The 51,373-nt window shown below is 72.6% G+C and carries 44 protein-coding genes and 4 tRNA genes; 10 read left to right on the forward strand and 38 right to left on the reverse strand.

All coding sequences use genetic code 11. The features are described from left to right. Positions 1–19: 19 nt before the first annotated feature. Complete coding sequence (locus OP86_RS19865) at positions 20–1,459, reverse strand: MFS transporter (protein WP_078588553.1); 1,440 nt, start codon at positions 1,457–1,459, stop codon at positions 20–22. A 103-nt stretch (positions 1,460–1,562) separates the two neighbouring features. Between OP86_RS19865 and OP86_RS19870 the strand changes: the two genes are divergently transcribed. After that, the gene (locus OP86_RS19870) at positions 1,563–2,462 is read left to right on the forward strand and encodes a helix-turn-helix transcriptional regulator (protein ID WP_078588554.1); all 900 of its coding nucleotides are present in this window, start codon (positions 1,563–1,565) and stop codon (positions 2,460–2,462) included. A 120-nt stretch (positions 2,463–2,582) separates the two neighbouring features. Here the strand turns inward: OP86_RS19870 and OP86_RS19875 are convergent. From OP86_RS19875 to OP86_RS36695, 8 genes are all read right to left on the reverse strand, one after another. Beyond that, positions 2,583–2,655, reverse strand: a tRNA-Ala gene (locus OP86_RS19875). A 43-nt stretch (positions 2,656–2,698) separates the two neighbouring features. Next, a tRNA-Ala gene (locus OP86_RS19880) sits at positions 2,699–2,771 on the reverse strand. 199 nt (positions 2,772–2,970) lie between these two features. Beyond that, positions 2,971–3,621, reverse strand: coding sequence for a histidine phosphatase family protein (locus tag OP86_RS19885; protein ID WP_030061984.1), 651 nt, complete (start codon positions 3,619–3,621; stop codon positions 2,971–2,973). After that, positions 3,618–4,076 (reverse strand): ribosome silencing factor, encoded by a 459-nt coding sequence (rsfS, locus tag OP86_RS19890; RefSeq protein WP_051830303.1) that lies wholly within the window; start codon positions 4,074–4,076, stop codon positions 3,618–3,620. Before rsfS ends, OP86_RS19885 begins: the two co-directional genes overlap by 4 nt. A 103-nt stretch (positions 4,077–4,179) precedes the next feature. After that, a complete protein-coding gene (locus OP86_RS19895) occupies positions 4,180–6,018 on the reverse strand; it encodes an LCP family protein (RefSeq protein WP_033332613.1) in 1,839 nt (612 codons plus the stop codon). Positions 6,019–6,037: 19 nt separating this feature from the next. Further along, on the reverse strand, positions 6,038–6,670 hold the full coding sequence (gene nadD, locus OP86_RS19900) for a nicotinate-nucleotide adenylyltransferase (RefSeq protein ID WP_030061990.1): 633 nt from the start codon (positions 6,668–6,670) through the stop codon (positions 6,038–6,040). A gap of 123 nt (positions 6,671–6,793) precedes the next feature. After that, positions 6,794–6,949, reverse strand: coding sequence for a hypothetical protein (locus OP86_RS37200; protein WP_167344219.1), 156 nt, complete (start codon positions 6,947–6,949; stop codon positions 6,794–6,796). Positions 6,950–7,182: 233 nt separating this feature from the next. Beyond that, positions 7,183–7,329: a hypothetical protein gene (locus tag OP86_RS36695; protein WP_157849787.1), complete on the reverse strand. Its 147-nt coding sequence runs from the start codon at positions 7,327–7,329 to the stop codon at positions 7,183–7,185. A 281-nt stretch (positions 7,330–7,610) separates the two neighbouring features. On the opposite strand from OP86_RS36695, the gene OP86_RS19905 reads away from it, so the two are divergent. After that, on the forward strand, positions 7,611–8,663 hold the full coding sequence (locus OP86_RS19905; protein WP_030061991.1) for a M48 family metallopeptidase: 1,053 nt from the start codon (positions 7,611–7,613) through the stop codon (positions 8,661–8,663). Positions 8,664–8,765: 102 nt separating this feature from the next. Here the strand turns inward: OP86_RS19905 and OP86_RS19910 are convergent, their stop codons facing one another. The 5 genes from OP86_RS19910 to proB form a co-directional block, all read right to left on the reverse strand. Continuing rightward, complete coding sequence (locus OP86_RS19910; protein ID WP_030061992.1) at positions 8,766–9,827, reverse strand: SCO2583 family membrane protein; 1,062 nt, start codon at positions 9,825–9,827, stop codon at positions 8,766–8,768. Between the two features lie 169 nt (positions 9,828–9,996). Then, entirely contained in the window at positions 9,997–10,581 is a 585-nt protein-coding gene (locus OP86_RS19915; RefSeq protein ID WP_030256379.1) for an SCO2584 family spore wall biosynthesis protein, read from the reverse strand. Between the two features lie 89 nt (positions 10,582–10,670). Beyond that, complete coding sequence (locus OP86_RS19920; protein ID WP_030061993.1) at positions 10,671–11,993, reverse strand: glutamate-5-semialdehyde dehydrogenase; 1,323 nt, start codon at positions 11,991–11,993, stop codon at positions 10,671–10,673. Between the two features lie 130 nt (positions 11,994–12,123). Beyond that, positions 12,124–12,642 (reverse strand): hypothetical protein, encoded by a 519-nt coding sequence (locus OP86_RS19925; RefSeq protein WP_030256382.1) that lies wholly within the window; start codon positions 12,640–12,642, stop codon positions 12,124–12,126. A 197-nt stretch (positions 12,643–12,839) separates the two neighbouring features. Continuing rightward, positions 12,840–13,976 carry a glutamate 5-kinase gene (gene proB, locus OP86_RS19930; RefSeq protein WP_051830305.1) on the reverse strand — a complete coding sequence of 379 codons (1,137 nt, stop codon included), beginning with the start codon at positions 13,974–13,976 and terminating at the stop codon, positions 12,840–12,842. A gap of 313 nt (positions 13,977–14,289) precedes the next feature. On the opposite strand from proB, the gene OP86_RS35955 reads away from it, so the two are divergent. Continuing rightward, complete coding sequence (locus OP86_RS35955) at positions 14,290–15,126, forward strand: hypothetical protein (protein WP_051830306.1); 837 nt, start codon at positions 14,290–14,292, stop codon at positions 15,124–15,126. Between the two features lie 85 nt (positions 15,127–15,211). Here OP86_RS35955 and obgE read toward each other — a convergent pair whose 3' ends face one another. The 6 genes from obgE to OP86_RS19965 form a co-directional block, all read right to left on the reverse strand. Further along, complete coding sequence (obgE, locus tag OP86_RS19940; RefSeq protein WP_030058247.1) at positions 15,212–16,690, reverse strand: GTPase ObgE; 1,479 nt, start codon at positions 16,688–16,690, stop codon at positions 15,212–15,214. Between the two features lie 121 nt (positions 16,691–16,811). Next, positions 16,812–17,069: a 50S ribosomal protein L27 gene (rpmA, locus tag OP86_RS19945; protein ID WP_030058248.1), complete on the reverse strand. Its 258-nt coding sequence runs from the start codon at positions 17,067–17,069 to the stop codon at positions 16,812–16,814. Between the two features lie 14 nt (positions 17,070–17,083). Beyond that, positions 17,084–17,401, reverse strand: coding sequence for a 50S ribosomal protein L21 (gene rplU / locus OP86_RS19950; protein ID WP_030058249.1), 318 nt, complete (start codon positions 17,399–17,401; stop codon positions 17,084–17,086). A gap of 230 nt (positions 17,402–17,631) precedes the next feature. Then, a complete protein-coding gene (locus OP86_RS19955; protein ID WP_030256387.1) occupies positions 17,632–21,216 on the reverse strand; it encodes an Rne/Rng family ribonuclease in 3,585 nt (1,194 codons plus the stop codon). 435 nt (positions 21,217–21,651) lie between these two features. Next, positions 21,652–22,413 (reverse strand): TIGR03936 family radical SAM-associated protein, encoded by a 762-nt coding sequence (locus OP86_RS19960; RefSeq protein WP_030058254.1) that lies wholly within the window; start codon positions 22,411–22,413, stop codon positions 21,652–21,654. 256 nt (positions 22,414–22,669) lie between these two features. After that, positions 22,670–24,598 (reverse strand): TIGR03960 family B12-binding radical SAM protein, encoded by a 1,929-nt coding sequence (locus tag OP86_RS19965; protein WP_030256389.1) that lies wholly within the window; start codon positions 24,596–24,598, stop codon positions 22,670–22,672. Positions 24,599–24,979: 381 nt separating this feature from the next. On the opposite strand from OP86_RS19965, the gene OP86_RS19970 reads away from it, so the two are divergent. The 3 genes from OP86_RS19970 to OP86_RS38840 all read left to right on the forward strand — a co-directional run bounded on the left by OP86_RS19970 (position 24,980) and on the right by OP86_RS38840 (position 27,381). Continuing rightward, the gene (locus OP86_RS19970) at positions 24,980–26,272 is read left to right on the forward strand and encodes a M14 family zinc carboxypeptidase (protein ID WP_051830307.1); all 1,293 of its coding nucleotides are present in this window, start codon (positions 24,980–24,982) and stop codon (positions 26,270–26,272) included. Positions 26,273–26,453: 181 nt separating this feature from the next. Further along, positions 26,454–26,960: a MarR family winged helix-turn-helix transcriptional regulator gene (locus tag OP86_RS19975; protein WP_030058256.1), complete on the forward strand. Its 507-nt coding sequence runs from the start codon at positions 26,454–26,456 to the stop codon at positions 26,958–26,960. Between the two features lie 286 nt (positions 26,961–27,246). After that, positions 27,247–27,381: a hypothetical protein gene (locus tag OP86_RS38840; protein WP_267883102.1), complete on the forward strand. Its 135-nt coding sequence runs from the start codon at positions 27,247–27,249 to the stop codon at positions 27,379–27,381. A 76-nt stretch (positions 27,382–27,457) separates the two neighbouring features. On the opposite strand, the gene rodA is transcribed toward OP86_RS38840, so the two are convergent. The 8 genes from rodA to folC all read right to left on the reverse strand — a co-directional run bounded on the left by rodA (position 27,458) and on the right by folC (position 36,318). After that, the gene (gene rodA / locus OP86_RS19980; RefSeq protein WP_030058257.1) at positions 27,458–28,657 is read right to left on the reverse strand and encodes a rod shape-determining protein RodA; all 1,200 of its coding nucleotides are present in this window, start codon (positions 28,655–28,657) and stop codon (positions 27,458–27,460) included. Beyond that, positions 28,654–30,960, reverse strand: coding sequence for a penicillin-binding protein 2 (gene mrdA, locus OP86_RS19985; RefSeq protein WP_030058258.1), 2,307 nt, complete (start codon positions 30,958–30,960; stop codon positions 28,654–28,656). Before mrdA ends, rodA begins: the two co-directional genes overlap by 4 nt. Positions 30,961–31,011: 51 nt before the next feature. Then, entirely contained in the window at positions 31,012–31,650 is a 639-nt protein-coding gene (mreD, locus tag OP86_RS19990; RefSeq protein ID WP_030058259.1) for a rod shape-determining protein MreD, read from the reverse strand. A gap of 3 nt (positions 31,651–31,653) precedes the next feature. Then, complete coding sequence (gene mreC / locus OP86_RS19995; RefSeq protein WP_030058260.1) at positions 31,654–32,607, reverse strand: rod shape-determining protein MreC; 954 nt, start codon at positions 32,605–32,607, stop codon at positions 31,654–31,656. 97 nt (positions 32,608–32,704) lie between these two features. Continuing rightward, positions 32,705–33,730: a rod shape-determining protein gene (locus tag OP86_RS20000; protein WP_030256393.1), complete on the reverse strand. Its 1,026-nt coding sequence runs from the start codon at positions 33,728–33,730 to the stop codon at positions 32,705–32,707. A 323-nt stretch (positions 33,731–34,053) separates the two neighbouring features. Continuing rightward, positions 34,054–34,467: a nucleoside-diphosphate kinase gene (ndk, locus tag OP86_RS20005; RefSeq protein WP_030058261.1), complete on the reverse strand. Its 414-nt coding sequence runs from the start codon at positions 34,465–34,467 to the stop codon at positions 34,054–34,056. A 107-nt stretch (positions 34,468–34,574) separates the two neighbouring features. Then, the gene (locus OP86_RS20010) at positions 34,575–34,925 is read right to left on the reverse strand and encodes a DUF4233 domain-containing protein (RefSeq protein ID WP_030058262.1); all 351 of its coding nucleotides are present in this window, start codon (positions 34,923–34,925) and stop codon (positions 34,575–34,577) included. A 1-nt stretch (position 34,926) separates the two neighbouring features. Then, a complete protein-coding gene (gene folC / locus OP86_RS20015) occupies positions 34,927–36,318 on the reverse strand; it encodes a bifunctional tetrahydrofolate synthase/dihydrofolate synthase (protein ID WP_078588563.1) in 1,392 nt (463 codons plus the stop codon). A gap of 333 nt (positions 36,319–36,651) precedes the next feature. On the opposite strand from folC, the gene OP86_RS33700 reads away from it, so the two are divergent. After that, positions 36,652–37,554, forward strand: coding sequence for a UDP-N-acetylglucosamine 2-epimerase (locus OP86_RS33700; protein ID WP_051830308.1), 903 nt, complete (start codon positions 36,652–36,654; stop codon positions 37,552–37,554). 22 nt (positions 37,555–37,576) lie between these two features. Here the strand turns inward: OP86_RS33700 and OP86_RS20025 are convergent, their stop codons facing one another. Together OP86_RS20025 and OP86_RS20030 are read right to left on the reverse strand one after the other, a co-directional pair. Then, positions 37,577–38,101, reverse strand: a complete 525-nt coding sequence (locus OP86_RS20025; RefSeq protein ID WP_030256396.1) for a hypothetical protein — start codon at positions 38,099–38,101, stop codon at positions 37,577–37,579. Between the two features lie 301 nt (positions 38,102–38,402). Further along, on the reverse strand, positions 38,403–41,039 hold the full coding sequence (locus OP86_RS20030) for a valine--tRNA ligase (protein ID WP_030058266.1): 2,637 nt from the start codon (positions 41,037–41,039) through the stop codon (positions 38,403–38,405). 193 nt (positions 41,040–41,232) lie between these two features. Between OP86_RS20030 and OP86_RS37510 the strand changes: the two genes are divergently transcribed. Beyond that, positions 41,233–42,078, forward strand: coding sequence for a hypothetical protein (locus tag OP86_RS37510; protein WP_051830309.1), 846 nt, complete (start codon positions 41,233–41,235; stop codon positions 42,076–42,078). A 72-nt stretch (positions 42,079–42,150) separates the two neighbouring features. Here OP86_RS37510 and clpX read toward each other — a convergent pair whose 3' ends face one another. From clpX to OP86_RS20060, 5 genes are all read right to left on the reverse strand, one after another. After that, positions 42,151–43,440, reverse strand: a complete 1,290-nt coding sequence (gene clpX / locus OP86_RS20040; RefSeq protein ID WP_030058268.1) for an ATP-dependent Clp protease ATP-binding subunit ClpX — start codon at positions 43,438–43,440, stop codon at positions 42,151–42,153. Positions 43,441–43,721: 281 nt separating this feature from the next. Continuing rightward, positions 43,722–44,384 carry an ATP-dependent Clp protease proteolytic subunit gene (locus OP86_RS20045; protein WP_030058269.1) on the reverse strand — a complete coding sequence of 221 codons (663 nt, stop codon included), beginning with the start codon at positions 44,382–44,384 and terminating at the stop codon, positions 43,722–43,724. A gap of 56 nt (positions 44,385–44,440) precedes the next feature. Next, positions 44,441–45,058, reverse strand: coding sequence for an ATP-dependent Clp protease proteolytic subunit (locus OP86_RS20050; RefSeq protein ID WP_030058270.1), 618 nt, complete (start codon positions 45,056–45,058; stop codon positions 44,441–44,443). A gap of 268 nt (positions 45,059–45,326) precedes the next feature. Further along, positions 45,327–46,715: a trigger factor gene (gene tig / locus OP86_RS20055; protein ID WP_030058271.1), complete on the reverse strand. Its 1,389-nt coding sequence runs from the start codon at positions 46,713–46,715 to the stop codon at positions 45,327–45,329. Between the two features lie 294 nt (positions 46,716–47,009). Further along, positions 47,010–47,083 (reverse strand) — tRNA-Pro (locus OP86_RS20060). 168 nt (positions 47,084–47,251) lie between these two features. Between OP86_RS20060 and OP86_RS20065 the strand changes: the two genes are divergently transcribed. After that, a tRNA-Gly gene (locus tag OP86_RS20065) sits at positions 47,252–47,322 on the forward strand. A gap of 78 nt (positions 47,323–47,400) precedes the next feature. Here OP86_RS20065 and OP86_RS20070 read toward each other — a convergent pair. Continuing rightward, positions 47,401–47,949, reverse strand: a complete 549-nt coding sequence (locus OP86_RS20070; protein ID WP_030058272.1) for a DUF6197 family protein — start codon at positions 47,947–47,949, stop codon at positions 47,401–47,403. A gap of 190 nt (positions 47,950–48,139) precedes the next feature. Between OP86_RS20070 and OP86_RS20075 the strand changes: the two genes are divergently transcribed. Further along, on the forward strand, positions 48,140–48,931 hold the full coding sequence (locus tag OP86_RS20075) for a DUF6348 family protein (RefSeq protein ID WP_157849788.1): 792 nt from the start codon (positions 48,140–48,142) through the stop codon (positions 48,929–48,931). A 44-nt stretch (positions 48,932–48,975) separates the two neighbouring features. Here the strand turns inward: OP86_RS20075 and OP86_RS20080 are convergent, their stop codons facing one another. Both OP86_RS20080 and OP86_RS20085 read right to left on the reverse strand, forming a co-directional pair. Continuing rightward, positions 48,976–49,173: a hypothetical protein gene (locus OP86_RS20080; RefSeq protein WP_030058274.1), complete on the reverse strand. Its 198-nt coding sequence runs from the start codon at positions 49,171–49,173 to the stop codon at positions 48,976–48,978. Positions 49,174–49,786: 613 nt separating this feature from the next. Further along, positions 49,787–51,007 (reverse strand): PP2C family protein-serine/threonine phosphatase, encoded by a 1,221-nt coding sequence (locus OP86_RS20085; RefSeq protein ID WP_078588557.1) that lies wholly within the window; start codon positions 51,005–51,007, stop codon positions 49,787–49,789. Positions 51,008–51,373 lie beyond the last annotated feature (366 nt).

The raw sequence follows: 51,373 nt of genomic DNA on the forward strand, positions 1-51,373 counted from the left end.
GCCCCCACCCCCGAGCCCCCTACCGCGTCGCCCGGCGGCTGAGCGCGGCGAAGCCCGCGGCGGCGGCCCCCGCGACGGCGTCGACCGCCAGGGTGGTCAGCAGCGCGTGCCCCGATTCGGCGGCCGGCGCCGGCAGGTCGACCTGCCCGAGGAAGACCGAGCCGAGCACCGCGACCCCGATCACCTGCCCGAGCTGGATGACCGTCACCATCACCCCGCTGGCGTCGGCCGCGTCCTCGGGCGCCACCCCCGCGAGGGCCCGGGCGAACAGCGGTGCGTACGCGCAGCCGGCGACCAGGCCGAGCAGGGCCATCTCCACCAGCGGCCCCGCGTCGATCTCGGCGCCGCCGCCGAGCAGGATCCCGAGCAGCAGGTAGCCGCCGCCGAGCAGGACCGCGGCGAGCGCCGGCAGGGCCCCGTGCAGCCGTCCGGGCAGCCGGTGCCAGTGCATGCTGGACAGGCCGAAGCCGATCGCGACGGGCGCCGAGCAGAGCCCGGCCCTGAGCGCGCTGTGGCCGAGCGCGGCCTGCTGGTGCAGGGCGAAGGAGAACATGAAGCCCGCGAAGGCCGCCATGATCGAGAACAGTCCGGCGGCCGCCGGCCGCAGCCCGGGGGTGCGCAGCACCCGGCCGGAGATCAGCGGCTGCCCGCCGCGGCGGGCGATCCGGCGCTCGACCAGCACGAACAGGCCGAACAGCAGCGCGCTGCCCGCGATCATCGCCCAGCCCCAGGCGGGCCAGCCGAGTTCGTGGCCGAGGACGAGCGGCACCACCAGCAGGCCGAGTGCCGCGCCCAGGACCACCAGGCCGGGGATGTCGAAGCCGCGCGAGGCGTCGCCGGGCAGCCGGGGCAGCAGGCGGGCGCCGGCCGCCAGCAGCAGCACCCCGATCGGCACGTTGACCAGGAACACGGGCCGCCAGCCGCTGCCGAGGAGGTCGGCGCTGACCAGCACGCCGCCGAGGACCTGGCCGAGCGCCATGCCCCCGGCCAGCACCGCCGAGTAGAGGCCGAGTGCCCGGGTGCGGGCGGCGCCGGTGAAGGTGCGCTGCAGCAGGCTCATCACCTGGGGCACCATCAGCGCCGAGCCGGCGCCCTGGAGCAGCCGGAAGGCGATCAGCCAGCCGGTGGACGGGGCGAGGCCGCAGGCGAGCGAGGTGGCGGTGAAGGCGGCGAGGCCGAGCTGGAAGAGCCGGCTGTAGCCGTACCGGGCGCCGAGGCGGGCGCCGGTGATGAGCAGGACGGCGTAGGTGATGGTGTAGCCGGCGATGACCAGTTGCAGGGCGGCCCCGGAGGCGCCCAGGTCGGTGCGGATGGTGGGGACCGCGACGTTGACGATGGAGACGTCGAGCACGGCCATGAACTGCCCGCACAGGACGAGCGCGAGGAGCAGCCCGGGCCGTACGGCCGGGGGCCCGGTGGTGCCTGCGGCCGCGCCGGGCCGGATCTGAAGGTCCGTCATGGGTACCAGCCTGGGGCCGTGCCGGTACTGGTGGTTAGAGCCTGCTGATCCTGGTACTGGCAGCACCTGTATCGCCCGGCGGGCCTGCGGCACGATGGTGGGCATGACCGTCCTGGAGGAACTTCCGGCCGCCGCGGGCGGGCGCGACCGCCGCCGCACCGAGCTGGCCCGCTTCCTGAAGGCCTGCCGGGCGCGGGTGACTCCGGAGGAGGTCGGGCTGGTGCCGGGGCTGCGGCGCCGTACGCCGGGGCTGCGGCGTGAGGAGGTCGCGCAGCTCGCCGGGGTCGGGGTGACCTGGTACACGTGGCTGGAGCAGGGGCGCCCCATCAACGCGAGCGAGCAGGTGCTGCTGGCGGTGGCGCGGGCGTTGCGGTTGGACGGCACGGAGCGCGAGCACCTGTTCCGGCTGGCCGGGATTTCTCGTTCGCGGTACGCGCAGCCGGCGCCGCCGGAGCTGAGCCCGTCGATCCAGGTGATCCTGGACTCGCTGGCCCCGCTGCCGGCGGCGGTCTCCAACACCCGTTTCGACGTGCTGAGCTTCAACGGGCCGTACCGTTCGCTGTTCGGCACCGAGCGGATGCGCCCGTCGCACGGGGCGTTCTTCAACAGCCTGTGGTGCATGTTGGTGGCCCCGCCGTGCTGCAACCCGTGCGAGAACCGGGACGAGGCCCTGCCGCGGATGGTGGCGGTGCTGCGCTCGGCCTACGGCAAGCACGTGGGCGAGCCGGTCTGGGAGGAGCACGTGCAGCGGCTGTCGGCGCGCAGCGAGCTGTTCCGGGAGCTGTGGGCCCGCCAGGAGGTCGCGCCGCCGGAGACCTGGCCGCGGATCTTCCGCCACCCGGAGATCGGGGTGCTGCGGCTGAACGCCACCTATCTGACGATGCCGGGTGTGCAGGAGTGCTACATCGTGGTCTACGTGCCGAGGAGTCCGGAGGACCGGGAGCGGGTCGAGCGGCTCGGGTCCCTGGCGCCGGGCGGTTGGACGCACACCTGCGAGCAGTGAGGACCACCAGCGCGGGCAGGGAGCACCACGAGCGCGAACAGTGGGCGCCACGAGCGAGTGCCTCGGGCCCGAAATGCCGGAAGGCCGCCACCCGATGGGTGACGGCCTCCTGAACTGCTGTGGAGCTATGGGGAATTGAACCCCAGACCTCTTGCATGCCATGCAAGCGCTCTACCAACTGAGCTATAGCCCCGCGACACGGGCGACCCTGGCTGACCACGACCGCCGATGCGGAGTGGAGCTATGGGGAATTGAACCCCAGACCTCTTGCATGCCATGCAAGCGCTCTACCAACTGAGCTATAGCCCCGCACTCACCGGATCTCCCGCTTCCCTTCCGGGCCGCGTTCCTTCCCTGCGAACGAGGAAGACTCTAGCTGGTCAGGCCCGGAACTGCGAAATCCGCCCCCTCCGGGCCCCGCAGCGCCCCCCTCCGGGGCCCTGCGGTGTCCCGCTGCGAGGCCCCCCGAGTGCCACCCCCGGCCGAAGCCGTCAGGTGTCCTCAGCGGTCAGGTGTCGTCGCCGATGACCGGCTGCGGGAGCGTGCCCGCGTTGTGCTCCAGCAGGCGCCAGCCACGCGCGCCCTGGCCGAGCACGGACCAGCAGCAGTTGGACAGGCCGCCGAAGCACTCCCACTGGGCGGGCTCCAGGTCCAGCAGCCGTCCGAGCATGGTGCGGATCGTCCCGCCGTGGCTGACCACGACCACGGTGCCGTCCTCCGGCAGCTTGGCCACGGCCTCCAGCACCACCGGCACCGAGCGGTCGGCGACCTCGGTGGCCAGTTCCCCGCTGCCGCCGCGGCGCACCGGCTCGCCGGCCGCCCAGGCCGCGTACTCCTCCGGGTAGCGCTCGCGGATCTCGGCGTTGGTCAGGCCCTGCCAGGAGCCCGCGTAGGTCTCCCGCAGGCCCTCGTGGTGCGTCACGTCGAGCCCGGTGACCAGGGCCAGCTCCTCGGCGGTACGGCGGGCGCGTTCGAGGTCCGAGGAGATCAGCAGGTCGGGGCGGAGCCCGGAGAGCAGCCGGGCCGCCCGCTGGGCCTGCTGGACGCCCTGCCCGGTCAGCTCGATGTCCGTGGTGCCCTGGAACCGAGATTCGAGGTTCCAGGACGTCTGGCCGTGCCGCCAGAAGACGATGCGCGGGCCTCGCGCGCCGCGGCTCAGTGCAGGTCCTCGGGCTTGCCGAAGTCGTCGGCGGGGGCGACGACGTTGCCGGCCTCGTCGGTGTGGGCGTCGGGGCGGTTGCGCGAGGCCAGGGCGTCCTCGGGAATGGGCAGCTCGGGGCAGTCCTTCCAGAGCCGGTCCAGGGAGTAGAAGGAGCGCTCCTCGGAGTGCTGGACGTGCACGACGATGTCGAGGTAGTCGAGCAGGATCCAGCGGCCCTCGCGCTCGCCCTCGCGGCGCACCGGCTTGATGTCCAGCTGCTCGCGCAGCTGGTCCTCGATCTCCTCGGCGATCGCGCGGACCTGGCGGTCGTTGTTCGCGGAGGCGATCAGGAAGGCGTCGGTGATCGACAGGACCTCGCTGACGTCGAAGGCGATGATGTTGTGCGCCAGCTTGTCGGCCGCCGCCTGGGCGGCGACGGTGATGAGCTGCTGGCTGTGGTCGGTGACGGTCACGGTGTTCTTCCGGCTCGGCGGCGTGGGGCGGCGCCCCGGCTCGGGGCCGGGGTCGCCTTCCAGGATCTCACGCCGTCCGGGCGGGCCCGGAACCGTTTTCGGGCTACTGGCTCTTCGGCGGCTGGTAGTCCTTGCCGAGCACGACCAGCAGGTCCGCGTTCTGGGTGTCGCCGGTCACCTTCTTCACCGCCGTGTCCGGCAGGCCGAGGCTGGTCGCCAGCGACTTGGCCGCGCCCTGGCGGGCGTCGTCGGTGTAGCGGATCTCACTGCTGGCCTGCGCCGCGCTCTTGGCTCCGCCCGGGATGAAGGTCAGGCCGGAGTTGACGATCTGGACCTGCGCGGCGGGGGCCGCCGCGTCGTTGCCGCTGGCGTCCTGGAGCGCGACCCGGGCCGGGGCGTCGCCGGCGGTCGCGGACTTCACGGTGCCGCCCAGCACGTCCTTGACCTGCTTGCCCGCGGTCGCCTCGTCCAGGCTGCCGTCCGGCTTGACGGTCAGCGCGGTGGTGCCGAAGTGGCCGTCCTTCGCCTGCTGGGCGAGCTGGACGAGCACCCCGGCGAGGGCGTCCTCGGGCAGTGAGGGGTCGAGCACCGCGTTCATCCGGTGCACGTCGTCCTTGGCGTCCTTGAACTCGGTCGGCATGGTGCGCACGACCGCTTCCATGACCTGCCCGAACCGGGCCAGCTGGGCGTCCCGGTTCTCGCCGGCGTTCTGCAGCGTGGCGTAGGCGACCGCGGCCTTCCCGCTGAGCATGGTGTTCTTCCCGGCCGCGGAGAGCAGTTTGCCGTCCGGCTTGCCGCCCTCGTGGGTCTCGGCGTTGGTGTCCACCCGGACGCCGCCGAGCTGGGAGACGAGCAGTTCCAGGTACGGGGTGTCCAGCCGCCAGGTGCCGGCCACCGGGGCGCCGAGCACGGTGGACAGGCCGTCGCGGGTCGCCGAGGCGCCGATGGTGTCCATGGCCTGGCCGACGGTGGTGACCGGCGGGTCGGCGGGGCCGGGCAGCCGCAGGTTGTCGGGCAGGAGCAGCACGGTGCCCTTCTTCCCGGAGGCGTCGTCGACGAGCAGCGCGCTGGACACCTTGCCCTGCAGGTCGCGCAGGTGGACGACGTTGACCTGGCGCCCGCCGGCCGCGGCGGCCGCGGTCGGCTTGTCGCCGGTGAACCACAGGTAGCCGCCGACGCCGCCCGCCGCGAGCGCCACCACCACGCCGAGGCCGATCAGCCGGTTGCGCAGCTTGCGGCGGCGCTCGGCGCGCACCTCGCTGCGGGACTCGGCGAACTTCAGCCAGTCGATGACGTCCTCGGTCTCCTCCGCCTCCTCCTCGGCGAAGGCGAACTCGCCCGTGGTGTAGCCGTCCCTGGGCGCCTTGCTCCCGGCCTTGCCGGAGCGCGCCCCGGCGACCTGCTCGGACGGCGCCTCGGGCTTGGCCGGCGCCGCCTCCGCGGCGGGCCGGGGCACCCGCGGGCGCGGCGGCACGACGGCCGGGGCGGGGGCTGCGGGGGCGGGCTCCGGGACGGGCGGGGCGGCGGGCGCCGGCTCGGCGACGACGGGCGCCGCCTGGTAGGGCTGCTGCTGGTAGCCGTCGTAGCCGTACGACTGCTCCTGGTAGCCGTAGCCGCCCTGCTGCTGGTAGGCCTGCACGGGCTGCCCGTACTGGTCGTACTCGCCGTACTGCTGCTGCTCCTGCGGGTACTGCCCCGGCTGCTGGTACCCCTGGTAGGGCTGCTGCTGGTACGGCTGCTGCTCCTGGTAGCCCCCGTAGGTGTCCTGGCCGTACACCGGCTGCCCGTACTGGTCGTACTGCTCCTGCCGGTCGTACTGCTCCTGCTGCTGGTACTGCTCGTACGGCTGCCCTGGCTGCTGCCGGTAGCCCTGGTACGGCTGCTGGTACTGCCCGGTGGACCAGTCCTCCGGCTGCTGCTGACCGCCGCTGCGCTCGCTCACGCGCCCTCCCGCTCCCGGTTCAGGTCCCGCGCGGCGCGTACAGCGCCCGCTTGTCGATGTAGCGGACCACGCCGTCCGGGACGAGGTACCAGACCGGTTCGCCCTTGGCGACGCGGTTGCGGCAGTCCGTGGAGGAGATGGCCAGGGCCGGGACCTCCACCAGGGAGACCCCGCCCGCCGGGAGCCCGGCGTCCGAGAGGGTGTGCCCCGGTCGGGTGCATCCGATGAAGTGGGCCAGCGAGAAGAGTTCGTCGGAGTCGCGCCAGGACAGGATCTGGGCGAGCGCGTCGGCGCCGGTGATGAAGAAGAGGTCGGCGTCCGGGTGCAGGGCGTGCAGGTCGCGCAGGGTGTCGACGGTGTAGGTCGGGCCCTTGCGGTCGATGTCGATCCGGCTGACCGAGAACTGCGGGTTCTCGGCGGTGGCGATGACCGTCATCAGGTAGCGGTCCTCGGCCGGGGTGACGTGGCGGTCGCTCTTCTGCCACGGCTGTCCGGTCGGGACGAAGATCACCTCGTCCAGGTGGAACGCGCTCGCCACCTCACTGGCGGCGACCAGGTGGCCGTGGTGGATCGGGTCGAAGGTGCCGCCCATCACGCCGAGGCGCTTCTTCACCGGTTCCGGTCCGCCGGAATTCCCGGCCTGCTCTCCCATGCCGCCACACCTTACGCGACGCCCGTTACGGTGCGGGAACGCCCGGGTGGGGGTTGTCCGCAGATGCGTGAGGGAGCGGCCGGCCGGTGGCCGGGCGCTCCCCGAGCGGTCCGCGGAGCGGGCTCAGCGGTCCCGGTTGAAGCGGGTGGTGACGAAGAGCAGGAGCAGCAGGATCACCAGGGCGGCGCCACCCGTCAGGAGCGGGTTCAGGCTGTCGTGGTTGCCCCCCTCGCCCTCGGCGAGCAGGTTCAGAACGGGGAGTGCGGCGGCAGTGCTCATGGTCGGCGGGACCTTCTCGGCTCGGTGAACGGACCTGGGGGTTGTTCCGGGCCGGTGAGGGCCCACCCGTCATCGTACGGGGGGTTACGCGGCAACCGCTCGGCGGCCCACCGCCGCTGACCGGGCGTGAGCCCGGGCCGACGAGGGCCTGGGGAAACGCGCCCGCGGGCCGTCCTCCCGGCGCCGACCGGGGCCGGGTCGCGGGTCCCCTCCCACCCGGTCCGGGCCGCGTCCTAGTTGCCGCGGAAGGCGCGGGCCATGATCCAGACCAGCAGGCCGACGCCCACGAAGGACGCGACCACGATGATCCGCAGGAACAGGCCCGGGCCGGCCTCGTCGGAAATGGGCGCGGCCAGGCTGACAAGCGTGTCGGTGGACATTGCGGGGCTCCTCGAACTGCTCGGTACCGCGGCCGGATCCGGTCTCGGTCGTCCAGGTCATTCAGGGTAGACCGGCCTCACACCGGCGGCGGCCACCGGGGCTGTCACTCGCCCGCTCGCCTCCGGGGCGCTCAGACCCGGCGCGGCCGGGGCCGTGCGTACGCTGGGCCCGGGGACGAGTGCGCAACCGCGGACGTTGCACTGACAGTCGTTGCAGGCGAAGAGGATCGGGGGGCCGGCCAGCGGGCCGCGACCGCCGTCGAGCAGGAGGTACCCAGACCATGACCGACCCGACCGCGAAGACCCCGAGCCGCCGCCGCGAGCGCTTCCCCGGCATCTCCACCCGGGCCTGGGAGCACCCGGCGGACCGTTCGGCGCTGGTCGCCCTGCGGAAGCTGACCGGCTTCGACGACGTCCTGAAGAAGCTCGCCGGGCTGGTCTCCGAGCGCGCGATCCGGCTGATGTTCCTGGCCACGGCCGTGAAGACCTCCGAGCGCCAGTTCCCCGAGCTGTACGACATGGTGCGCGACGCCGCGTACGCGCTCGACCTGGAGCAGGTCCCGGACCTGTACGTCACCCAGGACCCGACGGTCAACGCGTTCACCATCGGCATCGACACCCCGATCATCGTGGTCACCAGCGGCCTGGTCGAGCTGCTCGACGAGGAGGAGCTGCGCTCGGTCGTCGGCCACGAGGTGGGCCACGCGATGTCCGGCCACGCGGTCTACCGGACGATGCTGATGATCCTCACCAACATCGCCACCCGGATCGCCTGGGTGCCGCTCGGCAACCTGGCGATCACGGCCATCATCACCGCGCTCAAGGAGTGGTTCCGCAAGGCGGAGCTGTCCAGCGACCGGGCCGGCCTGCTCGCCGGGCAGGACCTGCAGGCGTCCATGCGGGCCCTGATGAAGCTGGCCGGCGGGCACAACCTGGCCGAGATGAACGTGGACGCCTTCCTGGAGCAGGCCGAGGAGTACGAGAAGGCCGGCGACCTGCGCGACGGTGTGCTCAAGCTGTTGCAGGTGCTGCCGCAGACCCACCCCTTCGCGGTGGTCCGGGTCGCCCAGCTGAAGAAGTGGGCGGAGAGCGACGAGTACCGCTCGATCCTGGCCGGCGCCTACCCGCGCCGTGAGGACGACCGGGACGCCTCGGTCGGCGAGCAGTGGAAGGCCGCCGCCGACCACTACACGACCTCGGTGAAGGAGAGCAAGGACCCGCTGATGGGCCTGCTGCGGGACGTCGCCGGCGGCGCCGCGACCGTCGGCGGCAAGCTCCGCGACACCTTCACCGGCGCCGGCCGCGGCGGCTCGAACGACCGCGACGACAGCTGAGACCGCGCGCCCGGGCACTGCGCCCCGGCGCAGCACGACGGCCGGTGACCCACCCGGGTCACCGGCCGTCCGCACGTACGACCGTCCGTGCCCGCCCGCCCCTCAGCTCCCGGCCAGCACCCCGCACACCTGCCAGGCCGGCCGGGCGTGGTTGCCGGGGTCGACCGCGGTCGGCGGCGCGACGGCCGTGCCCTGCGCGCCGGCCAGCACCGGCTGCAGGAAGCCCGCCATCGAGGTGCCGCACGGCGCCGGCCCGGCCTCCAGCACCGAGTCCACCAGCCGCAGCTGCGCCGAGGCGAGGTCGACCCGGTCGAACTGGAAGGTCAGCTGCCGCCGCACGGTCTCCAGGGTGACGGGCGCTCCGGCCGGGGCGCCGGCCGGCTTGAGCGCGTAGACGAAGGTGTGGTCGGTGGTGATCTGCAGCGTCCCGCTGTCCGCCTCGTCGATCCGCATCGCGCCCGCCACCTTCACGGTGTTCGAGGCCAGCGCGACCTGCGCCGGGTCGAAGCGGACCACCCAGCCGGTCACCGCGTGGTGCCGGTCGTCCACCGGCTGGGCCACGCTCGCGTCGAACGCCGCCTGCTCACCGGGCGTGACGAAGGACCGCACGTCCGCGGTGGCTCCCTGGACCAAAACGGCCGGGGACAGCGAGGAGGCGACCAGGTAGCGCTGGACGGTGTCGAGCGCCTTGGTCACCTCGACCCGGCTGAAGTGCTCGGTGGCGGCCCCGGTCGGGGTGTTCAGCCCGAGCGTGCCGTCCCCGTACCCGGTGGGCAGCACGGCGAACGGGTTCGCCGGGTCGGCGACCGGGTGGACGGTCGAAGCCGGGCTCAACGCGACCAGGCTGACGGTCAGTTGACTGCCCTCGGGCCGGGCCGGGACACCCCTGGGCGAGCTGACCCCGAAGTACACGGCGGCGCCGAAGGCGAGCAGGATGAGCAGCAGCAGGGCGAGCGCCTGGCGCGGGACGGAGCCCAGCGGGCCGAGCCGCACCCGCTGCCGGGTGGCCTTGCCGAAGGAGCCGGCCAGCCGCTCCCGGGCGGACAGCTCCTGGATCCGGGCAGCCTGGACGAACGATTCGTCGAACACGACGGACCGGAATTCGTCCTCGTTGCCGGAACCGTCCTCGGGCGTACCCTCAGGAGGCTCTCGCGGGTCACCCACACCACCAGGGTAGGCGGACACCCGCGCCGCCACGAGGGTCCCGGCGCAGATTCCCGGGGACGCTCCGTGACCACCTGCGCCGGGCGCACACCCGCGCGGCCTTCCCGCCGTGACCCGCGGACGAAAGCCCGCGGACGGAGGCCCGATTACGGGAACCCGAGGACGGGCCTCAGCCCGTGGGGGCGGTGACCACCAGCGAGGGCTCGGCCGGCGCCGGGCGCGGGTCCACCCCGGCGCTGCTGCTGCCGGACTCCGGCCTGCGGGGCGTGCCCGCGGAGCCGCCCACGCCCTGGTAGACCGCCGCGACCGCGACCGCCACCAGGCTCACGCCCATGATCACGGCGAGCACCCAGGCCACCGGCCGGTGCCAGCGCTGCTGGGCCACGTACCGGCCGCGGGCGCCCACCGGGTCGTAGCCGCGCCGCCACGGCCGCCGGCCCTGGCGGCCGCCCGAGCGGCCCGGGCCCGACCAGGGGTCGGGGTAGAGGTGGTCCGCGTCGAGTCCGCTCGGGTACGGGCGCAGCTCCAGTGGGAGCCCGTCCCCGGCCGAGACCTCATAGCCCCAGCCCGGGCCCGCGGTGTCCGGCTCGAACCTGGCCTCGGCGGCGGCGAGTTGCCGCTCCTTGGCGGTCGGCTCGTGCACGGCGGCGGACCGGACGAAGGCCTCATCGAAGACCACGGTGGCGAACTCGTCGTCCGCACCACCGTGGTCGGCGCCGTCGGGGTACGGCAAGCCCCCCACATCCTCAGCCACGGATTCAGCGTATTACCGGCCGGGCGATTTGTCTGTGGCTCACGGCAGTTGGTCCGTCACCCGTGTGACACTCGGCTCCCGCGCCCCGCTCAGCGGACGTCCGGGGCCCCGCCGACGGTCTGCGTCGCCTCGCCGCGGACGTGGCCGTCACCAGTGACGATGTACTTGGTGCTGGTCAGCTCGGGCAGGCCCATCGGGCCGCGGGCGTGCAGCTTCTGGGTGGAGATGCCGATCTCCGCGCCGAAGCCGAACTCACTGCCGTCGGTGAAGCGGGTGGAGGCGTTGACGGCCACCGTGGTCGAGTCGACCAGCTGGGTGAAGCGCCGGGCGGCGGCCTGCGAGGTGGTGACGATCGCCTCGGTGTGGCCGGAGGACCAGCGGCGGATGTGCTCGACGGCGGCCTCCAGCGAGGGCACCACGGCCGCGGCCAGGTCCAGCGAGAGGTACTCGGCGCCCCAGTCCTCGTCGGTCGCGGGCACCACGGTGGCCGGGCCGCCCTCGGCGGCCTTGAGCACGGCCTCGTCGCCGTGCACGGTCACCCCGGCCTCGGCGAGGGCGGCCAGCGCGAGCGGCAGGAAGGCCTCCGCGACGTCCTGGTGGACCAGCAGGGTCTCGGCCGAGTTGCAGACGCTGACCCGCTGCGCCTTGGAGTTCAGCAGGATGCCGACGGCCATCGCCAGGTCGGTCTCGGCGTCCACGTAGACGTGGCAGTTGCCGGTGCCGGTCTCGATCACCGGGACGGTCGAGCCCTCGACGACGGTCCGGATCAGCGAGGCGCCGCCGCGCGGGATCAGCACGTCGACGTAGCCGCGGGCGCGCATCAGCTCCTGCACGGAGTCCCGGCTCTCCCCCGGCACCAGCTGGACCGCGTCGGCGGGCAGCCCGGCCGCGGCGACGGCGTCCCGCAGGACGGCGACCAGCGCGGTGTTCGAGCGGTAGGCCGAGGCCGAGCCGCGCAGCAGCACGGCGTTGCCGGACTTGAGGCAGAGCGCGGCGGCGTCCGCGGTGACGTTCGGCCGGGCCTCGTAGATGATGCCGACCACGCCGAGCGGCACCCGGACCTGCCGCACGTCCAGGCCGTTCGGCAGCGTGTAGCCGCGCACCACCTCGCCGACCGGGTCGGGCAGGCCGGCGACGTCGCGCACGTCGGAGGCGATCGCGGCGATCCGCTCGTCGGTGAGCGTCAGCCGGTCGACCACCGACTCGGCCGTCCCGGCCTCCCGGGCCCGGGCCACGTCCTCGGCGTTGGCCGCGATGATCTCGGCGCTGCGAGCGACCAGCGCGTCCGCGATCGCCAGCAGCGCGGTGTCCTTCGCCCTGCGCGGCAGCGGGGCGAGCGCGGCGGCGGCCTCCCGGGCTCGGCGCGCTACGGCGAGGACGGGGCTGTCGGCGGTGGCGAGGTCGCTGGTCATGCCGCCAAGGGTAGCGACTGCGCCCGCCGCGCCGGGCCGGTATTTCGCCCGGTGAGACACCGCCCGAACGCGCCCGCCGACGCCGCCGTGCCGGGCCCGGCACAGCGGCGGGTTCAGTACGGAGGCCGACTCAGTACGGGTGCACCCCGCCCAGGTGCGGCGGCGGATCGCCGAAGCCCTCGGCCACCCGCTTGTGGTACGTCGCCCGGTCGACCACCTCCAGCCCGACGATCTCCCACGGCGGCAGCTTCGCGGTGGCCTTGTGCTCGCCCCACAGCCGCAGCGCTATCGCCGCCGCGTCGTGCAGGTCGCGGGCCTGCTCCCAGTAGCGGATCTCGGCGTGGTCGGCCGCGTAGCGGGCGGTCAGGAAGAACGAGTGGTCGTGCGCCAGCCGTTCCAGCGAGGCGCGCAGCGCGGACAGCGGGGTGACCTGCCCGGCCACGCTCAGCACCACGTGCCACAGCCGCGCCTGTTCGGGCACGGTGGGCGGTTGTGCCGCGTCCGTGCGTTGTGGCCTGCGCACCCCGCCGGGCCTCTGGTGCGGCGGACCGGCCGGCTCGGCGGGGCCGTCCCCGCGTCCGCCGTCGATGCTGGTCAGCCGCCGGCCCGCCGTCCCTCCGGTCAGCGCTGCCTCGCGCCTGCGTTCCACCGGCGGCCTCCTGTTCGGCGATGTCCTGTCGTCCCCCACCGTCCCCACCCGTCCCCGCCGGCTCCCACCGACCGGTACGGCTGCGCCCCTCCTCGCCCGTGGCCGGCCCGCTCGGCCGCTCCCGGTCCGGGGCGGCCCGCCGTCCGCACTGCGCCGATGGGCCGTGGGCCGATGGCCGGTGCCGGCCCGGCGGCCGGTCAGCCGCGCAGAACGACCAGGTCGTCGCGGTGGACGACCTCACGCTCGTACGCGGCGCCCAACTCCTGGGCCAGGTCGCGGGTGGACCGGCCGAGCAGGCGGGGCAACTCCCTCGCATCAAAGTTGACCAGTCCGCGGGCCACGATGTTGCCGTTTTCGGCAAGAAGGTCCACCGGATCACCCGCGGCGAACTCCCCGTCGACCTTGGTGACCCCGGCCGGCAGCAGCGAGGCGCCGCCGGAGACGACCGCCTCGACGGCGCCCGCGTCCAGGTGCAGGGCGCCGCGCGGGCTGCTCGCGTGGGCCAGCCAGAGCATCCGGTCGGAGGTGCGGGCGCCGGTGCGCAGGAAGAGCGTGCCGGTGGGGCGGCCGGCCAGCGCGTCGGCGGCCTGACTGGCGGCGGTGAGCACGACCGGGATGCCCGCGCCGGTGGCGATCCGGGCCGCCTCGACCTTGGTGACCATGCCGCCGGTGCCGACCCCGGCCTTGCCCGCGCTGCCGATCTCGATGCCGTCGAGGTCGTGCGGTCCGCTGACCCGGGCGATCCGGCTGGTGCCGGGGCGGGACGGGTCGCCGTCGTACAGGCCGTCCACGTCGGAGAGCAGCACCAGCAGGTCGGCCCGGACGAGGTGGGCGACGAGCGCGGCGAGCCGGTCGTTGTCGCCGAACTTGATTTCGGCGGTGGCGACGGTGTCGTTCTCGTTGACGATCGGCATCGCGCCCATGGCCAGCAGCTGGTCCAGGGTGCGGTAGGCGTTGCGGTAGTGCGCGCGCCGGCTGGCGTCCTCGGCGGTGAGCAGCACCTGGCCGACCCGGATGCCGTACCGGGCGAAGGAGGCGGTGTAGCGGGCGACCAGCAGCCCCTGGCCGACGCTGGCGGCGGCCTGCTGGCGGGCCAGGTCCTTGGGCCGCTTCTCCAGGCCGAGCGGGGCGAGTCCGGCGGCGATGGCGCCGGAGGAGACGAGGACGACCTCCGGTGCTTCGGGGCGGCTGCGCACCTTGGCGAGCGCGTCCACCAGGGCGTCGACGCGGTCGGCGTCCAGGCCGCCGGCGGCCGTGGTGAGTGAGGAGGAGCCGACCTTGACCACGATCCGCCGTGCGGTCAGCACCTCCTCCCGCAGAGAGTCCTCGCTCATCTCGCTGTACGCCCTTCCGGTGTGGTGCGGGTACGGCGGTCCTGGCCCGCCGTCACCCCCGAAATCTACGCGATTTCGCGCAGGTCTCCCGAAGGCGTTTCACCGGCTGGACCCGGCCTGGTCACGGGCCTGCCACAGCCCGTCCGGCAATCCGGATGGCTGGTATGGTCCGTGACCGAAAGCCAGATCGGGGGACGGCTTCTTGCCCGCTGGACCCATTTCGTCTTCGACCCTTCCTCTTCACGAGAGGGCGGCGCCGCACTGGGCAGGCCGGCAACGGTTCGCGGCAGCGCGCCCGGGAGAAAAGCGCATCATGCGTTCGTACACCAGCAAGCTGACCGTCGCCGTCCTGGCGGCGGCCACCGCCCTGTCGCTCGCGGCCTGCGGTCCGGATAACTCGGACCCGTCGACTGGTACCGGCGGTACGACCGGCGCCGCTCCGGCGCCGACCACCGGCGACCCGGGCGCCACCGCAGGGGGCGCGGCCGGCGGTTCGACCACGCCCCCGACGGGCGGTGCCAGCGGCGCCGCCACGGGCGGGGCCGCCGGGGGCGCGGCCACCGGCGGTGCCGGTACGGCCGGCGCCGCGGGCGGCGCCGCGGGCGGCGCCGCGGGCGGCGGTGCGGGCGGCGGTGCGGGCGGCGGTGCGGGCGGCGGTGCGGGCGGCGGTGCGGGCGGCGGCAAGCTGCCGCAGGCCGGCACCTCGGTGAAGTTCGGCCAGCCCGCCACCGTGGACTTCGCCGACAAGACCTTCAACGCCGCCGCCAAGCTGGAGATCACCGTCACCGGTGTCGTCCCGGGCTCCATCAAGGACCTCCAGGACGCCAAGGCCCCCACCGCGGGCCTGGACGGCCGTGCGCTGTTCTACGTCAGCTGGACCATGAAGAACATGTCGGACACGAAGCTGACCTTCGCCGCCCCGGACTCCAAGTTCAAGGCCTACGACGCCTCCGGCAACCTCGGGATGTTCGCCGGCTCGGCCGCCAACCCGGTCGCCAAGTGCAACACCCCCAGCTTCTCGGGTGCCACCAAGGGCGTCGAGTTCAAGGGCTGCGACATCGTCAGCTTCCAGGCCGGCGCCACCCCGGTGATGATCGGCTACGGCGACTCGACCGACATCACCAAGGTCCAGGCCGCCTGGACGAAGTGACGCAACGTCACGACCGCGCAAGCGAACGGCCCCCGTCGACCGGAAGGTCGGCGGGGGCCGTTCGCGTCAGCGGCTGCGCGCGGGATCAGGCGTCCTCGTCGTCGCCCTCGATGGCGGCCTGGCGGCCGCTGGAGAGCGCCTCGAAGGCGAGGAACTCGGCCTCGGCCGCGTCCCGGCCCTTCTGCTTCTCGCGGCGGCGGTCGACCGCCGGGCGCTGGGTCTCCATGCGGTGGTCCTCACCGCGGCGGCCGAGCATCTCCGCACCGGCGGCCATGGTCGGCTCCCAGTCGAAGACGACGGCGTTCTCGTCCGGGCCGATGATGACGGTGTCGCCCTCGTGCGCCCCGACCTTCCACAGCTTCTCCTCGACACCGAGGCGGGCCAGCCGGTCGGCGAGGTAGCCGACGGCCTCGTCGTTGCTGAAGTCGGTCTGGCGGACCCAGCGCTCCGGCTTGACGCCGCGGATGCGGTACGCGCCGTCCTCCTCGGTGATGGTGAAGCCCGCGTCGTCGACGGCGGCGGGCCGCAGCACGATCCGGGTGGACTCCTCGACCGGCTTGGCGGCGCGCGCCTCGGCGACGATCTTCGCCACCGCGAAGCTCAGCTCGCGCAGGCCCTTGCGGGAGGCGGCGGAGACCTCGAACACCTGGTAGCCGCGCTCCTCCAGGGAGGCGCGGGTCAGGTCGGCGATGTCCTGGCCGTCCGGCACGTCCACCTTGTTGAGCGCGACCAGGCGCGGGCGGTCTTCCAGGCCGCCGTACTCGGCGAGCTCGGCCTCGATGGTCTCCAGGTCGCTCAGCGGGTCGCGGCCGGGCTCCAGGGTGGCGCAGTCCAGCACGTGCACCAGCACCGAACAGCGCTCGACGTGCCGCAGGAACTCCAGGCCCAGGCCGCGGCCCTGGCTGGCGCCCGGGATCAGGCCGGGCACGTCGGCGATGGTGTAGACGGTCTCGCCCGCGGTGACCACGCCCAGGTTGGGGATCAGGGTGGTGAACGGGTAGTCCGCGATCTTCGGCTTGGCGGCGGAGAGCACCGAGATCAGCGAGGACTTGCCGGCGCTCGGGTAGCCCACCAGGGCCACGTCGGCGACGGACTTGAGCTCCATGACGATGTCACGGGCCTCGCCGGGCTCGCCGAGCAGCGCGAAGCCGGGTGCCTTGCGGCGGGCCGAGGCCAGCGCGGCGTTGCCGAGGCCGCCGCGGCCGCCCTGGGCGGCGACGAAGCTGGTGCCGTGCCCGACGAGGTCGGCCAGCACGTTGCCCTTGCGGTCCAGCACCACGGTGCCGTCCGGCACCAGCAGGACGAGGTCCTCGCCGTCGGCGCCGGTGCGGTTGCCGCCCGCGCCCGGCTTGCCGTTGGTGGCCTTGCGCTTGGGCGAGTGGTGGTACTCCAGCAGGGTGGTGACCTGCGAGTCCACGGTGAGGATGATGCTGCCGCCCTCCCCGCCGTTGCCGCCGTCCGGGCCGCCGAGCGGCTTGAACTTCTCGCGGTGCACGGAGGCGCAGCCGTGGCCCCCGTTACCCGCGGCGACGTGAAGTTCGACGCGGTCCACGAAGGTGGTCATGGGTGTGCCTCCAGTGCGCGAGAGTCTGCTTGCTACCTGCGTAAAGCGTGAAGGGTGGACCGGAGAATTCCGGCCCACCCCTCACTGTGAGTCTTTATACGACTCGGGAGTCCGCGGGGACTCAGGCCTCGACGGCCACGATGTTGACGACCTTGCGGCCGCGACGGTTGCCGAACTGCACGGCACCGGCGGTCAGCGCGAACAGGGTGTCGTCGCCACCGCGACCGACGCCCGCACCCGGGTGGAAGTGGGTGCCGCGCTGGCGGACGAGGATCTCGCCGGCCGAGACGACCTGGCCGCCGAAGCGCTTCACGCCGAGGCGCTGGGCGTTCGAGTCACGGCCGTTACGGGTAGAGCTTGCGCCCTTCTTGTGTGCCATATCTCGCTATCCCCTTACTTGCTGACCGAGTCGATGCTGGTGATGCGCACCGCGGTGTGCTGCTGGCGGTGGCCCTGACGGCGGCGGTAGCCGGTCTTGTTCTTGTAACGCAGGATGACGATCTTGTCACCCTTGGTCTGGTCGACCACCTCGGCGTGAGCCTTCACGCCGGCCAGGACCCACGGGTCGGAGGTGACAGCGTCACCGTCGACGATGAGGATGGTCGAGAGCTCGACCGAGTCACCCGGCTTGGCCTCGATACGGTCGATCTCCAGCACGTCGCCCACGGCGACCTTGTGCTGGCGGCCGCCTGCGCGAACGATCGCGTACATGCGGTACCTGCTTTCCTTGCTCGGTCGGAACCCCCGACGCCAGCCACCTGGGTACGGACACAGGAGCCTCTCCCCTCCGTTGCCGCGCGGACGCGGTGACCTCGGGAAGGTGATGTGCTCGGGAGCATGGCGTAGACACGCCGATGGTCAAGAATACGGACCGGCCGCCCGGGGGGCAAACCGGCCCGTACGGCCCGGGGCGGGATCGGCTCCCGCCCCGGGCGTGGGCACTACTCGGCCGCCGTATCACCCTCGGCGGCCGCGGCCTTCTTGGCCGCCGCGCTGGTCCGCTTGGTCGCGGTCTTGCGGGCGGTGGTCTTCTTGGCCGCCGTGGTCGTCTTCTTGGCGGCGGTCTTCTTCGCGGCGGTCTTGCGGGCGGCCCGCTTCTTCGGCGCCGGCGCCTCCTCGGCCTCGGCCTCGGGGGCCTCGGCGGCGGGGGCCTCGGCGGGCTCCTCGGCCGGGGTCTCGACGACCGCGGCCTCCGCGACGACGACCGGCTCACCCGGCGCCTCGGCGGCAGCCTCGGCAGCGGCTTCGGCGACGGCCGGGGCGGCGGCCTCCAGGGCCGCCTCCAGGGCCGCCTCGGCCTTCGCCTGCAGCACCACGATCTCGGCGGTGTCCGGCGAACCGGCCGGAGCGGTCGCCTTGCGCACCGCACGGCGGCGCGGGCGGCCCGCCGGAGCGGCCGGGGCCTGCTCGGCGACCGGCGCCTCGACGGCCACGGCCTCGACGACCGGCGCCTCGGCGGCGGCCTCGACACCCGGGACCTCCAGGGCCAGCTGGCCCTCGATCTCCTCGCGCACCGGCTCGGCCGGCAGCTCGCCGCCGGCCTCCACACCGAGCCGCGCGACGGCCTCGGCCGCGGCGGCCTCGATGGTCTGCGGCTCCTCCTGGACGGCCCCGCCCTTGCCCCGGCGACGGCGCTTGCCGCCCTGGGCGGCCTCGCCCGCCGCGGCGGCCGGGGCGTGGACGTGGGCGCTCGGCTGCTCCATGTGGACGATCACACCGCGGCCGTTGCAGTGCACGCACGCCTCGGAGAAGGACTCCAGCAGGCCCTGGCCGACCCGCTTGCGGGTCATCTGGACCAGGCCCAGCGAGGTGACCTCGGCCACCTGGTGCTTGGTCCGGTCCCGGCCCAGGCACTCCAGCAGGCGGCGCAGCACCAGGTCGCGGTTGGACTCCAGGACCATGTCGATGAAGTCGATCACGATGATGCCGCCGAGGTCGCGCAGCCGCAGCTGGCGCACGATCTCCTCGGCCGCCTCGATGTTGTTGCGGGTGACCGTCTCCTCCAGGTTGCCGCCCTGGCCGACGAACTTCCCGGTGTTGACGTCGATGACGACCATCGCCTCGGTGCGGTCGATCACCAGCGACCCGCCGCTGGGCAGCCAGACCTTGCGGTCCAGCGCCTTCATCAGCTGCTCGTCGATCCGGTAGGTGGCGAACACGTCCACCTCGGAGGTCCACCGCTGGAGCCGCTCGGCGAGGTCCGGGGCCACGTTGGAGACGTACTCGTGGATGGTCTTCCACGCCTCGTCGCCGGAGACGATGACCTTGGTGAAGTCCTCGTTGAAGATGTCGCGGACGACCCGGACGGTCATGTCCGGCTCGCCGTACAGCAGCGCCGGGGCGTTGCCCGTCGCGGCCTTCTTCTGGATGTCCTCCCACTGCTGCTGCAGCCGCTGGACGTCGCGGGTCAGCTCCTCCTCGGAGGCGCCCTCGGCGGCGGTGCGCACGATCACGCCCGCGTCGTCCGGGACGATCTTCTTGAGGATCTGCTTCAGGCGGGCGCGCTCGTTCTCGGGCAGCTTGCGCGAGATGCCGGTCATCGAGCCCTCGGGCACGTACACCAGGTAGCGGCCGGGCAGCGAGATCTGGCTGGTCAGGCGGGCGCCCTTGTGGCCGATCGGGTCCTTGGAGACCTGCACCAGCACGGACTGGCCGGACTTCAGCACCGACTCGATCCGGCGCGGGCCGCCGTGGCCGCCCAGCGCGCCGAAGTTGACCTCGCCGGCGTACAGCACGGCGTTGCGGCCCTTGCCGATGTCGACGAAGGCGGCCTCCATCGAGGGCAGCACGTTCTGGACCTTGCCCAGGTACACGTTGCCGACGTACGAGGTGGCCTGCTCCTTGTTGACGTAGTGCTCGACCAGCACGCCGTCCTCAAGGACGCCGATCTGGGTGCGCAGGCCGTTCTGGCGCACCACCATGACGCGCTCGACCGACTCCCGGCGGGCCAGGAACTCGGCCTCGGTGATGATCGGCACCCGGCGGCGGCCCAGCTCGCGGCCCTCGCGGCGGCGCTGCTTCTTCGCCTCCAGACGGGTCGAGCCCTTGATGGACTGCACCTCGTCCGGGTCGAAGGACGGCTCGGTGGAACGGCGGCGCGGCTCGCGCACCTTCACCACCGTACGGACGCCGTCCTCGGTGGTCTCGGCGGTCTCGACGGCGCCGGCCTCACCGCTGCGGCGGCGACGGCGGCGACGGCGACGGGACGAGGACAGGCCGGCGGCCAGGTCGTCGTCCTCCTCGTCCTCCTCCTCGGCGACGGCCTGGGCCGACTCCTCGGCGGCGGGCTGCTCGGTCTCGACGGCCTCGGCGGCCTCGAAGTCCTCGGCCTCGCCACGACGGCGGCGACGGCCGCCCCGACGGCGACGGCGCGACGGACGGCCGTCCTCCTCCCAGTCGCCCTCGGTCTCCGGACCACCGGCGGGGGCCGCCACGACGGGCGCCTCGACGGCCGGGGCCTCGACGACGGGGGTCTTGACCGCGGGGGCCTCGACGGCCGGAGCCTTGACGGCCGGAGCCTTGGCCGGGGCCGCGGCGGCCGGCTTGCGGCGGCCCGACTCGACCCGGGTACGGACCCGGCGGCGGCGGCCGACGCCGCTGTACTCGTACTCCTCGTCCTCGCCGCTCTCCGCGGCGGCCGGGGCCTCGACCGGCGCCGGGGCGGCGGCGGGCTGCTGCACCGCAGCCGGCGCGGCCGGCGCGACGTAGGGGGCCGGCTCCTGGAACACCGGGGCCTGGAAGACCGCGGTGGCCGGGCGGACGGCGCGGCGGCGCACCCGGTGGTGCGGCTCGGCCTCGGCGACCGGGGCGGGGGCGGCGACGGGCTCGGCCACCGGCTCGGCGGCCTCCTCCTCGGGCTCCTCCTCCGCGACGACGGGCTCCTCGGCGGCGGGCTCCTCGACCGGGGCCTCGACGACCGGCGCGGCCTCGACCACCCGACGACGGCGCGGGCGGCGGGCCGGAGCGGCCGGGGCCTCCTCGGCCACCGGCTCGGCGGCGGGGGCGGGGGTCTCGACGACCGGCGCCTCGACAGCGGCGGGGGCCTCGGCCTCGGCGGCGGGCGCCCCGGCGGGCGCCTCGGCCCGCTTACGGGTGCGACGGGCCCGAACCGGCTTCTCGGCCTTCTCGGCCGTCTCCGCCTTGTCGCTCTTCTCGGCCTTGTCCGCCTTCACGGACGGCTGCTCCTCGACCGGCGTCGCGGCGGCATCCGCCGCGGTGACCACGACCGGGGTGGCCTCCGGCGCCCCGGCCGGGGCCTCGGCACGCTTGCGGGTCCGGCGGGCCCGGACCGGCTTCTCGGCCACCGGCTCGGCGGCCGGGGCCGGAGCGGTCTCGACCGCCGGCGCCTCGGTCGGCACGACCGTCTCGGCCGTGTCCGCGCCCGCCCCCTGCGGGGTGCCCGCCGGGCGGGACACCGCGCGGCGACGGCGGCGCGGCGGCGCGGCGGACGCGCCTTCGCCGCCGGCCGCGGCGGTTTCGTTCTGTTCCGTGGCCGCAGTCTGCTGCGGATCGGTGTTATCGAGCATGCGGGTGGATCTCCCGTCAGGCCCCCGGGCTCCGCATCCTGGCACGGCACGGCACCGGTGGGCGGCCGGCATCGCGAGGATGCTCGGGCCGGACCCTTCCTTGGTGCCGCCGCGCGGACGCGAGGCCGCACAGGGGCTCGTAGTCTCGCTCGGCGCCCCACGCTCAGCGGGGTGTCGAAAGTCTTCTGGTCTGACCAGTCTTCTGAGGTTTTCCCAAGCTGCGCTGTCCCCCAACCCCGGGTGGCTCCCGGACGGGGCCCCGGGCCCACCGGCCTTCCTGGCCGGCAGGCCCCGGGTGGCGGGCCTGTGCTGCGACGACGCTCGCTCCCCTGGGGAGCCGCGGGAACCCTGGAGGACCGTCGGGTCCAGTGAGGCACTGGACCCGGCCTCCGCCCACTAGGCGGACGCGGTAGCGCGCGGCCCGGCAGCCGTTTCTCAGCCGGCCGGGGCCGCGGCGCGGTCGAGCGCCAGCGGGTCGGTCACCGTGCCGGTCTCCTCATCGAGCGGCCCCTGCGCCAGCCTGGTCACCTCTGCGGGGACCGGCGGCGCCAGGTCGGCCGTCGCACGGAGACCGGACAATACGTCGTCGGGTCGTACGGCGGGTGTGGCGTGTCGTACTACCAGGCGCAGTATCGCACAGGGACGGGCCGTCCGAACATCGCGGTCGGTTTCCACCTCCGTGTCCGCACCGGCGTCGACCTGGGGCGGGACGACGTCGAGCGCCGCCACCGCGGCGCGCGCGTCGAAGACCCGCACGCCGTTCTTGGTGAGGCGTTCGACCTCGACACGCTCCTCGGCGAGGAAACGCGCCGCCGCACGGGCCGCCTCGTCCGGCTCGACACCGTCCAGCCGGACCAGCCACTCGGAGGCCTCCAGGCGCTCCACGAAGTTCGGCGTCCGCACCTCGACGGCGTCGATCACGTCCAGGCCCGTCGGCAGCGACTCGTCCAACTGGGCCCGCAGCTGCTCGGGGTCACGGAGGGCGGCCAGGCCGATCTCCAGGTACTCCGCCTCGCTCGCCACCCCGGTCGGGGCCGCGTTGGCGTAGGAGACCTTCGGGTGCGGCGTGAAGCCGGCCGAGTAGGCCATCGGAACGGCGGACCGGCGCAGGGCGCGCTCGAAGGCGCGCTGGAAGTCGCGGTGGCTGGTGAAGCGGAGCCGGCCGCGCTTGGTGTAGCGGAGACGAATCCGCTGCACCGTCGGCGCGGGCGGCGGACCGTCGGGCGTACGGCGTGCCAGGGTCGCTCAGTCCTTAGTCAGTTGTTTCCGTCCGGCGTGGCGTCTTCCCGCCACTGTCCGGACTCTGTCACCTCAAAGGGTACGCGCCCCGCCGCACCCCTCGCTCCGCCCCTGGTCAGCCGCACACCTCGGGCCCCCGGCCGGAACGTTCCGACCGGGGGCCCGAGGTGTGGGCACCGTCACTCGCCGACGACCATCGGCCGCCGACCGACGGCTACGTGTTGACGACCGTCAGCGGCAGCAGCTTCTTGCCGGTGGGGCCGATCTGGATCTTGGTATCCATCTGCGGGCACACGCCGCAATCGAAGCACGGGGTCCAGCGGCAGTCGTCGACCTCGACCTCCTCCAGCGCGTCCTGCCAGTCCTCCCAGAGCCAGTCCTTGTCGAGGCCGCTGTCCAGGTGGTCCCAGGGCAGCACCTCCTCGTAGGTGCGCTCGCGGGTGGTGTACCAGTCGACGTCGACGCCGGTGCCGGCCAGGCCCTTCTCGGCGCAGGCCATCCAGCGGTCGTACGAGAAGTACTCACGCCAGCCGTCGAAGCGGCCGCCGTCCTCGTAGACGGCGCGGATGATCGCGCCGACCCGGCGGTCGCCGCGGGAGAGCAGGCCCTCGACGATGCCCGGCTTGCCGTCGTGGTAGCGGTAGCCGATGTTCTTGCCGTACTTGCGGTCGCCGCGGATCGAGTCGCGCAGCTTGGCCAGGCGGGCGTCGGTGGCCTCGGCGGACAGCTGCGGGGCCCACTGGAACGGGGTGTGCGGCTTGGGCACGAACCCGCCGATCGAGACGGTGCAGCGGATGTCGTTCTGGCCGGTGACCTCGCGGCCCTTCTGGATGACGTTCTTCGCCATCGCGCCGATCTGGAGCACGTCCTCGTCGGTCTCGGTGGGCAGGCCGCACATGAAGTACAGCTTCACCTGGCGCCAGCCGTTGCCGTAGGCGGTGGCGACGGTGCGGATCAGGTCCTCCTCCGACACCATCTTGTTGATCACCTTGCGCATGCGCTCGCTGCCGCCCTCGGGAGCGAAGGTGAGGCCCGAGCGGCGGCCGTTGCGGGACAGCTCGTTGGCGAGGTCGATGTTGAAGGCGTCGACGCGGGTGGACGGCAGCGACAGGCCGATCTTGTCCTCGCTGTAGCGGTCCGCCAGGCCCTTGGCGATGTCGCCGATCTCGGTGTGGTCGGCGCTGGACAGCGACAGCAGGCCGACCTCCTCGAAGCCGGTCGCCTTCAGCCCGCGCTCGACCATCTCGCCGATGCCGGTGATGCTTCGCTCCCGCACGGGGCGCGTGATCATGCCGGCCTGGCAGAAGCGGCAGCCGCGGGTGCAGCCTCGGAAGATCTCCACGGACATCCGCTCGTGCACCGTCTCCGCGAGCGGGACCAGCGGCTGCTTCGGGTACGGCCACTCGTCCAGGTCCATCACGGTGTGCTTGGACACCCGCCACGGCACGCCCGGGGCGTTCGGCACGACGCGGCCGATCCGGCCGTCGGCCAGGTACTCCACGTCGTAGAACTTCGGGACGTAGAACCCGCCGGTGCGGGCCAGGCGCAGCAGCACCTCGTCGCGCCCGCCGGGGCGGCCCTCGGCCTTCCAGGCGCGGATGATCTCGGTCATGTCGAGGACGGCCTGCTCGCCGTCGCCGACGACCGCGCAGTCCAGGAAGTCCGCGATCGGCTCCGGGTTGAAGGCCGCGTGGCCGCCGGCGAGGACGATCGGGTCGTCGACGGTGCGGTCCTTGGCCTCCAGCGGGATGCCGGCCAGGTCGAGCGCGGTCAGCATGTTGGTGTAGCCGAGCTCGGTGGAGAACGACAGGCCGAACACGTCGAAGGCCTTCACCGGGCGGTGGGCGTCGACGGTGAACTGCGGGACGCCGTGCTCGCGCATCAGCGCTTCGAGGTCCGGCCAGACGCTGTAGGTGCGCTCGGCCAGCACGCCCTCGCGCTCGTTGAGCACCTCGTAGAGGATCATGACGCCCTGGTTGGGCAGGCCGACCTCGTAGGCGTCGGGGTACATCAGCGCCCAACGGACGTCGCAGGCGTCCCAGTCCTTGACGGTCGAGTTGAGCTCGCCGCCGACGTACTGGATCGGCTTCTGGACGTGCGGGAGGAGGGCCTCCAGGCGTGGGAAGACCGATTCGACAGTCATGTACTAGGAACCCTTACGACGTGATTCGGTGCCGCGAGCAGCACGGGAGGGGTGACCCTCAAGGGTAGCCCAATCCGGGGAACGGGCCGCCTGCCCCGGATCCCGGGCCCTGCGCGCTCCGGCGCGACCCGGCCGTCCGGTCCCGCCCCGGTACACGCCCCGGTACGCGCAGCGCGCGCCCGCCGACCGGCGCCGTCCGCCGTTGACACGCCCGGACGGACCGTGCGGTACTGACAGGGCTCCGCCAAGAATCGTGCACACGTTCTGCACCCCTTCCGGACAAGGAAGTTGGGTCGTACGCTCGGCCCTCATCGGAGTTCCCCCCGGCGCTGCCCCCTCCCGCCGCGCCCCGGCGGCCGTACGACCGGCGCAAGGAGAACCATGACCGACACCGGTCGGCGGATCCGCCCCCTCCGCACCCTCGACACCCGGCCGGCCCGCTACCCCACGCAGGCCCAGGCCGAGAGCGCCGCCCGGCGGCTCGCCCTGCGCCACCCGGACCGCTGCCGGCTGCGCGAGGTGGGCCGGTCCCGGGCCGGGCGCCCGCTGCTGCTGCTCTCCGTCGACCGCGGCCCGCGCGCCGTGCTCGTGGTCGGCGGCCCGCACCCCAACGAGCCGATCGGCACCGCCGCGGCGATCCGGCTGGCCGAGGTGCTGCTGGAGCGCCCCGCCCGCCCCGGCCTCTCCTGGCACCTGCTGCTCTGCCTCGACCCGGACGGCGCCGCGCTCAACGCCGGCTGGCTGGACGGCCCGCTCACCATGCGCCGCCACTACGAGCACTTCTTCCGCCCCGCCTTCGAGGAGCAGCCCGAACTGCTGCCCGCCCCCGGCTCCGGCCGTCCGCCGATGCCGGAGAGCGTGGCACTGACCGGCCTGATCGACGAGCTGCGCCCGATCCTGCAGTGCTCGCTGCACGGGGTGGACTTCGGCGGCGCCTTCGTCCAGCTCACCGGCCCCGTCCCCGGCCTGGCCGAGCGCTTCGCCCGCTCCGCCGAACGGGCCGGGATCCCGCTCGACGTGGACTCCTACGACGCGATCGGCTGGGCCAGCCCCGCCCCCGGCACCTACCTGATGCCGGCCCCCGGCAGCACCGAGGTCTCCCGGGCGCTGCCGGACGAGCCGGAGCTCTCCACCTGGTCCCACGCCACCCGGCACGGTGCGGTCACCGCCGTCCTGGAGGTGCCGATGTGGGCCGTCGACGCGGTCGGCGACGCCCGCCCCCACCCCGCCGGGCCCCGGGCCCTCGGCGCCGCCGCCCGCGACCTCACCGCCCGCGCCGAGGAGCTCACCGCCCTGCTCGCTTACGTCCCCGAGCACGGCCACGAGGCGTACGGGCCGCTGGTGCGCACCGCCGAGCTCAGCCTGGCGGTGGCTCCGCGGGTGGCCGCGGAGTGGCTGGACCGCTGGTGCGGCCAGCCGCTCACCTCCTCCCGGGTGACCACCGCCGGCCTGGTCGCGGCCCGGCTGCCGCTGCGGGTCGCCTCGATCCTGCTGCGCCTGCTCGCCGACGCCCGCGGCCCGGCCGCCGACGCCGCCCGCGACCGCGCCCGCGCCGTCGTCGCCGACAGCCTCGACCGCCTGCGCCAGTGCTTCGGCGTCCGCTGGGTGCCCGTCCAGGAACAACTCGCACACCAGACCCGCGCCGTCCTCACCACCGCCGACTGCCTCCGCTGACCGCGGCCGGGGAGGCCGACGCGGCTGCCTTCCCGGCGCGGGGCACGGTCGCGGTGTGGGCGGTGGCGCCGGCCACCGTCTCGGGTGAGCACATGGGATTCCCCTTCCTCGGAGAACATCTAGGGAAAAACAATCTCCTGCACGCGTTACGCTGGTGGCCCCGCCCGCAGAAGGAGATCCGATGGCCACCGCCCCGCGGACGCCCCGCCTCGCCTCGCCGAGCCGGACGGAGGACGACGGCGAGCGCCGGAAGTACTTCGCGACGCTCACCCGGGAGCGCCCCGACATCGCGCTCTGCCGGGCCACCACGGTGGTCGCCCGGGCGATCGACGAGGAGCTGACGGACGCCCGGCTGACGGTGGCCCAGCACCTGGTGCTGAAGATGCTGGACGCGGTCGGCGCCTGCTCCCAGCAGGAGTTGAGCGAACAGCTGCGGATCGACCGCAGCGTCATGGTCGGCTGCATCGACGGCCTGGAGAACTCCGGGCTGGTCGTCCGCGAGCGCCACCCGCGCGACCGCCGCGCCTACGCCGTGACCATGACGGCGGCCGGGTCGAGCGCGCTGGCCGAGGCGGAGGCGGGCATCGCGCCGCTGATGGACCGGGTCTTCGCCGCGCTCACCCCGGAGGAGCGGGAGACGCTGACCCGACTGACCCGCAAGATCCTCGCCGTCCAGCCCACCGGGTGAACCCCGGCCCGCGGCCGGCCCGCCGGCGCCCGCCATCCCGTCGGCGCCGGCCGGCCCACCCTCACCCGTTACCCTCGGCCCACCAGCGCCTGGTTGACCAACTGCCGCAGCCGCCCGTGCAGTTGATGGGCGCTGGAGGGCATCAGCTGGGTCAGGAACAGCACCGTCAGCCGCTCCACCGGGTCCACCCAGAAGATGGTGGACGCGGCGCTGTGCCAGCCGTACTCCCCCGCGGGCCCGCAGCGACGGGGAGAGCGTCGAGCTGAGCCAGTCCTCCCCCGACCAGGTGCACGCCCTGGTCCGCTTCGCCCGCTACGACGCGGCCGGCGCGCACACCGGCTCCTTCGACTCGGTCTACGTGCTCACCCGGCAGGACGACCGCTGGGGCGTGCTCGCCCGGATCGGCTTCGCCACCGTCTAGCCCTGACCCCGCACACGCGGCGGGGCCGGCCCGGGAAGTCCCGGACCGGCCCCGCCGCGAAGGCCGCGAACGCCGCTCAGGCCGCTATCGGCCGCTGGCTCCGCACCGCCTGGAGCAGCCCGACCGCCATCCAGTTCGCGAACATCGAGGACCCGCCGTACGAGACGAACGGCAGCGGGATGCCCGCGACCGGCATGATGCCCAGGCACATCCCTACGTTCTCGAAGGCCTGGAAGGACAGCCAGGCGATGATCCCGGCCGCGACGATCGTGCCGTACAGGTCGGTCGCCTGACGGGCGATCCGGCAGGCCCGCCACAGCACCACGCCGACCAGCAGGATGATCGCCAGCGCCCCGACGAAGCCCAGCTCCTCACCGGCGACGGTGAACACGAAGTCGGTCTGCTGCTCCGGCACGAACTGCCCGGTGGTCTGCGTCCCGTGGAACAGCCCCTTGCCGGTCAGACCACCCGAGCCGATCGCGATCCGGGCCTGCGCGGTGTTGTAGCCGACGCCGTTCGGGTCCAGCTGCGGGTTGGCGAAGGCGGCGAAGCGGTCGATCTGGTACTTGCTCAGCAGCCCGAACTTCCAGATCGCCACGCACCCGGCGGCGCCCGCCACGAGCAGTCCGAGGACCCAGCGGTTCGCCGCACCCGAGCCGAGCAGGATGCCCAGCACGATCGCGGCCATCACCATCACCGAGCCGGCGTCCGGCATCAGCAGCACTATGCACATCGGCAGCCCGGCCCAGACCAGGCCGCGGAACACCGCCCGGTGCGAGGGGAACTCCCGCTCCCCCGCGTCCACCTGGTCCGACAGCACGACGGCCATCGCCAGCACGATCGCCAGCTTCGCGAACTCGGCCGGCTGGATCGAGAAGCCGCCGCCGAGCTGGATCCACGAGTGCGCGCCGTTGATGGTCGAGCCCAGCGGGCTGAGCGTCGCCATCAGCAGCAGGATCACGCCGACGTACAGGAACGGCACCAGCGTGCGGAAGCGCCGACTCCCTATCCCTATCACCACGGCGCACAGCACCAGCCCGACCACGAAGTTGGTCAGGTGCCGGTACAGGAAGTACTGCGGGTCCCCGTGGGTCAGCGAGTCGCGCCCGCGGGTGGCCGACCAGACCAGCAGCGAGCTGCCGGCCGACAGGGCCAGCGCGGCCAGCAGCAGTATCCAGTCCAGCCGCCAGAGCGGGGAGTCCTTGGCCAGGGCCTTGGAGACGCCGCGGCGCTGCGGGGCCAGCCGCAGCTGCCGGTAGGAGCCGTAGGAGGTCATGCCCGTCCCCTTCCCGGGCCGCGACCGGGTTCGAGCGCGGCGTCGGCCGCGGTGTACGACGCCGGGTGGTCGGTCGGCGGCGCCTGGTCGAGGAAGGCCGCCGCCGGGGCCGCCTGCGCGGAGGCCGCGTCGAGCACCGCCGACGCCGGCACGACGGCCGGAACCGGGGAGCCCGCCGCCGGGGCGGCGGTGTAGGAGGCCGGCTTGATGATCGCGGTGCCGTCCGGGTTGAACTTCGGCAGCTCGCCCTGCGGGGCCGCCAGCAGCGCCTTGCCGTTGTCGACGTTGCCCTTGTCGTCCACGCCGTACAGCGCCTGGTAGATCCGGCGGACGGCGTCGCCGGAACCGCCGGAGCCGGTGCCGCCCTGGCTTATCGTCATGATGATCGCGTAGTCCTTGCTGTACGTGGCCAGCCAGGAGGTGGTCTGCTTGCCCTCGACCTCGGCGGTGCCGGTCTTGGCGTGCAGTGCGATCTTGTCCTGCGGCCAGCCCGCCTGCGTGAACTTCCAGGCGGCGGTACCGCTCTTGACGACGCCCTCGGTGGCCTGGTTGATGTAGCTCAGCAGCTTCTGGTCGCCGGGGAACTTGGCGTCCTCGTGCGGGGCGATCTCGCGGACGAGGTCCCCGCCCGGGCTTATCACCGCCTTGGCGATGGTCGGCCGGTAGAAGGTGCCGCCGTTGGCCAGCGCCGAGTAGATCCGGGCCATCTGGACCGGGGTGACCAGGGTGTCGCCCTGCCCGATCGCGAAGTTGACCGCGTCACCGGCGCGCATCTGGTAGCCGTCGACGCAGTTCTCCCGGGCGATCTGGTCGGAGAAGCTGTTGCCGCCCTTCTGCGCCTGCGCGCACCAGGCGTCCTTGTTGTTGTCGTAGAAGGACTGCTTCCACTGCCGGTCCGGCACCCGGCCGGTCACCTCGGACGGCAGGTCGATGCCGGTCTTGGCGCCGAGGCCGAACTCGTGGGCGGTCTTGAAGAACCAGTCGCCCGGGTCCTTCTTCGGCTTGATGCCGCCGTCCTTCACCCACTGGTCGTTCGCCAGGCCGTAGAAGACGGTGTCGCAGGAGACTTCCAGCGCCTTCTCCAGGGAGATGGAGCCGAAGCTCTCGCTCTCGAAGTTCTTGAACTCGCGGCCGCCGATGGTCATGCTCTTCGGGCACGGGTAGGTGCCGTCCAGCGGGTAGCCGGCCTGCACGGCGGCGGTGGTGGAGATGACCTTGAAGGTCGAGCCGGGGGCGGACTGACCCTGTATGGCCCGGTTCAGCAGCGGGAAGTTGGACTCCTTGCTGGTCAGCGACTGGTAGTCCTTGCCGCTGATGCCGCCCACCCAGAGGTTCGGGTCGTAGGTCGGCGCGCTCGCCATCGCGACGATCCGCCCGGTGTGCACGTCCATCACCACGGCGGCACCGGAGTCGGCCTCGTAGTTGCGGTTGGTGACCTTGTCGAAGGTGTTCCGGGCGTCGTTCATGGCCTGCGCCAGGTTGTCCTCGACGACCTTCTGCACCCGGGCGTCGATGCTGGTGACCAGGTTGTCGCCGGTCCGCGGGGCGACGGCGTCGGCGGTGCCGATCACCCGGCCGAGGTTGTCGACCGCCAGCTTGGTGATGCCGGCGGTGCCGCGCAGGTCGCGGTCGTACACCGACTCCAGGCCGGCCCGGCCGATCTGGTCGGCCGGCAGGTAGCGGTCCAGACCGCTCTTGGCGGCGGTCTTGCTGACCTCCTCGTCGGTGACCGGCGAGAGGTAGCCGAGCACCTGGGCCAGGTTGGCGCCCTCGGCGCCGGTGTAGCGGCGTACGGCGGTGGGCTGCGCGGTGACCCCGGGGAAGTCCTCGCGGCGCTCCATTATCTGCATCGCCTGCTGGGTGGTCGCCTCCTTGGTGACCGGGATCGGCTGGTACGGCGAACCGTTCCAGCAGGGCTGCGGGGTCTTGGCGTCGCAGAGCCGGACCTTCTCCTGCACGTCCTTGGCGGGCATCCCGAGCACGTCGGCCAGCCGGGACAGCACGGCCTTGCCGCCGTCCTTCATCTGCAGCAGCGCGGTGCGGCTGACGGAGACCACCAGCCGGGTCTCGTTGCCGGCCAGGACCCTCCCGGAGGCGTCCAGGATCTCGCCGCGGACGGCCGGCTCGACCACCTCGCGGATGTGGTTGCCGGTCGCCTTGGCGGTGTACTCCTTGGCGTTGCGGATCTGCAGGTACCACAGCCGTCCGCCGAGGGTGGCGAGCAGCGACAGCACCAGGATCTGCAGCACCACCAGACGGATCGTCACCCTCCGGGTGCGGCCGGTCTCGGGGATGTTGCTCACGTCTCGTGCGCTCCAGGATGCGGGGAAGTCGGGAGGTCGGGGCCGGACCGGTTACGGGCGGCGGGCGAAGCCGGGCACGCGCCGCTTCTTGTAGCTCGGGCCGGACGAGGCCTCACGGGTGGTGCGGTAGCGGGCCAGCGTGCCCAGGCCCGGGCCGCTCCCGTCGTCGTCGGCGGCGGCCACCGGGTCGCGCCCGAAGCGGCGGCCGAGCAGCATCACCAGCGGCACCACGAACGGCGCCAGCAGCAGGTCGTACAGCAGGGCGCTGATCACCAGGCCGACGAGGCCGACGTGCCGGGCCGCGGTGTCGCCGACGAGGGCTCCGACCATCGCGTACAGCAGGGTGGAGGCGACCGCCGCGGCGCCCACCACCAGCAGCGCGCTGGCGACGGAGCGCTGGCGGCCGTGGTCGGGGCGCAGCAGTCCGGCGGCGTAGCCCATCAGGCAGAGCACCAGCGCGTAGCGGCCGATCGCGTGGTCGGAGGGCGGTGCGACGTCGGCCAGCAGGCCGGCCGAGAAGCCGACCAGGCAGCCGCCGGTGGGCCCGTAGACCATGGCCAGGCCGACCACGACGAGCAGCAGTATGTCCGGGGTGGCTCCCGGGAGCTGGAGCCGGCCGAAGACGCTGACCTGGAGGATCAGGCCGAACAGGATCAGGCCGGCGGAGACGGGGATGCGGGCGAGGCGCATGGCTCAGTTCCCCCCATTGGGCTTGGCGGGCGGGGCGGCGGGCGCGGAGGCCGGGGCCTGGCCCGGTGCGGGCGCGGCGGGGGCCTGGCCCGGTGCGGGGGCGGGCGGCAGGACGGCGTCGCGCGGGTCGGCGCGCGGCGGGACGACCACCACGCCGACCAGGTCCAGCCGGGTGAACTGGACGAAGGGCTCGACCAGGACGGTCTTGGTCAGCTGGCCCGCGTTGGCCTGGACCTCGATGACCTTGCCGACCGGGACGCCGGGCACGAACGGGCGGCCGCTCTGCGAGCCGAAGGTGACCAGCCGGTCGCCGGCCTTGACCTGGGCCTTGCCGTTGAGCAGGGAGACCTTCATCGGGCTGTCGCCGCCGCCGGAGGCGAAGCCGATCTCGCCGGTGCCCTCCAGCCGGGTGCCGGCCGAGAAGCCGGGGTCGGAGGCGAGCAGCACGGTGGCGGTGGTCGGCCCGACGGTGGTGATCCGGCCGACCAGGCCCTGACCGTTGATCACCGTCATGTCGCGGGTGAGGCCGTCGTCGCTGCCGGCGTCGATGGTGATGGTCCAGGAGAAGCCCTGGGCCGGGCCGATCGCGATGACCTGGGCGGCTTTGACGGTGTAGCCGCCGGCGCCGGCGGTGCGCAGCAGGTCGTCCAGTTGCTTGGTGCGCCCGGTGGCCATGTCGGAGGAGGCGAGCTTCTGCCGCAGTTCGGTGTTCTCGCGGGCGAGCTGGTCGGTGCGTCCGCTGTTGGTGGCGGCGTCCCGGAAGGCCCGGACGGTGTCGGCGACGGGGTCGACGACGGTGGCGGCGCCGTGCTCGACGGGGCCGAGGACGCCGGCGGCGGCGCGGCGGGCGGGGCCGAGCGGGGAGTCCTCACCGCCCTTGATGTCCACGGTGATGAGCGCGAAGGCGACGGCCACCAGCAGGATGAGCAGCAGCCGGCTCTCTCGTGTGTCCCTCACGGTGCTGGTGCTGCCCCTTCGTGCCTGGCCGCCGCCCGGGGCTGTGGGGCCCGGGCGGCGGCCCGTTCAGTCGGTGTCGGAATGTCGTTCGTGGTGGCTAACGGCGCGGCTGGGCGTCGAGTACCTGCTGGAGCGCCTCGAACTCCTCGACGCACTTGCCGGAGCCGAGCGCTACGGAGTCGAGCGGGTTCTCGGCGATGTGGATCGGCATGCCGGTCTCGCGGCGCAGCCGCTCGTCGAGGCCGCGCAGCAGGGCGCCGCCGCCGGTGAGCACGATGCCCCGGTCCATGACGTCGCCGGCCAGCTCGGGCGGGCACTGGTCGAGGGTGGTCTTGACCGCGTCGATGATCGAGTTGACCGGCTCGTCGATGGCCTCGCGGACCTCGGCGGCGGAGATGACCACGGTCTTGGGCAGGCCGCTGACCAGGTCGCGGCCGCGGATCTCGGCGTGCTCGTCCTTCTCGCCCTCCAGGCCGAAGGCGCTGCCGATGCTCATCTTGATCTGTTCGGCACTGCGCTCGCCGAGGAGCAGCGAGTACTCCTTCTTGATGTGCTGGACGATCGCGTTGTCCAGTTCGTCGCCGGCCACCCGGATGGACTGGGCGGTGACGATGCCGCCGAGGGAGATCACCGCGACCTCGGTGGTGCCGCCGCCGATGTCGACCACCATGTTGCCGGTGGCCTCGTGGACGGGCAGCCCGGCGCCGATGGCGGCGGCCATCGGCTCCTCGATGATGTGCACCTGGCGGGCGCCGGCCTGCGAGGAGGCCTCGATGACGGCGCGGCGCTCGACGCCGGTAATGCCGGAGGGCACGCAGACGACGACGCGCGGGCGGGCGAGGTAGCGGCGGCGGTGGATCTTGAGGATGAAGTAGCGCAGCATCCGCTCGGTGATCTCGAAGTCGGCGATCACGCCGTCCTTGAGCGGGCGGATGGCGACGATGTTGCCCGGGGTGCGGCCGATCATCTTCTTGGCCTCGGCGCCGACGGCGAGGATGCCGCCGGTGTTGGTGTTCACGGCGACCACGGACGGCTCGTTCAGGACGATGCCCTTGCCCCTGACGTACACCAGCGTGTTGGCAGTTCCGAGGTCGATCGCCAAGTCGCGGCCGATGAACGACAGGTTGCTCGCCATGGGGTGTAGGTGCCTTCCCGGGCTCGGAGTTCATGGGGGTGGTGGACGACTGCGCGCGCCCACGCGGGGGCGGAGACCAGCTGAGCTGCCTTACCGGGCCCTTGGGTCGCGTCCATCGTAGTCACGCGGCGCGGTACGGACGTCGACGTGGGGCATACCGTCCATTGTCCGGAGCGTGATCGCTTCTCCGAGGATTGGGACGCCGTGTCGGCAGCCCCAGTTCCCTATTTCACGATAAGAATGCCCCGGCCGGGCCAATGGTCCCGACCGGGGCAGGTCTTCGGTCCTCCGGGCGTATCGCCCGGCCCGGATCAGGCGTGCGCCGGGAAGAAGATCTTGATCTCGCGCTCGGCGGACTCCGGGGAGTCGGAGGCGTGGATCAGGTTCTCGCGGGTGATCGTCGCGTAGTCGCCGCGGATGGTGCCGGCCCCGGCCTCCAGCGGGTTGGTGGCGCCGGCCAGCATGCGGATGCCGGGCACGACCTCCTCGCCCTCGACGATCAGCGCGATCGACGGGCCGGAGGTCATGAACTCCAGCAGCGGCTCGTAGAACGGGCGGCCGACGTGCTCCGCGTAGTGCAGCTCCAGCGTGGCCCGGTCGAAGGTGCGCAGCTCGACGGCGGCGAGCTTCCAGCCGGCCTTGCGCTCGATGCGGCTGATGATCTCGCCGGCCAGGCCGCGGCGGACGGCGTCGGGCTTGAGCAGGACGAGAGTGCGCTGGGACACGGTGCGTCTCCTGGGGATTCGGTTCGGCAGACAGTCGGGTCGACGAGTGGGCCGACACGGCAGAGGTTACCTTGCGTACACGGCGTGTCGGCCCGTCGGTCCCGGCCCTAGGCGTGTACGGCGGCCGCCTCCGCGGCGGCGCGGGCGGCCTTGAACTCGTCCACCTTCCGGCCGTAGTGCACCGAGCACCACCACAGGCCGGCGAAGACCACGCCGAGGCCGAACATGGTCGGCAGGATGAAGCCGCTGGCGATCAGTCCGATCTGCAGCACCCAGCCGATGGGCACCGCGCCGGGGCGGTTGATCATGCCGCAGAGCGCGATGCACAGGGCCATCGCGATGCCGCTGACCGCCCAGATCTCTCCGTTGGAGACGTCCGTGAGCCGCATCGCGACCAGCGCCGCGAACATGATCAGGAGCGCCTCGCCGATCAGGGTCGAGGAGCAGAGCGTCCTCATGTCACTTCCTCCCGAGCAGCAGGCGGGCCTCGCCCACGGTGATGACCGAACCGGTGACCAGCACCCCGGCGCCGCCGAGGTCGCCCTCCTCCTCGGCGAGGGTGACGGCGGCGGCGATGGCGTCGTCGAGCCGGGGCTCGACCTGGACGCGGTCCTCGCCGAAGATCTCGACGGCAAGGGCGGCCAGCGCGTCGACGTCCATCGCGCGGTGGGTGGAGTTCTGGGTGATGACGACCTCGGCCAGGATCGGCTCGAAGGCCTCCAGGACCCCGGCCACGTCCTTGTCCCCGGAGGTGCCGATCACGCCGACGAGCCGGGTGAAGCCGAAGGACTCGGTCAGGGCGGCGACGGTGGCGCGGGCGCCGTGTGGGTTGTGCGCGGCGTCCAGGATGACGGTGGGGCTGCGGCGGACGATCTCCAGGCGGCCCGGCGAGGAGACGCCGGAGAAGGCCTGGCGGATCTTGTCGACGTCGAGCTGCCCGCCGCGGGCGCCGCCGACGCCGAAGAAGGCCTCGACCGCGGCCAGCGCGAGCGCCGCGTTGTGCGCCTGGTGCTCGCCGTGCAGCGGGATGAAGACGTCCTCGTACTCCTCGCCGCCGAGTCCGCGCAGCGTCACCAGCTGGCCGCCGATGGCGAGTTCGCGGCGGATCACGCCGAACTCCAGGCCCTCGCGGGCGACTGTGGCGTCCACCTCGACGGCGTGGCGCAGGATGACCTGGGCGGCGTCCAGCTGCTGCTGGGCGACGACGGCGACGGCGCCGGACTTGATGATCCCGGACTTCTCGACCGCGATCTCGCCGGTGGTCTCGCCGAGCTTGTCGGTGTGGTCCAGCCCGATCGGGGTGATCACGGCGACGGCGGAGTCGATGACGTTGGTGGCGTCCCAGGAGCCGCCCATGCCGACCTCGACCACGGCGACGTCCACCGGGGCGTCGGCGAAGGCGGCGTAGGCCATGCCGGTCAGCACCTCGAAGAAGGACATCGGCACCGGCTGCGCCGCGTCGACCATCTGCACGTAGGGCTCGATGTCGCGGTAGACCTCGACGAAGCGCTCGGGGCTGATCGGGAGGCCGTCCAGGCTGATGCGCTCGGTGACGGACTCCACGTGCGGGCTGGTGTAGCGGCCGGTGCGCAGCTCGAAGGTGTTGAGCAGCTGCTCGATCATCCGGGCGGTGGAGGTCTTGCCGTTGGTGCCGGTGATGTGGATGGAGGGGAAGGACCGCTGGGGCTCGCCCAGGATGTCCATCAGCGCCTCGATCCGGTCGAGCGAGGGCTCCAGCTTGTTCTCCGGCCAGCGCTTGGAGAGTTCCACCTCGACGTCGCGCAGGGCGTCGCCGGTGCCGCCGTCGGCGGGGCGGATGGTGTACGGGTTCGGGTCGGCCTTGTCGCTCACGACCACAGTCTACGGAGCGGCGGCGCCCCGTCCTCACAGGGTGAGAGCGGGCGTGGGGGCGGGGGTGGGCGCGGGGGTGAGAACGGCCACTTTGCCCGGCTTCGCCTTAACGCCCCAGTTTGATCCCTTTACTATCTCTTTAGCGAGTTTGAACCGCAACGAAGCATCGATTCGCAACCGACAGGAGCTGTCAGCCTTTGATCACAAGGAGCATTGCGCCATGCCCGACGCCCTGCACGACTGGATCGTGCTTCGCCAGGACGCCATCGTCTGGGTCGCCGGACTGATCCCCCTGGCCCTCGTCGGCTACCTGGCGTCTTCGGGCGCTTCCTCGTGTACTGGGCCGGCTCCCGCCACGCCTTCGAGCACAACCGCCCCGCCCAGCCCGGCGACCCGGCCGCCTTCCGGTGGCACCTGGTGATCCCCTGCCGCGACGAGGATTCGGTGGTCACCCAGACCCTGGACGGCCTGCGGGCCGCTGCGCCCGAGGCCCACCTGTGGGTGATCGACGACGACAGCGCGGACGCCACCCGCGAGCTGGTGCTCGCCGCCGCGGCCCACGACCCGCGCGTCCACCTCGTCCAGCGCCGCCGCCCGCACGCCCGGATCGGCAAGGGCGCCGCCCTCAACGCCGCCTACCGGGAGATCTCCGCCTGGCTGCCCGAGTCCACCGACCGCTCCCGCGTGGTGATCGGCGTGGTCGACGCCGACGGCCGGCTCGACCCGGGCACCCTCGCCCAGGTCTGCAACGACAAGGCGCTCGGCCGCCCCGACACCGGCGCCGTCCAGATCGGCGTCCGGATGCGCAACGCCGACGAGGAGCTCCCGCTGCCCGGCCGCGGCCGGGCCGCCAACGCCCGGGACATCCCGCTCGTCCACGTCGAGGCCGGGCTGCGCAGCTTCGACCGGGCGATGCCCGAGGAGCACAACCGGGTGATGGTCGACCACGTCTCCGACCTGCTCTGCGCCGCCACCCCGGACAACGTCGCCAACCTGCGCGCCGAGTCGCTGGCCGAGGAGCGGATCGAGCTCACCGGCAACACCGTCGTGGAGGTGGTCCGCCGTCAGCTGCCGGACCAGGCCGCCCGCGCCGCGCTGCTCGCCGCACACGGCCTGCGCCCGGACGCGTACGTGCTGGCCACCGTGCACCGCCCGGAGAACACCGACACCGCCGAGGCGCTCGGCGCGGTGCTCGCCGAGTCCGGCGCCGCCGCAGCCGTACCGCTGGCCGCGTAGCTCCTGGGCGGCCGGCGGGGCGTCAGACTGCGGCCCGGGCCTCCGGCACGTGTGCGGCGCCGCCGTGCCGGCGGCGCAACTCGGCGGTGATCTCGGCCAGTTCGCCCTCGGGCAGCAGCGGGAGCATCATCGCGACGCCCTGCAGCAGACCGCCGACCAGGTAGGTGGTGTCGGCCGTCGCGGCGACCAGGCCGCGCACCTCGGCCACCTCGCCGGCCGCCACCGCCTCGATCAGCCGGGCGGCGTCGGCGGACTCCTCGTCCACCGCGACCGCTCCGCTGTCGGCCGGGGCGCGGCGGGCCATCGCCCGCAGCACCCGGTCGCCGACCTCGGGGGCGTACGCCTTGCGGACGGCCTCGGCGGCGATCCACGCCAGCAGGGTGGTCACCTCGCGCTCGGCGTGCTCCGCGAACAGCAAATCCAGCTCGTGATCGAACGCGAGCTGGTTCCCGTGCCGGAAGGCGAGCAGCAGCGTCGCCGCCCTGGCCTTGGCCTCCTCGACCGCCTCGGCAGGAAGTTCGTCGGCCAACTCCTCGGTCACCACCACGCCGTGCCCTCCCGTCCGTCGCTCAGCAGGAACCCTCAGCGGAAACGCCCATTCGGAAACTCCGTGCACACCGTACACATCCGACCTGGAAACTTCGGCGAACGCGCGCGGGCAAGACCGGAATCAATTCGCTCGGAATAGGACCTCACCCGGTCCAGGATGAATATTCGCCGGAAGGGAGCAATGCTGCTGGGCTATTCGGTGTAAGGCGGACCGGCCCGGAAAAGACCCAGGGGCCGCACTCCGCGAAACGGAGTGCGACCCCTGGCCGGATCTGCCGGGTCTGCCGGGTCTGCCGGGCTCAGCCCTGCGGCAGCGCCGCGAGCTGGGCGGTGATCCGGGCGATGTCGGCCTCGGCGGCCTCCTGGCGCGCCTTGATCTTGGCGACCACCTCGTCCGGCGCCTTGGCCAGGAAGGCCTCGTTGCCGAGCTTGGCGGTGGTCTGGGCCTTCTCCTTCTCGGCGGCCGCGAGGTCCTTGGCGAGGCGCTTGCGCTCCGCCGCGACGTCGATGGTGCCGGAGAGGTCCAGCGACACGGTGGCGCCCGCGACCTGCAGCGAGGCGGTGGCCGCGAAGCCCTCCTCGGGGACGGTCAGCCGCAGCAGCGAGCGGATCGCGTCCTCGTGGACGGCCAGCGCGGTGCCCTCCAGCTCCAGCTTCGCCGGAACGCGCTGCCGGTCCTTGAGGCCCTGGCTCACGGCGAACCGGCGGACCTCGGTGACGACCTGCTGCAGCGTGGCGATCTCCGCCTCGGCCGCGGCGTCGCGGTAGCCGCTGTCCTTCGGCCAGTCGGCGATGACCACGGACTCCGCGCCGGTCAGCGTGGTCCACAGGGTCTCGGTGACGAAGGGCACGATCGGGTGCAGCAGGCGCAGCGTGACGTCCAGGACCTCGCCGAGGACCCGGCGCGCGGCGTCGGCCTGCGGGCCGCCCTTGGCCAGGGTGGTCTTGGAGAGCTCGACGTACCAGTCGAAGACCTCGTCCCAGGCGAAGTGGTACAGCGCCTCGGAGAGCTTGGAGAACTGGTAGTCCTCGTACAGCCCGTCCACCTCGGCGACGGTGCTGTTGAGGCGCGACAGGATCCAGCGGTCGCTCGCGGTCAGCTCCTCCGGCGCGGGCAGCGGGCCCTCGACGGTGGCACCGTTCATCAGCGCGAAGCGGGTGGCGTTCCAGATCTTGTTGGCGAAGTTGCGGGCCGCCTGGACCCAGTCCTCGCCGATCGGCACGTCGACGCCCGGGTTGGCACCGCGCGCCAGCGTGAAGCGCAGCGCGTCGGAGCCGTACTTGTCCATCCAGTCCAGCGGGTTGACCACGTTGCCGAAGGACTTCGACATCTTCTTGCCGTTCTGGTCACGGACCATGCCGTGCAGCGCGATGGTGTGGAACGGCGGGGTGCCGTCCATCGCGTAGAGGCCGAACATCATCATCCGGGCGACCCAGAAGAACAGGATGTCGTAGCCGGTGACCAGGACGGAGTTCGGGTAGAACTTCGCGAGGCTCTCGGTCTGCTCCGGCCAGCCGAGCGTGGAGAACGGCCACAGGCCGGAGGAGAACCAGGTGTCCAGGACGTCGGTGTCCTGGTGCCAGCCCTCGCCGGCGGGCGGCTGCTCGTCCGGGCCGACGCAGACGATCTCGCCGTTCGGGCCGTACCAGACCGGGATGCGGTGGCCCCACCACAGCTGGCGCGAGATGCACCAGTCGTGCAGGTTGTCGACCCAGTCGAAGTACCGCTTCTCCATCTCCTGCGGGTGGATCTTGACCTTGCCGTCGCGGACCGCGTCGCCGGCGGCCTTGGCGAGCGGGCCGACCTTGACCCACCACTGCATGGACAGCCGCGGCTCGATGGTGGTCTTGCAGCGCGAGCAGTGGCCCACCGAGTGGGTGTACGGGCGCTTCTCGGCAACGATCCGGCCCTCGGCGCGCAGCGCGGCGACGATCGCCGAGCGGGCCTCCAGGCGGTCCAGGCCGAGGAACGGGCCGTGCACGGTGATGACGGCGTGCTCGTCCATGACGGCGATGTTCGGCAGGTCGTGCCGCTGGCCGATCTCGAAGTCGTTCGGGTCGTGCGCGGGCGTCACCTTGACGGCGCCGGTGCCGAACTCCGGGTCGACGTGGGCGTCGGCGACGATCGGGATCCGACGGCCGGTCAGCGGCAGCTCGATCTCGGTGCCGATCAGGTGCTTGTAGCGCTCGTCCTCCGGGTGGACGGCGACCGCGGTGTCACCCAGCATCGTCTCGGCGCGCGTGGTGGCGACGACGATGGAGTCCTCGCCCTCGCCGTAGCGGATCGAGACCAGCTCGCCGTCGTCGTCCTGGTACTCCACCTCGATGTCCGAGATGGCGGTCAGGCAGCGCGGGCACCAGTTGATGATGCGCTCGGCGCGGTAGATCAGCTCGTCGTCGTAGAGCTTCTTGAAGATGGTCTGGACGGCCTGGGACAGGCCCTCGTCCATGGTGAAGCGCTCGCGGGACCAGTCCACGCCGTCGCCCAGGCGCCGCATCTGGCCGGAGATCTGGCCGCCGGACTCCGCCTTCCACTTCCAGACGCGCTCGACGAAGGCCTCGCGGCCCAGGTCGTGGCGGGACTTGCCCTCCTTGGCGAGCTCGCGCTCGACCACGTTCTGGGTGGCGATGCCGGCGTGGTCCATGCCGGGCTGCCACAGGGCCTCGTAGCCCTGCATGCGCTTGCGGCGGACGAGGGCGTCGATCAGCGTGTGCTCGAAGGCGTGGCCCAGGTGCAGGCTGCCGGTGACGTTCGGCGGGGGGATGACGATGGTGAACGGGGGCTTGTCGCTCTTGGCGTCCGCGGTGAAGTAGCCACGCTCTACCCAGCGCTCGTACAGCTCGCCCTCTACGTCCGCGGGGGTGTAGGTCGTCGGGAGGGTTGCCGCATCGTCCCCGGTGGTGCTCACGGGGCGCTGGTTCGTCGTGTCGGTCACGACGCACAGTTTACGTAACCGGGGGCGTGGGTTACGAACCGCTTTCGGTGGGCGGACCCGACACACCCGTACGGGCCCGCGACGGGCACCGTGCGGTACCGTGCCCGGGCACTCGTCCGGTCGGACCGGGCGTGCACGGAACGACTCCACACCACGAACAGGCCGCGGGTGCGGCGGGGGAGCACAGACACAGATGTACGGCCAGGGACAGCAGTATCCGCAGGGACAGCCGCAGCCTTACGGCGGCCAGCCGCCGCAGCAGCCGTACGGCGCCCCGCAGCCCCAGTACGGCGCACCCCAGCCCCAGTACGGCGCGCCGCAGCAGCCCTACGGTGCACCGCAGCCCCAGTACGGCGCGCCCCAGCAGCCGTACGGCGTGCCGCCGCAGGCGCCGTACGGGCAGCCGGGCTACCCGGTGGCGCCGCCGAGCAAGGGCAAGGGCGGCCTGGTCATCGGCCTGGTGGTCGGCGCGCTGGTGCTGGGCGGCGGCGGTTTCGCCGCGTGGAAGTTCCTCGGCGGCAGCGACCAGGGCGGCCAGTACAAGATCACCGCCCCGCAGTCGCTGCCGGACGGCTACGTGCAGAAGTCGGCGAAGGAGCAGGCCGCCGACATGAGCAAGCCGGACGCGGCGAAGTTCGGCTCGGACCTGCAGGTCCTGGTGGCCAGCTACAGCAAGGGCTCGGACGCGCTCGACACCTTCTCGGTGGTCGGCGTCTACGGGAACCTCAACGACCCCGGGCAGATCATCGAGGACTCCAAGAAGGACAGCGGCGGGCTGACCTGGAGCACCCCGATGACCGACTTCCCGGCGCAGGACGGCCACAGCTCCTCGGCGAAGCTCTCCTGCGGCGTGGCGAGCGTGCTCGCGGGCAAGCCCGGCCCGACGGTCTGCGTGTGGGCGGACAAGTCCACCACCGGCCGGGTCACCTTCAGCAAGCTCAACCTGGGCACCAGCGGCGGCGGTGGCCAGAGCCTCACCCCGGACCAGGCGGCCGCCAAGACCCGGGCGATCCGCGACGCGATGGTCGTCGCCAAGTAGCGCCCGCGCCGCGCGAACTCACGCGAAGGGCCCCGCACCAGATCTGGTGCGGGGCCCTTCGCGCTACGTCGGTCAGGCGCTCTTGTCGCGGCGCTCGCGCTTGATCATGTCGCGCGGGACGAGGGTGGGGATGGCGTGCTTGGAGACCACGTCGCCGGTGACCACCACGCGGGCGACGTCCTGACGCGAGGGGACCTCGTACATCACGGACATCAGCACCTCCTCCATGATGGCCCGCAGCCCACGCGCGCCGGTGCCGCGCAGGATCGCCTGGTCGGCGATCGCCTCCAGCGCGTCGCGGGAGAACTCCAGCTCCACGCCGTCCAGTTCGAAGAGCTTGCGGTACTGCTTGACCAGGGCGTTGCGCGGCTCGGTGAGGATCTGCAGCAGCGCCTCGCGGTCCAGGTTGTGCACGCTGGTGATCACCGGCAGACGGCCGATGAACTCGGGGATCATGCCGAACTTCACCAGGTCCTCGGGCATCACCTGGCGGAAGTGGTCGCTGGCGTCCGACTCCCGCTTGGAGCGGATGTTGGCGCCGAAGCCGATGCCCTTGGCACCCGCGCGGCCCTCGATGATCCGCTCCAGGCCGGCGAACGCGCCGCCGACGATGAACAGCACGTTGGTGGTGTCGATCTGGATGAACTCCTGGTGGGGGTGCTTGCGGCCCCCCTGTGGCGGCACCGAGGCGGTGGTGCCCTCCAGGATCTTCAGCAGGGCCTGCTGCACGCCCTCGCCGGAGACGTCCCGGGTGATCGACGGGTTCTCGCTCTTGCGCGCGACCTTGTCGATCTCGTCGATGTAGATGATCCCGGTCTCGGCCTTCTTGACGTCGTAGTCGGCCGCCTGGATCAGCTTGAGCAGGATGTTCTCGACGTCCTCGCCGACGTAGCCGGCCTCGGTCAGCGCGGTGGCGTCCGCGATCGCGAAGGGCACGTTGAGCATCCGGGCCAGGGTCTGCGCGAGCAGCGTCTTGCCGGAGCCGGTGGGGCCCAGCAGCAGGATGTTGGACTTGGCCAGCTCGATCGCGTCCTCGCGGCCGTTGCCGCCGCTGCGGCCCGCCTCGCCGGCCTGGACGCGCTTGTAGTGGTTGTAGACCGCGACCGACAGCGCCTTCTTGGCGAGGTCCTGGCCGACCACGTACTGGTCCAGGAACTCGTAGATCTCACGCGGCTTCGGGAGTTCCTCGAAGCGCACCTCGGAGGTCTCGGCGAGTTCCTCCTCGATGATCTCGTTGCACAGGTCGATGCACTCGTCGCAGATGTACACGCCTGGGCCGGCGATCAGCTTCTTCACCTGCTTCTGCGACTTGCCGCAGAACGAGCACTTGAGCAGGTCGCCACCGTCTCCGATGCGTGCCACGAGGTGCTTCCCCTTCGCCAGGGGCCCCGCAGGGGTTCCGGGGCCTGGTGCTGTGGACCGTCAACGCCGACGGCGCTCGGTCTCGCTATCCGACGGTACTCTGCCGGGCCCGTGATTCCGTCCTCTTCGCCGGGTCTGCCCTACGCCCTGGGCGAATTGATACCGAACAGATGCCGTGCACGAGCCTGCCGATGGGCCGGGGCGGGACGCGCACCAGGGGTGCGCCGTCCCGCCCCGATGGGGCCTCCCCGGGCCGCTGCCGGACGAGGAGGGAGCCGACCTCAGGAGGTCAGCGAGGTCTTGCGGGTGGAGATGATCTGGTCGATCAGGCCGTACTCGACGGCCTCCTCGGCGGTGAGGATCTTGTCGCGCTCGATGTCCTCGCGCACCTGCTCCGCCGACTTGTTGGAGTGCTTGGACAGCATCTCCTCCAGCTGCTCACGCATCCGGAAGATCTCCTTGGCCTGGATCTCCAGGTCGGACACCTGGCCGCGGCCGGTCTCGGTGTACGGCTGGTGGATCAGGATCCGGGCGTTCGGCAGCGCCATCCGCTTGCCGGGGGTGCCGGCGGCGAGCAGCACGGCCGCGGCGGAGGCCGCCTGGCCCATGCAGACCGTGGTGATGTCCGGCTTGACGTACTGCATCGTGTCGTAGATGGCCGTCAGGGCCGTGAACGAGCCGCCGGGCGAGTTGATGTACATCTGGATCTCGCGGTCCGGGTCCATCGACTCCAGGCACAGCAGCTGCGCCATGATGTCGTTCGCCGAGACGTCGTCGACCTGCGAGCCGAGGAAGATGATGCGCTCCTCGAACAGCTTGGCGTACGGGTCGTACTCGCGGATGCCCTGCGTGGTGCGCTCGACGAAGCGCGGGACGATGTAGCGGCCCTCGGCACGCATGTCCTCGACGCGGGCCTGGGCGGCCGACAGGCTGGGGATGTTCATGGGGGTTCTTGTCCTCCGGAGCGTTGTGACTGTGGTCTCGCGGGCCGGGCCGAGGCTCAGGCAGCGCCCGTGCCGCCGCCGCCGGGGACGTCCGCGGCGCTGTGCATGATCGCGTCGATGAGGCCGTACTCCAGGGCCTCCTCCGGGGTGAACCAGCGGTCGCGGTCGGAGTCGGCGGTGATCTGCTCGAAGGACTGGCCGCTGTGGTGGGCGATCAGCTCGGACATCCGCTTCTTGGTGCGCAGCAGCTGCTCCGCCTGGATGCGGATGTCGGTGGCGGAACCGCCGAGGCCCGCGGAGGGCTGGTGCATCAGGATCGTCGAGTTCGGCAGCGAGAAGCGCTTGCCGGGGGCACCCGCGGTCAGCAGGAACTGACCCATCGAGGCGGCCATTCCCATCGCGATGGTGACGACGTCGTTCTTGATGTACTGCATGGTGTCGTAGATCGCCATGCCGGCCGAGATCGAGCCGCCCGGGGAGTTGATGTAGAGGAAGATGTCCTTGTCCGGGTCCGCGGCCAGCAGCAGCAGCTGCGCGGTGATCTTGTTGGCGATGTCGTCGTCGACCTGCTGGCCGAGGAAGATGATCCGCTCGTTGAGCAGCCGGTTGTAGACCTGGTCGCCCAGGCCGCCGAGCACGTCACCAGAGGCGGCGTGCGGCGCCATCGGGCCCATCTGCATCTGCGGGAACGTCACTTAGCCACCTGCTCAGTCGATTTGGACGGTCGCTCCACGGCCGTCACGATGTCGCACAGCTTCCGGGTATCACGTCGTGATTGTTGCTGTCCAAGGACCCTAACGCGCAGGCCGGGCCGCAGAATCCCTCACGCAGAACTGTTCGCTGTGAGCGCAGGGTCGCGGTGGCCGCACGGCGGGAAGACAGCGGGCCCGGACACCTTGACGGCGTCCGGGCCCGCTGCGTGCCTCAGGGGGCTACCGGGGCTCAGGCCTCGGTCTTCTCCTCGGCGGTCTCCTCGGCGGCGGCCTCGACGGTCTCGCCCGTCTCGTCCTCGTCGTCGAAGTTGATCTCGTTGCCCTCGGTGTCGACGACCTTGGCGGCCTCGACCACGGTGGCCAGCGCCTTGCCGCGGGCGACCTCGCCGACCAGCAGCGGAACCTGGCCGCCCTGGACGACCTGCTGCGCGAACTGGTCCGGGGTGAGGCCCGAGCCGGCGGCGCGGCGGATGAGGTGCTCGGTCAGCTCCTCCTGGTTAACACCCAGCTCCTCGTCGGCGACGATCTGGTCCAGGACGAACTGGGTCTTGATGCCCTTCTTCGCCTGCTCCTCGATCTCCGCGTCCCACTCCTCGCGGGTCTTGCCCTGGGTCTCCAGGTAGGTGTCGAGGTTCAGGCCCATCGGCTCCAGCTGGTGGTGCTCGACGTTGTGCTTGCGGGTCTGGATCTCGTCCGCGAGGAGCTTCTCGGGGTACTCGATCTCGACCAGCGTGAGCAGCGCGTCCAGCACCTTCTCCTGGGCCTGGGTGGCCTGGTCGTACTCCTTCATGCGCTCCAGGCGCTTGCGGGAGTCGGCGCGCAGCTCCTCCAGGGTGTCGAACTCGCTGGCCAGCTGGGCGAACTCGTCGTCCAGCTCCGGCAGCTCCTTCTCCTGGACGGCGGTGACGGTGACGGTGACCTCGGAGGTCTTGCCCGCCTGGGTGCCACCCTTGAGCTCGGTCTCGAAGGTCTTCTCCTCGCCGGCGGACAGGCCGACGACGGCCTCGTCGATGCCGTCGATCAGGCGGCCCGAGCCGATCTCGTAGCTGACGCCGGTCGCGGTGCCGTCCTCCGGCACCTCGCCGTCGACCTTGGCCACCAGGTCGACGACCACGATGTCGCCGGCGGCCGCGGCGCGCTCGACGTCCTTGACCGAGGAGAAGCGCTCGCGCAGCTGCTCCAGCGACTTCTCGATGTCCTCGTCGGAGACGGCGATCGGGTCGACGGTCACCTCGATGGAGGAGAACTCCGGCAGGGTGATCTCCGGACGGATGTCCACCTCGGCGGTGAACTTGAGGTCACCGCCGTCGGCGATCTTCTCGACACCCTCGATGTTGGTGATGTCGGGCTGGCCGAGGACCTCGATCTTGCCCTCGTCGACGGCCTGCGTGTAGAAGCGCGGCAGGGCGTCGTTGACGGCCTCCTCCAGCACGGCACCACGGCCGAAGCGCTGGTCGATGACCCGAGCCGGGATCTTGCCCTTGCGGAAGCCCGGAACCGTGACCTGCTGGTTGATCTTCTTGTACGCCGCGTCGAGGCTGGGCTTGAGCTCCTCGAAGGGCACCTCGACGGTGAGTCGAACCCGGGTCGGGTTCAGAGTCTCGACGGCGCTCTTCACGGTTTGGTCTCCTATGGCTTGCGGTCAGGTTGTCTCCGCCCGGCCCCGCCGTGCGGCCGGAGCCGTACGAAATGGGTCGGACGAGACGGGCGATGGGCGGTTGGAGCTGCATCTCCCGTGGGGGTGGACGGTGAGCTTGACTCCTCGCCCTCGTGCGGTTGACCTGGGTTGACGCCACAGGGACTACCGCCAGCGCCCCATCCTACCGGTACCACGAAAGGCGGACGCCAGGCGCCACCGTACCGGCCGAACAGAACAGGGCCCCGCCCCGGTGGGCGAGACCCTGCCGCACTGTCGGGGTGGCCGGATTCGAACCGACGGCCTTCCGCTCCCAAAGCGGACGCGCTACCAAACTGCGCCACACCCCGTGGTGCCGAGAGGAAGCGTACACGGCAGGCCTGTTCGGCTCGCCGACTATTTCCACCCGGGCGCGCAGGGGCGTGCGCGGCGGTGTCCGGAAATGCGGTGTGCACGGGGGCCGCCGGACCAGGTACGCTGTTCCCCGAACTTCCGGCCGGTGCCGGTCGGGGGGTCGCGCGGGCGTAGCTCAATGGTAGAGCCCTAGTCTTCCAAACTAGTCACGCGAGTTCGATTCTCGTCGCCCGCTCTTCGTCCGGCCCCGGTGTGCAGTCCGCACACCGGGGCCGGTTGCGTTCCCGGGGCCCGTCCGGCTCCGGCCGTCGGCTCAGAGCCCGAGGCGGGCGGCCCGGGCGGCGGCCCGGTCGAGCAGCAGGTGGACGTCGCCCTCCCGGGTGGTGGGGCGGTCGTTGAACTCGTCCGGGGAGTGCGCCGGGCGGCCGGTGGCGTGCAGCACCTCCATCAGCTGGACCCGGGCCGTGCGGACGGTGGCCGGGGTGCCGTAGCCGTACGCCAGTACGGCGGCCTGGGCGCCGAGCAGGCAGACCCGGCCGGCCTCGTCCCACATCGCGCCCTGCAGCCAGCCGTGGGCGCCGATGTAGCGGGAGGCGAGCCTGAGGTGGCCGGCCGCGCTGACCGGGACGGGCCTGGCGGGGCGGCGCAGCGCCCGGTCGAGCAGGGTGGCCCGGGGCAGCGGGTGGCCGGCGTGCCAGAGCTGCGGGGTGCTGCCGTACGGGTGAACGTACGGCGCGGGGGTGCGGGCGGGGGCGGGCAGCGAGGCGAGGTAGGCCTCGATCTCGGCGACCAGGCCGGAGCCGTCCGGGTGGACCAGCGGCGGCGGGGTCGTCGGCGGGGTCGGGGCGGTGGTGCGGGGCATGCGGGCTCTCCGGGCGGACGGCTTGCGGGTTCCGCTGCCCAAAGTGGGGCATGGCAGACATTTCCGCGACCGGAGGGCCCGGGCGCCCGGATGGTTTCCCGGTTGGGTGTCGGGCCGATAGCCTCGGCGGCGTTCGAGCGCAGTTCGAGCGCGAGCTCAGCCGCCGCGCTCCCCAGATGGAGGAGTCCCGGTGCGTCCGCAGGATCGACTGGCCGTCATACAGCGCTGTGTGGTCCGGGAGATGGCGCGACTGGGCCAGGTGTTCCGCCCGGACGGCGAGATCGTGCGCGGCCCCGGCACCACGGCGGTCGCGGTGCGCGAGCACCCCGGGGACGACGGCACCGGGCACGTGGACCTCGGCTTCGTGCTGCAACTCGGCCGTGCGGACGCGCCGGTGGTGTGGGACTGCGCGGCCGGCCTCGGCAAGACCGAGGAGGAGAAGCTCGCCAACGCGGTCAGGATGTGGGCGACCACCACCGCCTCGGTGCTGGTCGAGCTCGCCGAGGGGTACGGGGTGCACGCCGACCGCCCGGACGTTCCCCAACTCCCGGGCTGGCACGCGGTGCAGGGGCCCGCGGCGGTGTTCGGCTTCGGCAACGAGCACCTGGCGGGCTGGCTCGCCGAGAACCGGGTGCTGTCGGCGCTGGCGCCCGCGCTGCGGTCGGAGCTGACCGGGCCCGGGCCGGTCGGGGTGAAGCTCTTCCTGGGCGGGAAGGCGGGGGACGACGTCGCCGAGGTCCGGGTGGGCGGCGAGGTGTCGGAGGCGGCCTCCGCGGCGCTGCGCGCGCTGGACTGGCCGCGGGGTGAACGACTGTGCTGGGCACGGCTGTTCGTCCTGTTGACGACCGAGGGGACGGCACCCGAGCAGGCCGCATCGGCGGGTGCCGTGGCACCCGCACCGATGCGTGCCCAGGCCCCGGCGGCGGCGCGCGCCCGGGGCCTGTTCGCCCGCTGGCGGGAGGCCAGACGGGCCGGCCGGTGACGTTGACTCGCCCGCTCGCCTCCGGGGCGCTCGGGGCGCGAGGATCAGCCGCCGGTGATGCTGGAGATGCTGTGCGCGAGGTTGGCCAGCAGGGAGTTGATCGAGGTCGCGACCGTGGTCTCGTGCAGCATGAAGCCGAACAGGGCAGCGACGATCGCGTGCGGGATCTTCATCTGCTTGTTGCGGATGAAGATGATGCTCAGGATCGCGAACAGGACCAGCGCGGAGACGGAGAGTGCCACCCGGACTCACTTCCTCGTTTTCATAGCGGGGTGCCACCACCCGGCGACACCAGCGAAAGCCGGACCCCGGCCTGTCTGTCCGACGGTCCCGAGGCGGAATCGCGGACCGTCCGACACACCGCCGGTGAGGGAGCCCACGGTCGACCGCTGTCTGTCGTGCCGCACGTGACGCCCCCTATCCCCCGAATCCTGAACAGTCCCGCCCGGACTCAGTGTGGTCGACCGTGCCGATTGCGTAAAGGTCTGACAGTCAGCCCAACGCCGATATCCTGCGATGCGAGACGAGTTTCCGCCGACCGGGACGATAGTCGAGCCGTCCTGACGAATCGTCGGCGGGGCCGTGCTGAGCGGCCGGGAAGCGGTCGGGGGCGGGTAACGGAAGCCGCTGGTCCGGTCCGTCGACGGGCCGTCCGATTTGGCCGAAGATCAGCTGCCAGGCTTGACAGTTGCCGCCCGTTGCTGCCTGCGGCATGTGCCGGGAGGCGAGCGGGCGAATCCCCGCCCCGAGCCGAAGGGGCGCGCCGGTGCCGAAAGGGAGAAGCGAGAGAGCGAAGCGAGGGAGCGCCGACCGTCGGCGCCGGGTCGGAGCGCCCCGGAGGCGAGCGGGCGAATATCAGTCCCGCCAGAGCAGCAGCACCGCGCGGTCGTCGTTGATGTCCCGGGCGACCGTCTCGATCAGTGCGGCCGCACTGCCCGCCCCGGCGCCGCCGCCGGGGACCAGCCGGTCCGCCTCCCCCATCAGCCGGTCCATGCCCTCCGTGAGGTCCCGGCCCGGGGCCTCGACCATGCCGTCGGTGCACAGCATCAGGACGTCGCCCCGGTTCAGCCGGCCGCGCACGCCCTCGAACTTGGCGCCGTCGTAGATCCCCAGCAGCGGGCCCTCGGCCTCCTTGACCTCCCAGCGGCCGGCGCCCGCCAGCCGCTGCATGCCCGGCAGGTGCCCGGCCGACAGCAGCTCGTACTCCCCGGTGTCCAGGTCCAGCACCAGGTGGACGGCGGTGGCGAAGCCCTCGTCCCAGGACTGGCGCAGCAGGTAGCCGTTGGCGGCGGGCAGGAAGTCGTGCGCGGGCAGCGAGCCGACCAGGCCGCCGAAGGCGCCGGAGAGCAGCAGCGCTCGGGAGCCGGCGTCCATGCCCTTGCCGGAGACGTCCGCCAGGACGACCTCCAGCAGCCGCTGGCCGGGGCCGGTGCGGGCGGCGACCACGAAGTCCCCGGAGAAGGACTGGCCGCCGGCCGGGCGCAGCGCCATGTCCGCGTGCCAGCCGCCCGGCAGCTCGGGCACCCGGCTCTGCACCCGCAGCCGCTCGCGCAGGTCGAACAGCATGGTGGAGCCGCCCCACCAGGGCACGCCGACCCGGGCCCGGAACTGGGCCAGCAGCAGGCCGCCCACCCCGGCGGCGCCGACCACCAGGGCGGCGCCCGGGGTCACGCCGTAGAGGTAGGCCTGCGGGTTGTCGCTGGCGACCCGCTGGCCGGTGTGGATCACGGACTCGGCGGAGAGGCCGAGCGCGGCCAGCGCGTAGAGCACCACGAGGCTGCCGGGGCGCAGCAGCAGCGCGCCCGCCAGGATCGGCAGGACCAGCGAGGTGGGCGGGGCCCAGTCGGGGATCCAGATGTTGAGCAGGATCAGCACCGGGACGAGCAGGGCGAGCGCGCAGAGCACCGGCCAGTCGGCGGCGCCGCCGCGGAAGTAGTCCACACCGGCCGTGCGCAGCCTTCGGCGGACCCGGCGGAGCCTCTTGCGCAACCGGGCCGTCACGGACTCGGACGCCGGGGCGGCGCCGGGCCTCGTCGCAGTCGTCTGGGGCGGTGCGCCCGGCGGTCTGCCAGCCATGGGGCCCGACCCTATCCACGGGTACGGCCCGGCGTCGACGGCCCGGGCGCGGGCGCGGGTGCCGGGGCGCGGGGCGCTCAGCGGGTTTCGGCCGATCGGGGCGGCTGCGGGCAGGTCGTCAGGAGGCGTACGGCGGTTGGGCGTTTCGGAAACACGCGGGCGGCGTGTGCGCCCGGCGCGCGGGGTCGTCCGCGCGCCGGGGCCTGTGGCCGATCCCACAGGGCGGGCGGCGCCCCGGGACGGCGGCGGCCGGCCGCACGGGAGTGTGCGACCGGCCGGGAGGAGGGTGGGGGGCGGGATCAGCCCTGGGGCTGTCTCTTATACACATCTGACGCTGCCGACGAGCGATCTAGTGTAGATCTCGGG

The sequence above is a fragment of the Streptomyces novaecaesareae genome (assembly GCF_000716875.1).
GTDB lineage: Bacteria > Actinomycetota > Actinomycetes > Streptomycetales > Streptomycetaceae > Kitasatospora > Kitasatospora novaecaesareae.

Bases quoted from the DNA above. Each gene is read 5' to 3' on its own strand.
- OP86_RS19865 (WP_078588553.1), bottom strand. From the start codon at position 1,459: ATGACGGACCTTCAGATCCGGCCCGGCGCGGCCGCAGGCACCACCGGG.
- OP86_RS19870 (WP_078588554.1), top strand. From the start codon at position 1,563: ATGACCGTCCTGGAGGAACTTCCGGCCGCCGCGGGCGGGCGCGACCGC.
- nadD (WP_030061990.1), bottom strand. From the start codon at position 6,670: ATGGGAGAGCAGGCCGGGAATTCCGGCGGACCGGAACCGGTGAAGAAG.
- OP86_RS37200 (WP_167344219.1), bottom strand. From the start codon at position 6,949: ATGAGCACTGCCGCCGCACTCCCCGTTCTGAACCTGCTCGCCGAGGGC.
- OP86_RS36695 (WP_157849787.1), bottom strand. From the start codon at position 7,329: ATGTCCACCGACACGCTTGTCAGCCTGGCCGCGCCCATTTCCGACGAG.
- OP86_RS19905 (WP_030061991.1), top strand. From the start codon at position 7,611: ATGACCGACCCGACCGCGAAGACCCCGAGCCGCCGCCGCGAGCGCTTC.
- OP86_RS19920 (WP_030061993.1), bottom strand. From the start codon at position 11,993: ATGACCAGCGACCTCGCCACCGCCGACAGCCCCGTCCTCGCCGTAGCG.
- proB (WP_051830305.1), bottom strand. From the start codon at position 13,976: ATGAGCGAGGACTCTCTGCGGGAGGAGGTGCTGACCGCACGGCGGATC.
- OP86_RS35955 (WP_051830306.1), top strand. From the start codon at position 14,290: ATGCGTTCGTACACCAGCAAGCTGACCGTCGCCGTCCTGGCGGCGGCC.
- obgE (WP_030058247.1), bottom strand. From the start codon at position 16,690: ATGACCACCTTCGTGGACCGCGTCGAACTTCACGTCGCCGCGGGTAAC.
- rpmA (WP_030058248.1), bottom strand. From the start codon at position 17,069: ATGGCACACAAGAAGGGCGCAAGCTCTACCCGTAACGGCCGTGACTCG.
- rplU (WP_030058249.1), bottom strand. From the start codon at position 17,401: ATGTACGCGATCGTTCGCGCAGGCGGCCGCCAGCACAAGGTCGCCGTG.
- OP86_RS19955 (WP_030256387.1), bottom strand. From the start codon at position 21,216: ATGCTCGATAACACCGATCCGCAGCAGACTGCGGCCACGGAACAGAAC.
- OP86_RS19965 (WP_030256389.1), bottom strand. From the start codon at position 24,598: ATGACTGTCGAATCGGTCTTCCCACGCCTGGAGGCCCTCCTCCCGCAC.
- OP86_RS19970 (WP_051830307.1), top strand. From the start codon at position 24,980: ATGACCGACACCGGTCGGCGGATCCGCCCCCTCCGCACCCTCGACACC.
- OP86_RS19975 (WP_030058256.1), top strand. From the start codon at position 26,454: ATGGCCACCGCCCCGCGGACGCCCCGCCTCGCCTCGCCGAGCCGGACG.
- rodA (WP_030058257.1), bottom strand. From the start codon at position 28,657: ATGACCTCCTACGGCTCCTACCGGCAGCTGCGGCTGGCCCCGCAGCGC.
- mreD (WP_030058259.1), bottom strand. From the start codon at position 31,650: ATGCGCCTCGCCCGCATCCCCGTCTCCGCCGGCCTGATCCTGTTCGGC.
- OP86_RS20010 (WP_030058262.1), bottom strand. From the start codon at position 34,925: ATGAGGACGCTCTGCTCCTCGACCCTGATCGGCGAGGCGCTCCTGATC.
- OP86_RS37510 (WP_051830309.1), top strand. From the start codon at position 41,233: ATGTACGGCCAGGGACAGCAGTATCCGCAGGGACAGCCGCAGCCTTAC.
- OP86_RS20045 (WP_030058269.1), bottom strand. From the start codon at position 44,384: ATGAACATCCCCAGCCTGTCGGCCGCCCAGGCCCGCGTCGAGGACATG.
- OP86_RS20050 (WP_030058270.1), bottom strand. From the start codon at position 45,058: ATGGGCCCGATGGCGCCGCACGCCGCCTCTGGTGACGTGCTCGGCGGC.
- OP86_RS20070 (WP_030058272.1), bottom strand. From the start codon at position 47,949: ATGCCCCGCACCACCGCCCCGACCCCGCCGACGACCCCGCCGCCGCTG.
- OP86_RS20085 (WP_078588557.1), bottom strand. From the start codon at position 51,007: ATGGCTGGCAGACCGCCGGGCGCACCGCCCCAGACGACTGCGACGAGG.